Source organism: Butyrivibrio sp. XPD2002, from assembly GCF_000423945.1.
In the GTDB taxonomy this organism is placed as follows: domain Bacteria; phylum Bacillota; class Clostridia; order Lachnospirales; family Lachnospiraceae; genus Butyrivibrio.
Map to the genome: position 1 here is coordinate 57,672 of NZ_AUIY01000004.1, position 57,671 is coordinate 115,342.

Genomic DNA, 57,671 nt, shown 5'->3' on the forward strand with positions numbered 1-57,671 from the left:
GTGAGAAGCTCCTTCAGGCAGCTAAAAACTAATATTGGAAGGGTAGAGTAAAATGGAACAGAAAATGAAAGACGCCGTAATTAAGGGGTTCGAGGAGCAGTATGGAAAAAACGAGAATGTAAAGGCATATTTTGCTCCGGGTCGTGTTAACCTTATCGGAGAGCATACTGATTACAACGGCGGACATGTTTTCCCCTGCGCACTTACTATTGGTACTTATGGTGCTGCAGCAAAGAGAAACGACAGAAAAATGCGTTTCTTCTCAATGAATTTTGATAATGCAAAAATAATCGAGGCTTCTCTGGATGACTTTGAAGCATCAAGAAATCCGGGATGGACATCCTATCCTGTAGGCGTGGTTTGGGCTTTCGAGCAGAGAGGCTTCAAGCTTGATACAGGCTTCGATATGGTAGTTTACGGAAATATCCCGAATGGTTCAGGACTTTCATCTTCAGCTTCCCTTGAGGTTCTGACAGGTTTCATTTTAAGAGACCTTTACGGATTTGATGTTACCAATCAGGATCTTGCCCTTATCGGACAGTATTCTGAGAACAACTTCAACGGTTGTAACTGCGGAATCATGGATCAGTTTGCCGTTGCTATGGGTAAGGAAGGAAATGCTATTTTCCTTGATACTGCGGACCTTTCATTCGAGTATGCACCGATAAAGCTGGATGGTGCAAAGATCATAATCAGTAACACCAATAAAAAGCATAAGCTTACAGATTCTGCATATAATGACAGAAGAAGTGCATGTGAGAAGGCTCTTGAAGAGCTCCAGACAGTAGTTGATATTAAGGGACTTGGAGATCTTACAGAGGAAGAGTTCGAAGCTCACAAGGATGTTATCAAGGATGACGACAGACGCCGTAAGGCTAAGCATGCTGTGTATGAGAACCAGCGTACAATCGAGGCTGTAGCTGCACTTAAGGAAGGTAACCTTGAGAAGTTTGGAGAGCTTATGAAGCAGTCCCACATCTCACTTCGTGATGATTATGATGTAACAGGCGTAGAGCTTGATACTCTTGCTGAGGAAGCATGGAAGATTCCCGGAGTTATCGGATCAAGAATGACCGGTGGCGGATTCGGAGGATGCACAGTTTCTATCGTTAAGGATGAGGCTGTTGAAGAATTCAAGGAAAAGGTTGGAAAGGCTTATCGGGATAAGATCGGCTACGACGCAACCTTCTACACTGTTTCAATAGGTCAGGGACCGACAGTATTATAACTAAATGAACAAAACTCCCATCGCCTGATGGGAGTTTTTATATGTATGATTATGAAGTCTGTTTCTGAAGCTCGTTTTCACCAAGGTACTCGTTTAATGTATAAACGATGTTGTCCTTACTGAGTGAATTCAGGGACTCAGCTATAGGAAGAATGCTTCTTATCTTATTTTTTAATTCAAAGTCGTTGAGCTCCAGCTTGTTTTTGTACAGATCACAAAGGAGTCTGTAGGAGGCTGTAACATCAGACTTGGTTGAGATTGCGAACTCAAGCACAGACACAGCTTCCTTATAAAAACCGGCGTCGCTAAGTTCGGCAGCCCATTTCTGGAGCATGGTCACCAGAGTGGTGTAGTTCTGATCATAGGTTGTGAGAAGCGTAATGTTTGGCGCTCCGTATTCAAGCTTTAAATCTGTGTTGGTGATGCCTGTAAAGTTTACAATTTTCTGATCCTTAAGACGAAGGATGTTCTTTTCACAAAAATCGATCTCGGCGTTGTCCGGGACAAGTCCAAAGGGAAGGTCATCAACAGGCACGGCAATATAGTCCAGAGAGTCAAGGCTTTTTCTTCTGGTGCTGTTGGCTTTAAGCTCCTTAGCCCAGAAGTTTTCCTCGTCTTTACGGGCCTTAGCATTGCTCCTTCGTATGGCAAAGTTGGTGATAAGAACAATCATGATAAAACTTGTAAAAACAGGTAATCTCATTTATAATATCCTTTCAGAAAATGAGGAGTAAAATTTATGTTTAAATTTTTTAATTCCGGTAAAAACAGAAAGATCATTTCTGCGGTTATTATCATAGTGTTGATACTTGCAATGGTAGTTCCGCTTGCAAGCAGTCTTTCATTTTGATTATATAACACCGGTATTTGCCAGAAAAGTGGCGAAATGGAGAAGTTTATGAAAAAATTTATGTTTCTTTGTCTGATGGCGCTTACGCTTGCACTTGTTCTTCCGGCAAGCATAGCAGAGGCTGCTTCAGATACTATTCATCAAGGCGTTTTTATTGGTGATGTTGATGTTTCTGGCATGACAACTGCGCAGGCAACTGATGCTGTAAATCAGTACATTGAGCAGCTGCGAGCAAAGAACGTAACCCTGAAAGGTATGGAGGATAGCCAGACTGTTCAGAAGACTATGGCTGACTTGGGACTTGGATGGGCAAATACTGAAGTGGTTGATGAGGCCTATGCTCTTTGCAGAGAGGGTAACATCATTAAGCGCTACAAGGCTATGAAGGATTTGGAGCACAGCACTAAGAGGTTCAACATTGAGTATTCTTTCAATGATGATGCTATTTTCCAGATTCTTGACGTTGATTGTGCACCTTTCAATGCGTCAAAGGAAAATTACACACTTACAAAGACAGACTCCGGATTTGTGGTTTCTGACGGACAGACCGGATATATTCTGGATGAACAGACATCCCTTACAAAGATTAAGGACTATGTTCAGAACGAATGGGATCACCAGGATTGCACTATTCAGGTGGCTATAGATGAGGATGAGCCCCTTGGAAGCTATGATCAGCTCAGCAAGGTGGGCGACGTTCTTGGAACCTTCACTACAAGCTACTCAACTTCAGGCGCTGCCAGAAGTGCTAACGTGGCAAATGGTTGTAAGCTTATCAATGGAACAACCCTCTATCCCGGAGAAGAGTTCTCAGTACTTAGTGCCATAACACCTTTTACAGAGGCCAACGGATATTTCCCTGCAGGCTCCTACCTCAACGGAATAGTAGTTGAGAGTGTAGGTGGTGGTATCTGCCAGGTTTCTACAACACTTTACAATGCAGTTCTTAAGGCAGAGCTCGAGGTCACAGAGAGGCATAATCACTCCATGATCATCAGCTATGTTGAGCCTTCAATGGACGCTGCTATTGCTGAAAATGGTGGAAAGAACTTCAAGTTCGTTAACAACACAGAGTATCCTATCTATATAGAAGGTTCTACTACTAGTGACAAGCATATAACCTTTACAATTTACGGTGTGGAGACAAGACCTGCAGGACATAAGGTTGAGTTTAAGAGCGAGGTTCTTGAGACAACACCTGCGGGAGCAGATCAGATCGTTACTGATGGTGCATCTCCTATTGGATCAATAAATACACAGTCTGCACATATAGGCTACAAGGCTCAGCTGTGGAAGATCACATACGAAAACGGCGCTGAGACCAGCAAGGAAGTTGTAAATTCAAGTACCTACAAGATGGTTCCCAGGATCATAACCGTAGGAACAGCTACATCTGACCCTGTTGCTGCATCTCAGATTGCAACAGCAATTGCTACAGGTGATATCAACCAGATCAAGGCAGTTGCAGGAGCTATTGCAGCAGTTCAGCAGGCAGCAGCTCAGGGGGGAGATGTAGAAGCTGCACAGGCAGCGGCTGCAGCACAGGCAGCATCAGCTGAAGCTCAGCTTCAGTCACAGAACGCTGACACTGCACCTGCAGAGAATCAGGGTGAAGCCCCTGCAGAACAGCCGGCACCTACACCTGAACCGACACCTGCACCAGCACCGGCTGAGGGCGATACACCTGCACCGATAGATCCGGTACCGGAAGAAGTACCTGCACCTATTGACCCTGCTGAGTAAACAGACGGAGCAAGTTAATATATGAGAATCGGAAAAGTAACTGAGAGCGTACTTAAACGCTCAGTACTAAAGATAATTAAAAGCGATTCTATAAAGGAAAGCGCAGCTGCTAAATCAGACTGCGCTTCTTCTATAGATGAAAGCGGAGAAAAGCTGCTGTCCTCTGTCGCCACCTTTGCGGTTAATTCGGAGGATGCAGGTTACTACGCTCTTCACAATGCAGCAAATAATATATTCTGCGCGGGTGGAAAGCCAATAATGGCAGTTATAAGCATATTGCTGCCTGCGGAGGCCGAAGAAGCAGAGCTTAAGAATATAATGAGAAGCGCCGTAAGTGCTGCCAATGACCTTGGAATAGCTATTGATGGCGGACATACAGAGGTCAGTGATGCGGTAAAAAGACCTGTTATTACAGTCACAGTGACAGGAAAAGAAATACTTCCCATAGCAATCCCGAAAGCAAAAGCTAAATCCGGTATGGATATAGTCATGACAAAGTGGGTGGCGGTAGAAGGAACTGCGATCCTTGCAAAGGAAAAGGCATTAGAGCTTAAGGACAGACTTCCTGACTACATGATAAGACAGGCGCAGGATTTTAAAGAGCTCATATCCGTAAAAGAGGATTCTGAAATCGCTATAAACGCAGGAGCAGCCTATCTTCATGACGTCTCAATGGGCGGAATATTCGCAGCTCTTTGGGATATAGCTGAGAGAGCGGGCTGCGGTATGGAGGTTGACCTTAAGAAGATTCCCATAAGACAGGAGACTGTTGAGATAACCAATAATCTTGGTGTTAATCCCTATCAGCTGGTTTCAGGAGGAGCACTTCTTTTAATAGCTTCTGATGGTGATGCGGTAGTAAGGACTCTTGAGGATAAGGGAATTAGTGCCTGTGTGATAGGTATTACGACTGATAAAAATGACCGTATCATCAGAAATGAAGATGAAACAAGATACCTTGATAAGCCTCAGGCAGATGAACTGGTGAGATTTATGGTATAATAAATGGAATATTGCTAATTAGTAGAAAGTTGGAGGAGAAGATAATGGTAAACAGAGAAGAATTACTTCGCACAATTGACAAGAACAGCCGTATAGGTGTTTCTGAGCTGGCCGTACTTTTAGGCGAGCCGGAGATAGACGTCGCGAATGAGCTTCGAGCGCTTGAAGACGAAGGGATTATCTGTGGTTACCATACAATGATCGACTGGTCTAAGACTTCTATCGACAAGGTAATGGCTCTTATCGAGGTTAAGGTTACACCTCAGAGAGGCATCGGCTTTGATTCTATTGCTGAGCGTATCTACAAGTATCCCGAAGTAACTAGTGTATATCTTATGTCAGGCGGTTTTGACCTCATGGTTATGCTTGAGGGAAAAACTCTTAAGGAGGTTGCAAGCTTTGTTACAAACAAGCTCTCTCCGCTTGATACGGTTCTTAGCTGCTCTACACACTTCATTTTGCAGAAGTACAAGGAGCACGGAACCATTCTGACAAAAAAATATGATGATACAAGGGAGATTATTACGCCATGAGGAATCCGCTTTCAGATAAAATTGTAGACATAAAGCCCTCGGGAATACGTAAGTTTTTCGATGTTGTAAAAACTATCGACGGCGCTATATCCCTCGGTGTTGGTGAGCCTGACTTCGATACACCGTGGCATATTCGTGATGAGGGTATTTACTCACTTGAAAAGGGTCGCACCTTTTATACATCCAATTCAGGACTGGCTGAGCTCAAGAGTGAGATCTGTAATTATTTAAAGAGAAAACAGAATACAGTATATGAACCAGGCAAACAGGTACTTGTTACAGTCGGTGGTTCAGAGGCTATTGACCTTGCTATAAGAGCAATGATAAACCCCGGAGAAGAGGTTCTTATTCCGCAGCCAAGCTACGTATCCTATGAGCCCTGTGCAATTTTGGCAGGAGCAAAGCCTGTGATCATAGAGCTCAAAGAGGAAAATGAATTCAGACTTACCGCTCAGGAAATTCTGGATAATGTAACGGATAAGACAAAGCTTCTTGTCCTTCCTTTTCCTAACAATCCTACCGGTGCCATCATGGAGAGGTCTGATCTCGAGGCTATAGCAAAGGTAATAATCGAGAAGGATCTCTATGTAATATCCGATGAGATTTACAGCGAGCTCACATATACAGACAAGCACGTTTCAATCGTTGAAATACCCGGAATGTATGAGAGAACTATCCTGATTAACGGATTCTCCAAGTCCTACGCAATGACAGGTTGGAGACTTGGCTATGCCTGTGGACCGGAGATCATCATTGAGCAGATGATCAAGATCCATCAGTTCGCTATCATGTGTGCTCCTACAACCAGCCAGTATGCTGCAGTTGAGGCGCTTAAGAACGGCGACGATGACGTTAAGATGATGAGGGATCAGTACAATCACAGAAGAAGGTATCTGGTTCATGAGCTCAGGGATATGGGACTTCCCTGCTTTGAGCCCTTTGGAGCTTTCTATATTTTCCCTTGCATCAAGAAGTTTGGCATGAGCAGTGATGAGTTTGCCACAAGACTTCTTCAGGAGGAGAAGCTTGCTGTTGTGCCCGGAACTGCATTTGGAGACTGCGGCGAAGGCTTCCTTAGAATTTCCTATGCGTATTCTCTTGATGACCTCAAGAAGGCAATGGAAAGACTTAGAAGATTCATTGGGAAACTCGAGAAAGAATAATATCAGAGGCATTTATGGAAGATAAAAAGAACAGTTCTGAAGACGAAAGACTGGATCCTGAAAAGAGTCCTATAGCCAGGGCTGATTTTATGCGGGAAAAAATAAAGCAGCGCCCCATAAATAAGAAAAAGCTTCTTAGAAGAACTCTTATAACCGTGACAATGGCCGTTGTTTTTGGTGCTGTGGCGTGCCTTACCTTTGTTTTTCTCTCGCCCGTTATAAACAATAAACTGTATCCGGAGGAATCTCCCGCGCCTATCGATCTGACAGAGGAGACGGTAAAGGATGAGATGCAGCCGGAGGACATGTATGCAGACGACAATGCAATTGCCGCAGAGGCAGCAAGCGTTGCCATCGACATGGCGTCCTCAGAGATATCAAGGATGCAGGAGGAGATGAGTTCCTATCATTTTGACTCCTCAGACTATATCGAGATGTATGCGTCTCTTAAGACAGTGGCTACCAATACTTCAAAGAGTATAGTTACTGTGACCTCCAGGACATCTGATACCAACTGGATCAGCAATCCTTACGAGAGTGAAGGACGTACTTCCGGAGTCATCGTTGCTGACAACGGCGCTGAGTACCTGATACTCACCCAGACCTCGGCAATAGATGATGCGGAATCAATACAGGTTACTTTTTTTGATGGAAGCACTACCAGTGCTTATCTTAAGATGAGCGACAAGGTGACAGGGCTTAGTATTCTTGCGGTCAAAAACAGGATCGTTGATGACACCACAAGAGAAAACATCAAGGCAGCGCCTCTTGGAAGCTCAAGCTCAGGCATAGTGACAGGTACACCTGTAATCGCTATCGGAAGTCCTACCGGAGTGCAGGGCTCTATATGCTATGGCTTTGTCACTTCTGATAATTCCGCTCTTGATCTGCCGGATTCAAAGTATATGATGCTCACAACTGACATGAGTGCCGCAACCAATGCCAGCGGAGCCATCATCAACCTTGCAGGTTCTGTTGTGGGATTTATCGACATGAACTACAACAATGCAAATATGCCTAACACACTCTGTGCTATCGGAATAACCGAGCTCAGAGCGCTTATAGAGGACCTTTCCAATGAAAAGGCAAGACCCTTCCTTGGAATTTACGGTCAGACTGTGCCAGAGGAGCTCACAGATGGTGAGACAATCACCGGTGGAGTTTATATAACAAGAACTGATATTGACTCTCCTGCCATGCTTGCAGGAGTTCAAAGCGGTGATATCATAACCGCAATAAATGAAGAACCAATAGAGGGATATGAAGCATTCATCTCAAGACTGCGCACTATAAAGCCCGGTGAAGAGGTTCACATGTCACTTATGAGGCAGGCAGCAGAAGGCTATGTGGACCTTACAATAGACATTACCGCAGGAAGTGCGACAGTAAGCGGAGAGTAATAGATACCCTCACCGCCCTAAGGGGCTAGAATAGGAGTTATAAATGAAATTTATCAAGGATTTAAATTCAGGGGACAGAGTAGCAGACATATATTTTTGTAAACACATTCAGGCTGCTACTACAAAAAACGGAAAGACATATTATTCCGTAACCCTTCAGGATAAGACAGGAACAATAGATGCCAAGGTATGGGAGCCCAACAGTGAGGGAATAGATGACTTCGATTCTCTTGACTATATCGATGTATATGGCGAAGTTACAAGCTTTATGAACGCTCTTCAGGTAAACATAAAAAGAGCACGCCGCTGTCACGAGGGAGAGTATGATGAGTCCCTCTATTTACCTGTATCTTCCAAGAATAACGATGAGATGTATAAAGAGCTTATGGGCATCATCAACACAGTTGGCAATAAGTATTTAAAGGCTCTTCTCAACGCTCTTTTTGTAGAGGATGAAGCATTTATCAAGTCCTTCCGTAAGTCATCTGCTGCAAAGTCTGTTCACCACGGCTTTGTTGGAGGCCTTCTTGAGCACACACTCAGTGTTACCAAGATGTGCGATTATTTTTCAAAGGCATATCCTGCCCTCAACAGAGACCTTCTTATAACTGCAGCAATCTGTCATGACATAGGAAAAACACGTGAGCTTTCACTTTTCCCTACAAATGATTACACAGACGAGGGACAGTTCCTCGGACATATCGTGATGGGTAGCGAGATGGTTGCTGAAAAGATCAGAGATATCAGCGATTTCCCCGTACTCTTAAAGCAGGAGCTCCAGCACTGCATCCTGTCTCATCACGGAAAATATGAGTATGGCTCACCCAAGATGCCTGCAATAATAGAGGCTTTGGCCCTTCACCTTGCAGACAACACGGACGCCAAGCTCGAGACATTTACTGAGATACTAAATAACACAAATGAAGTAGGTTGGCTCGGATTTAACAGACTAATGGAGAGCAACCTTTTTGATACCAGGGTTGAATCGTAATGAATGAAAAAGTTTTACACGTACTTGAGTACGATAAGATTATCGAGCAGCTCTCAGAACACGCTTCTTCAGAACCTGGAAAGAGAATGTGCAGAGAACTTCTGCCGTCCTCAGATATCCGCGAGATTCAGAGAAACTTAAAGAAGACTGAGGCTGCTATTTCAAGGATTTTTAAAAAGGGCTCGGTGTCCTTTGGAAGTAACAGGGACATATCGGGCTACCTTAAGGCGCTGAAGATCGGAAGCTCTTTGGATGCGCCGCAGCTCCTTAACATAGCAAGCTTTTTGGACAATGTTAACAGAGTAAAAAGCTACGGAAGATCAGATAAGGAAGATGACGCAAGGGACGTTCTTACTGACTTCTTCGATGGGCTTGAGCCCCTTACGCCGGTTGCTGCTGAGATAAGACGTTGCATTATTTCAGAGGATGAGATATCCTCTGATGCCAGCCCCACGCTCAGACACATAAGGCGAGACATTCAGATAACAGGCGACAGAATCCATGACCAGCTGGGCAAAATGGTAAATGGTTCCCTGCGCTCATACCTTCAGGAAGCGGTTGTCACCATGAGAGGTGACAGGTACTGCATCCCGGTAAAGGCTGAGTACAAGAGCCAGATAAGTGGAATCGTCCACGACCAGTCATCTACAGGCTCTACACTTTTCATTGAGCCTGCTGTTATCGTTGAACTAAATAACAAGCTTCGTGAGCTCGCAGGAATGGAGAAGGCAGAGATAGACGTTATCCTTGCCCGCATTTCCGAGGAGGTTGGAAGCTATCTCACAGCACTGTCTGATGACGCTAAGATCATGACAGAGCTTGACTTTGTGTTTGCGAAGGCATCTCTTGCCCTTACGCAGAATGCAATCACTCCGATTTTCAATGAGGAGCATTATTTCAACATCATAAAGGGAAGACACCCTCTTCTTGATAAGAAGAAAGCAGTGCCGATCGATGTCTATGCCGGCAAGGACTTTGACATGGTAATCATCACAGGTCCCAACACCGGTGGTAAGACAGTAACTCTGAAAACTGTGGGACTTCTCACACTGATGGGACAGGCAGGACTTGCCATCCCCGCAGGAGACAGGTCAGAGCTTTCAGTATTTAAGGAGATTTACGCTGACATAGGTGATGAGCAGAGTATTGAGCAGAGTCTCTCAACCTTTTCATCACACATGACTAACACGGTGCAGATTCTTGAGAATGCTGATGAGAATTCACTCTGTCTTTTCGATGAGCTTGGTGCCGGAACTGACCCCACTGAGGGTGCAGCTCTTGCAATATCAATTCTTAATCACCTGCATGAACGCGGAATCAGAACCATGGCTACAACCCACTACAGCGAGCTCAAGGTTTACGCCCTTACTACTGAGGGAATCCAGAACGCCAGCTGTGAGTTTGACGTGGAATCACTAAGACCCACCTACAGACTCCTTATCGGTGTTCCCGGAAAAAGTAATGCCTTTGCGATATCCAAGAGACTTGGACTTTCTCAGGAGATCATCGATGCTGCGGGCGAGCAGATAAGCCAGGATAACCGCAAGTTTGAGGATCTTCTCACAGACCTTGAAAACAGCAGGGTTACAATTGAGAATGAGCGCCTCGAGATAGAGAGATACCGCAAGGAAGTCGAGAAGCTTAAGGAAGAACTCCAGGGCAAGCAGATTAAGCTTGATGAATCCAAGGAGAAGATTCTTCGCGAAGCCCATGAGGAGGCAAGGGCAATTCTGCAGGAGGCCAAGGACGCAGCAGATGATACCATCCGCACAATGCGTAAGGCCGAAGCAGGAATTCCCATGCAGGATCTTGAGAGAGCCCGCCAGAGCGTAAACAAGAAGATCTCTGATAAGAATCAGAAGCTTTCAATAAAGAATAAACCTTCTACCGCAAACCATAAGAAGCTTAAGCCCACACAGATACACCTTGGAGATGCAGTAAGAATCATATCCATGGGAATGAAGGGAACCATAAGCTCCAAGCCCGATAAAGATGGGAATGTTATGGTCCAGTGTGGTATTATGAAATCAAGAGCACACATAGATGATCTTGAACTCATCAAGGAAGAGAATGGCAAGGAACAGATGAAGAAGTTCTACGGACAGCACAAGATGGATCTGTCCGGTGCAAGGAACATCAGAACTGAGCTTAATCTTATCGGATTAAACAGTGCCGATGCCATTGCAGAGCTGGATAAATACTTGGACAGCGCTTATGTTTCGCATCTTCCGTCAGTCAGAATTGTTCACGGCAAGGGCTCAGGTATCCTGAGACAGGTTGTACACGATCATCTGAAGGCAGCGCCCTATGTTAAGTCATTTAAGCTTGGGGAATTTGGCGAAGGTGACTCGGGCGTTACTATCGTGACATTTATAAAGTAAAAATGTTTATAAAGTAGATGAGGGAGTTATGGTAGCAAAACAGAAAATATTAATCGTAGATGATGACAGCAACATCGCAGAGCTTATTTCGCTCTATCTCGTAAAAGAGTGCTTTGACACACTTATTGTTGGAGATGGAGAGTCTGCACTGGCTGCATTTGATACATTCGCACCTAATCTTGTACTTCTGGATCTGATGCTTCCAGGAATTGACGGATATCAGGTCTGCAGAGAGCTTAGGACCAAGTCACAGACCCCAATAATCATGCTTTCCGCAAAGGGAGAAGTCTTTGATAAGGTATTGGGGCTTGAGATGGGCGCCGATGATTACATGGAAAAGCCCTTTGATTCAAAGGAGCTTGTAGCCAGAGTAAAGGCTGTACTTAGAAGATATAAGCCTGTTGTTGTGGAGCAGGAAGCCTCTGACGATAAGGTGGTTAAATATCAGGATCTTGAGATCAACATGACTAATTACTCAGTTAATTATCAGGGCTCAAGAATCGATATGCCTCCGAAGGAGCTGGAGCTTTTGTACTTCCTTGCTTCTTCACCCAACAGAGTATTCACAAGAGAGCAGCTTCTTGATCAGATCTGGGGCTATGAATACGTGGGTGATACCAGAACCGTTGACGTGCATATCAAGCGTCTTCGCGAGAAGATCAAGGATCACGATACCTGGCGCATCGCCACAATCTGGGGAATTGGATACAAATTTGAGGTGTCATAAATAATTAAACGGAATCCTTTACTGCGATAGTGCAGCGGAGTGGTTCCGTTTTTTATCTGCAAATTTTAGATGTGATTTCTTATATTTTTATGTGTTTTTTTATAACATCGAAATTCGTTCAAGATTATATTAATAATATCTAGTTGGTTTATGGAAAGGATGGATAAAATGGCAACAGACGTTAAGAAACTTGTATCTGAAATGACACTTGAAGAGAAGGCATCACTCCTTGGCGGAGCAGATTTTTGGCATACAAAAGCAGTCGATAGACTTGGAATCCCGAAGTTCATGATGTCAGACGGACCTCACGGTCTTCGTAAGCAGGACGAGGAGGGTGATCACCTCGGAATTAATGACAGTATCAAGGCAGTTTGCTTCCCAGCAGCATGTGCTACAGCATCCAGCTTTGACACAGAGATGATAGGAAAAATGGGTGAAGCCATCGGTGATGAGTGCCAGGCTGAGAACCTTTCAATAGTTTTGGGACCCGCTGTTAACATAAAGAGAAGCCCTCTTTGCGGAAGAAACTTTGAGTATTTCTCAGAGGATCCCTATCTTGCAGGTAAAATGGCAGCAGCTTACATTAATGGAGTTCAGAGCCGTCATGTAGGCACAAGTATCAAGCATTTTGCCCTGAACAACCAGGAATATTTCAGAATGAGCAATTCCTCTGAGGTCTCAGAGAGAGCAATGCGTGAGATTTACTTCCCGCCTTTTGAGATCGCGGTTAAGGAATCACAGCCGAAGACTGTAATGTGCTCCTATAACAAAATTAATGGAACATATTCTGCAGATAACGAGTGGCTCCTTGATAAGGTTCTTAGAAAGGACTGGGGCTTTGAAGGCTTCGTAATGACAGACTGGGGCGCAGTTAACGACAGAGTACAGGGCGTAAGAGCAGGACTTGAGCTGGAGATGCCCGGTGATTCTTCAGTTAACGACGCTAAGATCGTTAAGGCAGTTAAGGACGGAAGCCTTGATGAGAAGCTCGTGGACAGAGCATGTGAGAGAATCCTCACAGTAGTCTATGACTATTTTGATAATAAGAAGGAAGGCGTGGTATTCGACAGAGACGCTGACCATGAGAAGGCAGTGGAAGCAGCAGTAGAGTGCGGTGTTCTTCTTGAGAACAACGGAATTCTTCCTCTTGATCCTTCCAAGAAGATCGTATATATCGGTGAGTACGCAGAAACACCCAGGTATCAGGGCGGCGGATCAAGCCATATTAATTCTTCCAAGGTTACAAGTGCCCTTGATTCAGCAAAGGCAAAGGGAAGAAACGTAGAATATGTAATGGGATTCCCCGGACAGAAGGATGAGCCCCTTGATAAGGCAGAGCTTGAAAAGGCAGTAGCTGCAGCAAAGGGCGCTGACGTGGTTGTCATTTTCGCAGGTCTTCCTGATGTAATTGAGTCAGAGGGATATGACCGCGCAAACATGAATATGCCTGCAGCTCAGAACGAACTCATTGAGGCAGTTACAGCAGTTAACGAGAATACAGTAGTTGTACTTCACAACGGAAGTCCTGTAGAAACACCCTGGGCAGACGACGTAGCAGCTATTCTTGAGATGTACCTTGCAGGACAGGGCGTTGGTGAAGCTACAGACCAGCTCCTCTATGGTGAGAAGAACCCCAGCGGACATCTTGCTGAGTCCTTCCCCTTCAGAGTTCAGGACAACCCGTCTTATCTTAACTTCAACACTGATCCTGAGAAGTGCTATTATTCCGAGGGAGTTTATGTAGGCTATCGTTACTATGACAAGAAGATGATGCCTGTAAGATGGGCGTTTGGTCACGGTCTTTCATATACAACCTTCGAGCTCTCTAACATGAAGCTGTCATCTGACAAGATGACAGAGGATTCCACAATAAAGGTATCTGTTGATGTTAAGAACACAGGCGATGTAGTAGGAAAAGAGGTTGTTCAGCTCTATGTTGGTGACCTCAACGGAACCTTCGACAGACCTGTTAAGGAGCTCAAGGGCTTTGCAAAGATTGAGGTAGCTCCCGGAGAGACCAAGACGGTTACAATGGAAATTGATTACAGATCACTAGCATATTTCGAGGAGAGTATGGGTGACTGGTTTGCGCCTTCAGGAAAGTATGAGCTTCTCGTAGGCAACTCAAGTGATAACATCACACTTCGTGAAGAGATATGCTTTGAGACTAAGAAGGTTAAGCCCATGAGATGCGATTCCTCAATCACAATCGGAGAACTCATGGCAAATCCTGCAACAAAGCCCATCATCGATGAGATGATGAAGAAGGCTGCTGAGAATTCACCTTTTGGTGATCCCAGTGAAGCAGTTGGCGATGAAATGATGCAGGCAATGATGAGATTCATGCCACTTAAATCTGCAATGTCATTTGGCATGATGACAGAAACCGATATGGAGCAGCTTTTGAGCGCAATAAGCGCTGCACTCGGCCAAAGGTAATGAGCTCTGTATTTTGATAGAAGCGGGCAGGACGAAAAGTTCTGCCCGTCTTTCTTTGCCAGTAATGATGGTTGTTGCTATAATGTAATTTGTTATGAAACGCACATTATATCTTAAATTTCTAATTGCATATCTGCTGTTTGCAATTTTCGGTTTTATCATGGTGGCGACCTTCGTTTCCAACATGACGGTAGAGCATTGCAGACGCGAAAAGGCAGAGAGTCTCTACGCTGAGGCAACACAGATAGCCAATACCTATGCGGCAGATCTGTATAACAGTGAGACGTCACTTGATACTGTTCAAAGGCAGCTCTATGCCCTTTCCCAATATATGGACGGTGCAAGGATATGGATCGTTAACCCCTCAGGTCGACTGGTTCTTGATTCATCAAACGTAATTGCACAGGGTGAGGAGATAAAGATTCAGGGCTTTGACCCAGCAGCAACGGCTGGAACCTACTACACGATCGGTAACTTCTGGGGCAATTTTGAAGAGGACGTCCTCTCCGTATTTGCACCAATCACAGCTAATTACAAGGTTCAGGCCTACGTTATTATTCATACGCCTATGAGTCAGATAAGGAAAAAGGCGGATGAATTCCTGAACATCTCATATCTGATGCTGATAGTAATGTTCCTTTTGTCACTGATAATCCTGATATTCTTCACAGAGCTAGTTTATATTCCGCTTAGGAGAATTACCCAGGCTACGGAGGAGTACGCAGCCGGTAACATGGACTACGAATTCTCAGTGGAGTCCGAGGATGAGATGGGATATCTGGCAGCCTCCCTGTCCTACATGGCAGGTGAGATAGCAAGGCAGGAGGACGATCAGAAGAAGTTTGTTGCGAACGTATCCCACGATTTCAGGTCTCCCCTTACATCAATCCGTGGCTACATTGAGGCTATGCTTGACGGAACGATCCCACCGGAGATGCATGAAAAGTATCTGGGGATAGTTCTTAATGAAACTGAGCGCCTTACAAAGCTTACAAACGGACTTTTAACTCTGAACAATCTTAATGCCAAGGGAATGCTCCTTGAAAAAGCCGATTTTGACATAAATCAGGTAATAAGAAATACGGCAGCATCCTTCGAGATGACCTGTCTTGAAAAGAAGATTGCCATAGAGCTTGTTCTTACAGATGATAAGATGATTGTTAACGCTGATATGAGTAAGATTCAGCAGGTTCTTTATAACCTTCTGGATAATGCAATAAAATTCAGTCATCATGACTCAGTCATTAAAATAGAGACCACCGAGAAGAAGAGTAAGGTATTCGTATCGGTTAAGGACAGCGGAATCGGAATCCCCAAGGAAGATCAGAAGATGGTATTTGAGCGATTCTATAAGTCCGACGCCTCAAGAGGAAAGGATAAGAAGGGAACCGGTCTAGGTCTTTCAATTGTAAAAGAAATCATCAAGGCCCACGGAGAAAATATTAATTGTATTTCAACCGTCGGAGTGGGCACGGAATTCATCTTTTCAATCCCTAAGGCAGCATCTATGGACAGGGATGAGGAAGTATGAAAATGTCCATTTTTCTGGTTACTGATAATAAGGGATAATTTTCGAGAAATAACGTTATAGGAGTTTTCAATGCATATTGTTTTACATCAGCCGGAGATACCACAGAACACCGGCAACATAGGGCGCACTTGCGTAGCTACAGGTAGTACCCTGCATCTTATCGAGCCCCTTGGCTTTGCCCTTCACGGCAAGGACATAAAGAGAGCCGGAATGGACTACTGGGATAAGCTTGATTACACAAGATATAAAAACTACGAGGACTTCAAGGAAAAGCACCCCGGCGCAAAGGTATGGCTTGCAACTACCAAGGCAAAAAGATCCTACACAGAGGTTTCCTTTGGCCCTGACGACTACATAATGTTTGGAAAAGAAAGCGCAGGAATCCCTGAGGAGATTCTTGTGGATAACGAGGAAGATTGCATCAGAATCCCCATGGGACACGACATCAGATCGCTTAATCTGTCTAACTCAGTGGCAATTGTTTTGTATGAAGCACTAAGACAAAACGGCTTCCCCGGAATGGAAGAGGAAGGCGAGCTTCACAGACTGCATTGGAAATAGAAATTTTAAGGTTTTCAGTCAGTAATAAGGAATGCGCTTTAATTGACGTAAAGGAATCGTGACATTTTTCAGGCTGTTCAGCCAAGAATAAGGATTGAGTTTCAGTTGACGTAAAAAAATAAGAGAATATATTTCACTAGTAAGTCAGTTAGAGATATAGAGTGGATATTGATGTAACAGTGGAGCAATGTTTCGGACTGTGATTCAGTCAGTAGGTCGTTGGAAGTTCAGTCAGACGTAAAGAAAAAACGTAAGACAAAATTATGTTTCAGTCAGAAACAACAAATGAGAATAAACAGGTGTAAAGCAAGTTGTTAAGTCATTTCAGTAGTTCAGTCGGAAGTACTAAATGAAAGCAAACAGGCGTAATGTAAGTTGATTCTTAACTACAACCGTTCAATCGGAATCAATAAAATAACACTAACAGACTTAACGGATGTAACATACCAATTTTTTGAATCAGTCGGCATGAAGAAATAGTAGCAGATAGACGTAAAGTTAAGTTTAAAGGTTATGGCAAAGGAAACAAGATGAAAAAAAGCAAGGAAAATACACCTTATAGCAAGGGTGATATCTTAGAAGTGAAGATAGAGGACATAGGCAATGACGGAGAGGGTATTGGCAAGGTTGATGGCTATACCCTTTTTGTTAAGGATGCGGTTATTGGAGATACAGTTAAGGTCTCAATAATGAAGAGCAAGAAGAACTACGCCTATGCCCACCTTGATGAGGTTATAACTCCATCAGAATACAGAATAGATCCTCCCTGTCCTGTTTCAAGAGCCTGCGGAGGCTGTCAGATTCAGAATCTTGACTACAAAAAGCAGCTGGAATTCAAGAACAACAAGGTTAGAAACAATATTGTAAGGCTTGGCGGATTTGAGCCTGAATTCATAGACAGCATCATGGAGCCTGCACTCGGTATGGATGGTGAGGGTTCTGATGATAATGCATTCAAAGGGGGAAAGCTGCCGGCATGCTTCAGATACCGCAACAAGGCACAGTTCCCCATTGGAACTGATAAAAACGGCAACCCCATAGCTGGATTCTATGCGGGCAGAACCCATGCGATTATTCCGGTAGAGGACTGCCTTCTTGGCGTAAAAGAGAATAAAGAGATATTGGAGATAGTGCTCTCTCACATGAAAAAGCACCATATTCCTGCTTATGATGAGACCACAGGAAGGGGCGTTTTACGTCATGTACTAATTCGTAAGGGCTTTAAAAGCGGAGAGCTGATGGTGTGCCTTGTCATCAACGAGGACGGTAAAAAAGGTAAGCAAAACAGTGAAGGTAAAAATGCCCAGAATGCAGATAAAATCTACTTCAAAGGGCAGCAGGAACTCATTAATAGACTGGCTTCTATTAATGACTTAAAGAGCATCACGGTCAATATTAACAATGAAAAAACCAACGTGATTCTTGGAAATGAGATACATACCCTCTGGGGAGAGGACCATATTAAGGACACCTTATGTGGAATAGAGTTTAGTATTTCTCCGCTGTCCTTCTATCAGGTGAATCCGATTCAGACGGAGAAGCTGTATAATACTGCGGTTTCCTATGCAAATCTTACAGGTAATGAAACGGTATGGGATCTTTACTGCGGAATCGGAACCATCAGTCTGTCCATGGCTAAGAAGGCAGGACATGTCTATGGAGTTGAAATCGTTCCCCAAGCGATTGATAACGCAAAGGATAATGCAAAAAATAACAATATAGATAACGCGACTTTTTATGTTGGCAAGGCAGAAGAGGTTCTTCCAGCATTCTATGAAGGTAAGCTTGATGAACAAGAAAGCAAAGGGGCAGAAGATGCCATGCCAGATAGAGAAAAGGCTCTCCACCCGGATGTCATCGTTGTCGATCCGCCACGCAAGGGGTGTGATGTCAACTGCCTCGAGACAATGCTCAAGATGAAGCCTGACAGAATTGTCTATGTAAGCTGCGATTCAGCAACACTGGCGAGGGATCTTAGAATCCTTGTGGACGGCGGCTATGAACTTAAGAAGGTTCGCGCCTGTGATATGTTCCCCAATACGGTTCATATCGAGACGGTAGCACTTTTATACCCGAGTATCCACGCTAATGCAGATCGATGGCTATTCCCTTGATGCTCAGAAGACCAAGATGAAAGCTTTCTGTGATTACAACGGGTATGAGATTGCTGGGGAATATGAGGATATTGAATTCATACTTTGCAGGGATTATTGAAAAACAGATACTATTGTTACCCAATACTTTATCTGATAAAATCCCAAGTATGGGGACACAGGAAACTACAAACAAACTGAATAAGCAGAGAATGCTTTTATTAACAACTGTGCTCTTTACCCTGGCTACGCTGGTGGTGGGAGCACTTGTTTTTCGCTTCTATATGGCTGATTTCGGCAAAGCCTCCGAGGCGACAGAATATGATAAATACTACGTGATGATAACCGACAACTACAAGGCGGACTTCTGGCAGGCAGTGTACAAGGGGGCTTTTGATGCTGCCAAGGAGCAGAACATATACGTAGATCTTTTGGGACAGAACATTGCAGGTGACTACAGCTGCGAGCAGCTGATGAAAATTGCCATAGCATCACAGGTTGACGGAATCATAGTCTTTGCCAATGAGAGCGAGGAGATGACAAATCTCATAAACGAAGCAGATGATAAAGGGATACCGGTAATCACACTTTACGGTGACAGCACCAAATCCAAGAGACGAAGCTTTGTGGGCGTCGGAAGCTACAACATCGGAAGAGAGTACGGCAGACAGATTTTCAATATAATCAAGGAAAAGCGAAGAGAGGACTTTATAGAGTCTGAAAAGATGGGACACCGCAAGACCATGCAGATAGCGGTTCTTGTTAACACGGATTCCCAGGACAGCGGACAGAACATCATTATCTCCGGACTTCAGGAGACCCTTGATCAGGAAAATGCCACAAACTCTGAGTTTTCGATTTCGATAGTTCCTGTGGATAATAAGAATCCTTTTTCTGTAGAAGAGTCTATCAGAGATATCTTCCTAAATGATACAGTTCCGGATGTAATCGTGTGCTTAAATGAGCAGAACACAATCTGCGCATACCAGGCGGTTGTAGATTTCAACAAGGTTGGAGATGTTAATATCCTTGGCTACTACAACTCCGAATCCATCGTTAACGCAATTGATAAGGGTATAGTTTATGCCACAATTTCAATTGACACAAGACAGATGGGGCAGTACTGCATAGAGGCACTGTCAGATTTCTACGATTACGGGACCACCAGTGAATACTTCACTGCGGATGTAACACTTATAAACGGGAAAAATGTAGCTGAATATCTGATCAAGGAGGAGAGCGATGAATAGATTCTTTAATCTCCCCCTACAAAAGAAAATAGTCAGCATATACATGGCTGCCAACATCATTATTTTCATAGTAAATGTATTCCTGATACTGGGAATCAACAGCATGGCTTTGGATATGGAGATGGTCTATCAGGATAACAGACAGCTGAACGAGCTGGCCAATTCTCTGACAGAGGTTCAGGACAACATGACCAGTTACTTAAGCTCCAAGACCACGGACTCACTGGAGAGCTATTATAAAAGTGCCCAGACGCTTCAGAATCTCGCTGAAGAGCTGGACGGACCTGTGACGGATCAGTCGTTTAGCAGAATGAGGCGCAACATCAAAAATATGGCCATCAACTATCTGGATGGGGTTTCACAGACGGTTGAAGCAAAGCGCGGAAGAAATGTTGAAAAATACAGGACACACTACGAGGATGCGACAGAGCTCTACGAATACATCACAGCTTACATCGCAAGACTTAATAACGAGCAGTTTGTAAGTAACTCTGATCGCTACACGGAGCTTGCGAAAGCCTTCAGGACCTTTGAGAGCACCTCGATAATAGTCCTTACTCTTGTCATGATCGGTAATATCGTCAGTATCATCATAATAGTTGGGATGATGATAAATCCGTTAAAAGAGCTGGCATCCTCTGCCAATGAAGTGGCGGCAGGTAATTTTGATACCAAGCTTCCGGGGACGCCCTATCACGATGAGATAGGTATAGTTACAAAGGCCTTCAACAAGATGGTGGTCAGCATTAAGGAGTACATAATAAGGCAGCGCGAGAGTATGGAGAAGGAGCGCCTCATGCAGGAAAAGGAGCTCACCATGGAGGCTCACTTAAAGGACGCACAGCTTAAATACCTTCAGGCGCAGATAAATCCGCACTTCCTTTTCAACACCCTTAATGCCGGTGCACAGCTTGCAATGATGGAGGGCGCTGATAAGACCTACGAATATGTGCAGACCGTAGCGGACTTTTTCAGATATAATGTAAAAAATCATGAGACAGAGGTTACCGTTGGGGAAGAGGTAACCCTTGTTGATAACTACATAAGGATACTGAATGTAAGATTTTCTGGGGATATTCAGTATGAAAAGCAGGTGGATGAGAGATTACTCTCGATCGAAATGCCCAACATGGTGCTTCAACCAATAGTTGAAAATGCTGTGAACCATGGAATCAGGGAAATGGGAGATCAGGGCAGGATAACCCTCAGGGTATACAGGGAAGGCGACGATGCCTGCATAAGCGTATGTGATAATGGTAAGGGTATAAGCCTTGTGGACATAGACCGCATTCTTGACGGAAGCTGGAGCAAGGATGAACAGCAGCATGATCACAACGGAATCGGAATGGTAAATGTAATTTCAAGACTGAGGCTTTTTACGGGAAAAGAAAATGCGGTTTCCATAAGGAGCGGAGGTATTGAAAAGGGGTGCGAGGTTCTGATAAGACTGCCGCTAAAATGATATTGGGAAGGTGTCAGCTTAGCTGACTAATTGGGGATTAGTAATAATGTATAGGATAATGCTAGCCGATGACGAGGGTATAGTCATCGATTCAATGAAATTTATCATAGAGAAGGAATTTGGTAATCTCTGTGATGTCGAATTCGCGAAAACCGGAAGAAGCGTAATAGAGCTTGCAGAGCGCTTCAGACCGGATATCGCCGTCATGGATATTCACATGCCCGGAATTAACGGCATAGAAGCCATGAAAGAGATCAAGAAATTTTCCGCAAATACAATTTTCATAGTAATGACAGCCTATGATAAGTTTGATTACGCAAAAGAGGCAATAAAGCTGGGCGTTCTCGACTATATCAATAAGCCCGTGGACAGGATGAAGATAATTGAAGTCCTGAAAAAAGCCATGGCTCAGATAGACAGAGAGCGTGAAAAGAGAAGTAACGACCTTATCATCAAGGAAAAGCTGGAGACCATCGAGCCCATAATCGAGAATGGTCTTATTTACGACATCCTTCTTCAGGAGCACTTTGACGAGGACATCAACAGCTACAAGACAATTCTTGGAATAGAAGAAAATTATGGCTACATGATGGCCATAGTCAGCGGTGATTCCCAGGAGGGAAACCACATGACCAACGCCATCGGAAGCTCGGTCAAGGTCTCCGGAAAATATCAGGAAATAAGAGAGGGTGTAAAGGAATTTTTTGACTGCAAGATCGGAAATGTAATGGCCAATAAGATCGCTGTTCTGGTGCCCTCCTACTCGCAGAAGATGGAATACGCCACAAGAACCGAGGTCGTGGATAAGGCAAGGGATCTTGCAAGGTACTTAAGGAAAAAGACCGATATAAAATTTCGCATTGGAATAGGAAAAATCAAACCCCTAAGAGAGCTTGGCGACTCCTATCACGAAGCCCTAAACGCACTTATTGCAACGACAGGAACCGTGGCCCATGTGGAGGACCTTCCCATAAGCTGCGACTATGATGAGGGCTATCCCATCGACCTTGAAAAGCCGCTTTTTGATGCGGTATCCAAGGGAGACCTGGACGAGGCTATAACCATAGCTAATAAATATGCGGACTGGATGAGCAATGCCGTAAACGGTGGCGACGTGATGGATATGCGTCTTAAGGTTCTGGAGTTCTCGCTGTATGCGGAGCGAATCATGTACTTAAACGGCGGACAGACCTACCACTACTCCGCAAGAAATCACTATCTTCCTGAGATAATGGCGCTTGATACGCCGGATCAGCTAAGGAGCTGGTTTATCGACAAGATATCCGCTGCCTGCAAGAACGTACTTATAAAGCGCGAGGAAAAGTCAACGGATGCCATAAAGATGGCGAAGCGATATATCGAGGAGAACTTTTCAAAGGACATCTCCCTTGATGATGTATCGAGGGTTGTTAATATCTCGCCCTACTATTTCAGCAAGATTTTCAAGGAGGAGAGCGGAAGTAACTTCATTGAATATCTGACAGGAATAAGAATAGAGAGGGCGAAGGACCTTTTGATCAATTCCGATAAATCCATGAAGGAAATCTGCTCAATGTGCGGATATACAGATCCCAACTACTTCAGCAGAAGTTTCAAGAAAAACGTTGGAGTAACCCCGACAGAATATAAGGAAGGAAAGTTCTCCGCAAGGCAGGCAGAAGAGACATGAAAATAAAAACGAATAGCATTTTTTTAATATTGAAAAGACTGACTGCCGTAGCACTGGCTATGACCATGGTGGTAGCGTGCCTTTGCGGATGCTCTACCGAGGAAAAGGGGCAGAGCGGTCAGAGTAAAACAGACAGCGATAAGATACAGATAGGAATGACCTTTGATTCCTTTGTTATAGAGAGATGGCAGAGAGACAGGGACGTATTCGTATCCATGGCAAAGGAGCTTGGCGCCGATGTAAACATCCAGAATGCCAACGGTGATGTGGCGGAGCAGAAAAGGCAGATTGAGTATTTCATCAAAAAGGGAATGGATGTCATCGTCATAGTCTGCATAGACTCTGCATCAGTAAGGCCAAACCTAAAGAGGGCAAGGGACGCCGGAATAAAGGTGATAGCATACGACAGACTGATAAGCGAAGCGGATGTTGATCTCTACATATCCTTCGATAATGAGAAGGTTGGAGAGATGATGGGACAGGCACTTGTGGACAACGGACTTACCGGCGGAAAAGTGCTAATGATAAACGGCGCTGAAAATGATAACAATGTCCCCATGGTCTGCACAGGTTTTGAAGCAGTCATGGAGGAGAATGGAAACGAGATTCTGGACAAATATTACGTGGAAGGCTGGAAGGCTGAACTGGCAGCTGATTACATCTACAGTAATATGACTAAGGTTATTGAGTGCGACGCAATAATGTGCGGAAATGATGACCTTGCAAGCCGCGTGGTTACGGCACTTTCTGAAAAGCGAATGGCAGGGAAAAAGATGGTTGTGGGACAGGATGCCGACCTTGAGGCGTGTCAGCGAATCGTCGAGGGAACTCAGCTTATGACAGTATATAAGCCCATTGAAAAGCTTGCCCAAAGAGCAGCAGAGTGTGCGGTCAAGATGGCGAAGGGCGAGGAAATAACACAGACCATAAGCGGGATAACAACCAAAAATGACGGAGCCTATGATGTTCCATATCTTAAGATAGATCCCGTAAGTGTAAATGCCGATAACATGGATGAAGTTATCATAAACAGCGGCTTTCACTTAAAGGAGGATGTATACTTAAACGTCCCCTCCAAGCTGAAAGAAAATTGAAGCCTTTTTGGTGATCGGGAAACCGTAAAGAATAGCACATTTTTAAAATTAAAGACTCTTATAGCAAAAAAATGCTATAAGAGTCTTTTTTTCGTGAACCCTGATTATAAAAATTTGAAGAATATCATAAATTATTCCTAAAATTACTGTGATAATGTATATCCTGTAAAGAGCGGGTAAAAATATCCGCAGGAAAATTTCTCAGAAAATTTCTCAATAGGGAGGGAAACAAAAATGAAGAGAAAACTTGTTAGTACTTTTCTTAGTGTAGCAATGGCTGCATCACTTCTTGTAGGCTGCGGCGGTGGATCTGCACCTGCATCATCTGACACACAGACATCAACAGAAACAACAACAGAGACAGCAACTGAGACAGAGGCTTCCACAGAGGAAACTACTGAGGCAGCTACAGAGGCTGAATCAACAGAAGAAGCTACAGAGGCTACTGAGACAACAGCTTCAGGCGGCGGTAAGGTCGGCGTAGCAATGCCTACTAAGGATCTTCAGAGATGGAACCAGGACGGCGAGAACATGCAGAAGCAGCTCGAGGAAGCTGGATACGAAGTTGACCTTCAGTATGCATCAAACGATATCGCTACTCAGGTTAACCAGATTGAGAACATGATTTCTTCTGGCGCTCAGGTTCTTGTAATCGCATCTATCGATGGTGATTCACTTGGAACAGTTCTTGAGCAGGCTAAGGAGCAGGGCGTACAGGTTATCGCTTATGACCGTCTTATCATGAACTCAGACGCTGTTAGCTACTATGCAACATTCGATAACTACATGGTAGGAACAAAGCAGGGTGAGTACATCAGAGATCAGCTTGATCTTGACAATGCTGCAGGCCCCTTCAATATCGAGATCGTAACTGGTGATCCCGGTGACAACAACGCTAGATTCTTCTATGGCGGTGCAATGGATGTTCTTAACAAGTACATCGATGAGGGCAAGCTCGTAGTTAAGTCCGGACAGAAGGAATTCGACGAAGTTGCTACAGCTAACTGGGCAACAGAGACAGCTCAGTCCAGAATGGACGCTATCATTTCTGCAAACTACGCTGATGGCACAAAGCTTGATGCAGTTCTTTGCTCAAACGATTCAACAGCACTCGGCGTTACCAATTCACTTGAAGCTAACTACACAGGCGATTGGCCGATCATTACTGGTCAGGACTGTGACGTAGCAAACGTTAAGAACATGATCGCTGGTAAGCAGTCAATGTCTATCTTCAAGGATACACGTACTCTTGCAGCTAAGACAGTAGAGATGGTTGACGCTATTATGAAGGGCACAGAGGCTCCTGTAAACGATACAGAGACATATGACAACGGAACAGGTATTATTCCTTCATACCTTTGCGAGCCCGTATTCGCAGATGTAAACAATTATAAGGAACTTCTTATCGATTCTGGTTACTACACAGAGGATCAGCTTCAGTAATACTAATTGAATGTATTCTTTCGGGGCGGGTATTAAACCCGCCTCGAAGTATGCATTAAGTAATCACCCGGTGAGGTTCTTTCGAACCTGATGTACTACTTAGTTCTGGCGAGGGCTTGTCCCGAGAGCAGAACCTCAAAATTATAATGGGATAGGGTATCTATAAAAATGGAAAAGCAAATTGTGAAAAGGAGGGGTTAACTTGGCGAAGATCTTACTTGAGATGAAAAATATCACCAAAACCTTCCCCAACGTAAAAGCTCTGGATAACGTAAATCTCCAGGTTGAAGAAGGCGAAATCCACGCACTGGTAGGTGAGAATGGTGCAGGTAAATCTACACTGATGAACGTACTTAGCGGAATTTATCCGTATGGAACCTACGAGGGCGATATTATATATGACGGTGAAGTGTGTAAGTTTAACGATATCAAGGACAGTGAAGGAAAGGGTATCGTTATCATCCACCAAGAGCTTGCACTTATACCATACATGACAATTGCGGAGAACATGTTCCTTGGAAATGAAAGAGGAACAAAGTTTAAGATCAACTGGAACGAAACCAGTGATCTTGCACGTAAGTATCTTGATGTTGTCGGACTTAAGGACAGCACCGAGACATTGATTAAGGACATTGGTGTTGGTAAACAGCAGCTTGTCGAAATAGCGAAGGCTCTTTCAAAGAATGCAAAGCTTCTTATCCTTGACGAGCCTACATCTTCACTTAATGAGTCAGATTCACAGGCACTTCTTGATCTTATGCTGAAGCTGAAAAAAGAGCAGGGACTTACTTCTATTATTATTTCCCATAAGCTCAATGAGGTTTCCTACGTTGCAGACAAGATCACGGTTATCCGTGACGGATCTACAATCGAGACAATGACCAAGGGTGTTGATGATTTCTCAGAAGCAAGAATCATCAAGGGCATGGTTGGACGTGAACTTTCCGATCGTTTCCCTTCAAGAGAACATCATATTGGCGATGTAAAGATGGAAGTTAAGAACTGGAATGTTTACCATCCTTTATATATGGACAGAAAGGTTGTCGACAACGTAAGTATCAACGTAAGAAAGGGTGAAGTTGTAGGTATTTCCGGACTTATGGGTGCAGGACGTACAGAGCTTGCAATGAGTATTTTCGGAAGAAGCTACGGCGAGAAAATTTCAGGACAGCTTACAATAGATGGAAAAGAAGTTGTATTAAAGAACGTACAGAGTGCTATCAAGCACGGACTTGCGTATGTAACTGAGGATAGAAAGGGTAACGGACTTATCCTTACAAATCCCATCAAGATAAATACAACACTTGCAAACCTCGAAGAGGTCAGCAAAAAGAGAATCATCGATAAGGATAAAGAGTACAAGGTTGCTGTTGATTATAAGGAAAAGTTAAATACCAAGGCTCCTTCAGTAGAGCAGAATGTAGGAAACCTTTCAGGTGGTAATCAGCAGAAGGTACTGCTTTCAAAATGGATGTTTGCAGACCCTGACATACTAATCCTTGATGAGCCTACAAGAGGTATCGACGTAGGTGCTAAATACGAAATTTATTGCATTATCAACCAGCTGGTAGCTGAGGGCAAATCAGTTATCATGATTTCCTCCGAGCTTCCCGAAATCCTCGGAATGTGCGACAGAATCTACGTAATGAACGAGGGCAGAATGGTAGGAGAACTCGATGGTAAAGATGCTACACAGGAAAAAATTATGACTTACATCTTACAGTCATCCGGAAAGAAGAAGGAGGTTAATCATGAATAAGGACCAGGTAATTGGCTTTATAAAAAAGAACACTATGATATTCGTTCTTATCATAGTATATGCATTTTTCTCATTTAGAACAGGCGGAGCAATTCTCCTGCCTATGAATGTTAGTAACCTTATTTCACAGAACGCATACGTATTCGTACTTGCAACAGGTATGCTGCTCTGTATTTTAACAGGTGGTAACATCGACCTGTCAGTTGGATCAGTTGTCTGCTTCGTAGGTGCTGTCGGAGCTACACTTATGGTAAATATGAAGGTTCCTGTATGGCTTTCAATTATCATCATGATCATCATCGGTACAGCAATCGGTGCATTCCAGGGCTTCTGGATCGCATTTGTAAGAATTCCTCCTTTCATCGTAACACTGGCAGGAATGCTTGTTTTCAGAGGACTTTCAAACGTAGTACTTAACGGACTTACAGTTTCAATCAAGGATAAGAGCTCATTTGTTAACCTCTTTGGTGGTGGTGCAGACTGCTACATACACGATGTTTTTGGAAACGGAACACTTAACCTTACATGTCTCTTTGCAGGACTTGTTGCTGCTGCACTTTTCATCATGATCCAGGTAAGCACACGTATGCAGAGAACAAAGAAGAACTATGAGGTTGAAAACTTCGGTGCATTTATCTGCAAGCTCGTTGCTGTATCAGCAGTAATCATCATCTTCTCTTACAAGCTTGCTCAGCACAAGGGTATTCCTACAGTTCTCATCTGGGTACTTGTAGTAGTTCTTGTTTATGGTTACATCACAAGCAACACAACAGTTGGACGTTACTTCTACGCAGTAGGTGGTAACGAGAAGGCTACAAAGCTTTCCGGTATCAATACAAACAAGGTTTACTTCCTTGCTTACACAAACATGGGATTCCTTGCAGCACTTGCAGGAATGATCACAATCGCAAGACTTACATCCGCTCAGCCTACATACGGTCAGAACTACGAGATGGATGCTATCGGTTCCTGCTTCATCGGTGGAGCATCTGCTTACGGCGGAATCGGTACAGTTCCCGGAGTTATTGTCGGTGCGGTACTCATGGGTGTTATCAACCTTGGTATGTCACTTATGGGTGTTGATGCCAACATGCAGAAGGTGGTAAAGGGTGTCGTTCTTCTTGCAGCCGTTATCTTCGACGTTGTATCTAAGCGCGGCGGTAAGCTGATGGTTAAGAACTGATAATAGAAATAATAAAAAGTTTGGAATAAAAAGAAGACCTTTGTCTGACGGTTATCGTTTGGGGGAACAAACTGTTTTATGAGGGGTGATTCAAGGTGCTGTACCAATAGGGTACAGCGCCTTTTTGTTTATTATATTTTTACTATTTCATATATTTATTTATGCTAAAATAATAATAGTCGTGGATGTTATTAATGATATCAGGGGGCATTTTAATGAATTCATCTAATTCTGCGTATGAAAAATACAAAATGATAGCCCAGTCTGTTACAAGTCCCTGTGCAATTTTATCCGTTGAGAAAAATGAGGATGGAACTGCAGGAGACATCAGACTTTTTGCGACAAATGACAAATTCAGCATGACAGGCGAGATGGTTGAGGGAGAGCTTTATACCAAATTCCTTCCAAGGGAGCCTAAGTTTGATGACATGTGCCTTAGAGCTGCTTTTGGCGGAGAAAAGATCCACACCTATGTAGATTCTACCAAGACCCTGGGTGCATGGTCAGACAATATCCTGCTTCCTCTTCAGCCGGATGAGGATGGGAAAACCGGATACTGCCAGTTTATCTATGACCTTACAAAGGAGATGGATGCAGGTAAGTTCTCCACTATATCCCCTACAGTTGCCGGATTTGTTATAAAAAGCTGCCTTGAGCTTAGAAGCGATAATGACTTCAAGGTAAATATCAATCAGGTTATTGAAGATATAAGAATTTTCACGGATGCCACCTTTGCCTGCGTTATATCCATGAACCGGGAAAAGCAAAAGAGCGAGCTTATCTGTCAAAGCATCGAAGAGACAGCTATGGCTGCGGGCCAGTCATTTTCGGGAGTGTCATTTGACACCATAGATAAGTGGGATGACCTTATCGGTGAAAGCGACTGCTTCATTATGAGAGATAAGGCAGATATTGAGAACGTCGTTGAGAAGGTAACCCCTAAGTGGGCACAGCTTCTTAGAATGAAGGGCATTGAGAACCTGTGCCTGGTACCGTTACAGCAGAGAAAAGTCACTGTGGGATATATTCTGGTTACCAATTTTAATCTGGATAATCTCGTAACCATAAAGGAAACCCTGGAAATTCTTTCACTTTTCGTATCATCGGAGATGGCTAACAACCAGTTCCTGGCCCGCCTTGAGTGGCTGACCAGTGTGGATATGAGGACAGGTGTAAGGAACAGAGCTGCCATGAACCGTGTGGTTGACGAATATGCCGAACAGCTAAAATGGCAAAAGTATCCTATCGGTGTAGCATTTTGCACAATGAACGGACTTAAGGCATTAAATGAAAAAAATGGGCATGATGCCGGAAATAAGTGCCTTGAGGAAGCGGGACATATACTTAGCGAAATATTCGATGAGACAGAGGTTTTCAGATCTGCGGGAGAGGAATTCGCTGTTGTATGTAAGGACGCCGATGAGAAGGATTTTCAAGAAAGAATAGAAAAGCTAAGAGAGCGGGGATCAAACCCGGACGGCGTGTACTTTGCCATAGGAACAGCCTTTGACAGTACCGAGGGAGACCTTAGAAAAGCTCTTAGAAATGCCAATAAACAGATGCTCGAAGAGAAGGAAAACTTCTATATAAAGTATCCCGATAAAAAAAGATCATAATTGTCAAAATTACAGACGCATCCAAATCCATTCGGAGGAGGATGCGTTTTCTTTATGCACTATGCTTTATAAATCTGGAAAATCCTTCTATGAATACACCAAAATTATACAAGTAATAAAGAATTTTATAGATTTTCTTCAATTTGCATAGAATTTTCAAGAACGAGAGAAGAATTCTCTATGTTTTTACGAAAGGACTATTGCTATCATGTCTAATGTAATCAAAAACGTGTGCATATTGCACTAACAAGTACAGATGCACAAATGTATAGGAGGACAAAGTAATTATGAAAAAGAAAGTAGTTAGTCTTTTGACAGTAGCAGCTCTTTCAATGTCAATGCTCGCTGGTTGTGGTAACAAGGCAGCTGACACAGCTAAGGAAACTGCAGAGACAGCAGAGTCAACAGTAGAGGAAGCTGCAGAGACAGCTGAGTCAACTGTAGAAGAAGCAGCTGAGACAGTAGCTGATGCAGTTAGCGGAGACCTTGCAGATAAGAAGGTTGGCGTTTGCATCTATCAGTTCTCTGATAACTTCATGACTCTTTTCAGAAACGAACTTCAGAACTACCTTGTAGCTCAGGGCTTCAACGCTGACAACATCACAATCGTTGATGGTGCTAACGACCAGGCTACACAGACAAACCAGATTCAGAACTTCATCACAAGTGGTGTTGATGTACTTATCATCAACCCTGTTAACTCTTCTTCAGCAGCAACAATTACAGACCTTGTAGTTGGCGCTAACATCCCGCTCGTTTACATCAACCGTGAGCCCGATGCAGACGAAGAGCAGAGATGGGAAGACAACGGCTGGAACGTTTGCTATGTAGGTTGTGACGCTCGTCAGTCTGGTACATACCAGGGTGAGATCATCTCAGACCTTGGCATGGACGTTGTTGACCTTAACAAGGATGGTAAGATCCAGTACATCATGATCGAGGGTGACCCGGAGAACGTTGACGCTCAGTATCGTACAGAGTTCTCAATCAAGGCTATCGAGGATGCAGGTCTTGAGGTTGAGTGCCTTGATGATGAGGTAGGTAACTGGGATCAGGCTACAGCTCAGCAGCTCGTTGCTAACGCTCTTTCAGCTCATCCTGAGACAGAAGTAGTATTCTGCAACAACGATGCTATGGCACTTGGTGCTCTTCAGTCAATCCAGGCTGCTAACAGAACAGTTGGCACAGACATCTTCCTTGTAGGTGTTGATGCTCTTTCAGAGGCACTTGAGGACGTTATCGCTGGAACAATGACAGGTACAGTATTCAACGATCACTTCTCACAGTCACACAGCGCAGCAGATGCAGCTATCAACTTCCTTAACGGTCAGACAAACGATCGTTACATCGGTTGTGACTACATCAAGGTAACAGCAGACAATGCTCAGGAGATTCTTGATTCTGTTAAGTAAGCTGTGAGAACTTGACGAGGTATTTTCGAGTCTAGTTCGAACGTGTTCTGGCGAAGGCGAAGCCTGAGAGCGGAACTTCCTTATGAAATAGTTAATTAAATAGTAGTGCGGATGCACAGGATGCATCCGCATTACTATTGACTAATCAAATCTAATCATCAGCCAGCAATTCGGGTCTGGCAAAATTCATTGATATAAACACAGTTTTTTAGTATTTAGGAGGGATTATGGCATCAGAATACAAATTGGAACTGAGGGGCGTATCCAAGTCATTTCCCGGCGTTAAGGCACTAGATAACGTTCAGTTAGCAATTCGCCCAGGTACAGTGCATGCACTGATGGGAGAGAATGGTGCCGGAAAATCCACACTCATGAAGTGTCTGTTCGGAATCTACAAGATGGATGCCGGTGAAATTTTTATAGATGGACAGAAGGTAGTAATTTCAAACCCTGATGAAGCGATGAAAATGGGTATCGCGATGGTGCATCAGGAATTACAGCCGGTACCTGCAAGAAGTGTCGGCGAGAACATGTATCTGGGAAGGTTCCCGGTTAAGAAAATCGGACCTATTCAGGTAATTGATCATAAAGCAATGTACGAACAAACAGAGAAGTGGCTGAACGAAGTTGATATGCACTTCGATCCCAAGGCTATGCTTTCAACACTGTCAATCGGACAGATGCAGTCAGTAGAAATTGCAAAGGCAGTTTCACATGACGCCAAGGTAATCATCTTCGATGAGCCTACATCTTCTCTTTCAGATAATGAAGTTGAAGCGCTTTTCAAAATCATGGAGAACCTCAGAAAGAAGGGTGTTGCCATGATTTACATCTCACATAAGATGGATGAGATTAAGCGCATCGCAGACGATATAACAGTAATGCGAGACGGTACCTACGTAGGCACATGGCCTGCAGCAGAGATGAGTATAGATGACATCATTGCTAAGATGGTAGGACGTGAGCTTACAAATATATATCCTCCCAAGGACAGAGAGTTCGGCGATGTGATCATGGAGGTTGAAGGCTTGTCTTCAATCCACAAGAGATCATTCCAGGATGTTTCCTTCAAACTCAGAAAGGGTGAAATCCTCGGATTCGGCGGACTGGTAGGAGCTCAGAGAACAGAGCTAATGGAAGGTATCTTCGGTATAAGAAATCTTTCAAAGGGAGAAATTAAGATTCATGGTCACAAGGTAGAGATCAAGAACTCCAGAGATGCCATGAAGGCCGGAATTGGAATGATAACTGAAGACCGAAGAGCAAGAGGTATTTTTGGATGTCTTTCCATTAAGGACAACGTTGGTGTATCAGTTTACAACAAGTTCCTGAAGGCAGGATTTGTACTGGATCATGCAAGCATTAACAAGGTTGTTGATGAAAGTATTGATAAGCTTAGAATCAAGACACCCAGTAAGCAGGAGCATATAGCAAATCTTTCAGGTGGTAACCAGCAGAAGGTTATTATTTCCAGATGGCTTGCAAATGACCCTGACATCCTGATAATGGATGAGCCTACAAGAGGTATTGATATCGGTGCTAAGCACGAGATATACGAGATCATGACAGAGCTCGCAAAGCAGGGTAAAGCAATCATCATGATTTCATCTGAAATGCCTGAGCTTCTTGGAATGAGCGATCGCGTGGTTGTAATGTGTAACGGTAAAAAGACCGGCGAGATCGACAACGAAGCTGAAATGACTCAGGAAAAAGTAATGAGTTACGCAACAATGTTCTGACGTCAATCACTTAGCGAGGTATTAACGGGCATAGTGAGTGACGCCGTTCTACCGACCAAGGGGAGGTAGAACTTCCTTATGACAATTGTTTTATAGAAAGGATAAAAAAATGGAAAAGACAAAGCAGCAGAAAATGAAAGATTTTCTGATCAATAACGGAGTTATCATAGTAATGTTTATCCTGGTTTTCTATACAGGACTTACAAATAAGAACTTCCTTACAGTTGGTAACGGACTTAATATTCTTGCAAACATGGCACCTCGTCTTGTTATCGCACTTGGTATTGCAGGCTGTGTTATCACAGCAGGATGTGACCTTTCAGCAGGTCGTATGATCGGTTTTGCAGCATGTATCGCAGGTACACTGCTCCAGAAGATTGATTACTCAGGTAAGTTCTTCCCTGATATGCAGCCCATGAACGTATTTGTAGTACTTCTTATCGTACTTGCAATCACAGGTTTCTTTGGAGCAATCACAGGATTCTTCATCGCATTCCTTCACGTTCCTCCGTTCATCGCAACACTTGCTATGATGGAAATCGTTTATGGTCTTGCACTTATCTACACAAACGCAACACCTCTTGGTGGATACGTAAAGCAGTACACAGACATCGCTACAGGTAATATTGCAGGAATCAGCTTCCTTGTATTCATTGCAATCGGTGTAGCAATCATCACATGGTTCATCTTCAACATGACTCGTCATGGTAAATACATGTATGCTATCGGTGGAAACCCGCAGGCGGCTGAGGTTGCCGGTGTACCGGTTAGACTTACAATGATCCTCATCTACATGAAGGCAGCTATGATGTATGGTCTTGCAGGATTCATGCTTGGTGCAAAGGCCGGTGGTGCATCCGTTAACCTTGGTTATGGTTACGAGATGGAAGCTATCGCAGCTTGTACAATCGGTGGTGTATCAGTTACCGGTGGACGTGGTAAGGTTTCAAGTGCTATCGTCGGTGTAGCAGTATTCGAGCTCTTGAAGGCAGCTCTCCAGTACCTTGGAGTAAACGCAAACGCTCAGTACATTGCAATTGGTATCGTTATCTTCGTAGCTATCTCACTTGATATCAGAAAGTATGTTGCTAAGAAGTAATTGAGATTATCGGATTCAAATGGAACAATTTGAATTACCTATAGAAATATTTTGAGAGATTTGGACGCTGGGGTGAGGTCTTCATATTGTGAAGAACTTCATCCCAGTGTTTTTTAGATTTCGTGCGGGATATGGTATAATTTCTTTGATTAAAAAGCTTTTTTAGAAATGGAGAATGTAGATGGATTTTAATGCAATACTTGAACAATCAGGCATTTCATTATTACTTTTTGTAATATGTGCTTACTACGCTTTCAGACTTCTTGTTTTTAAGGACTACACAGCAGTCCGTGGCAAACAGGAGAAGCCCCCGAAGGACGTTGAAGGTTACTGCAAGGCAGCAGGTCTTGTAATTGTCTTTTTCGGAATATCAACCCTGGTAATGGCAGGCCTTGTGCTTATCAGCCCTGTTGCAGGACTTATCCAGATCGTAGCATGTACTGCTATTATGGTAATTATGTGGAAAAAGGTTACTGATAAGTTCGCTTGAGTGATATTAAGAGTTGGTCTAATTTGTGGAACTGATTTGTGAAGGAAAAGTGGGGATTTTTAGTGCCGCTACGTCAGGGGAATAGAATTTGGTGCTACCGGCGTACCGGTTTATGAAATAAAGAACAGTTTTTGGAGGACGGTTACGTCTGGTAGAATGTAATAAAGCAAATAGGATGAATTTTTTGGATATATTCAATGCTTAGAGTTACCCTGATTTCTGAAAATAAAGAAAAGTTCAACCTGTAATGAAAAATAATAGTGAATAGACGTAACGCAAACGATATAACGATAATTTTTGCAAAAGCATAGTAGACCAGAATTTGTTATAAAATAAAAATCGGTTGAACTGGCGTATAACCTTGATATTATAACGCTTACGCTAGCAAGAAAAAATGCACCGGGATCAAACGTAAATTAAGCACTGACGTAAACAGAAAATATTACAGTATAAAAAAGTTAATTTTATGAATACACAGCTTGGAGAGGGTAGAGTATATATTCAGACCAGACCGATTCTACGCGAAGCGTAACAGAGGTCTGGAATGAATATATACTCGGAACGCTCCAAGCGTACGGGTTTACAAAATGAAATATTCAGTACTTCTTGTGGATGACGAAGAGGAAGTCACTCAGGCCATAAAAAGAAAATTGAATTGGGAAGAGATGGGATTCGAGGAGCCAAGGTATGCCAAGAATGGACTTGAGGCTTTGGAGGTCTCTGAGGAGCATGCTCCAGATGTTGTCATGACGGATATACAGATGCCCTACATGACAGGACTAGAGCTGTCCAAAAAGCTCAAGGAGCTCTATCCCGGAATAAGGATCATAATCTTCTCAGGTTATGATGAATTTGAGTACGCCAAGGAAGCCATAAGGCTTGAGGCGGAGGAATACATCTTAAAGCCCATAGATGCAGGGGAGCTTAGGGGCGTATTTACAAGAATTCATGAGTCTCTTGATAAAGAGCGGGATGAGAGACAGAACCTTGAAAAACTCACCAACTATTACATGGAATCACTTCCGCTATTGCAGGAGGACTTTTTTGCTGCGCTTCTTGATGGAAAGCTTGAGGAAAAAAGAATTCCCCAGTATCTGCAGGAGTATCAGATAAAGCTTGAAGGACCGTTCTTTTGCGTAGCGATTTTTCATATAAGTACCACGGACCTACCGGAGGGAGTAAGCCATGTCCTTCTGTCTGTGTCTGTAAGAAGGCTTGCGGAGGAGAGAAGTAACCCTTCCTACAATGCGAGATTCTTCTCATATCTTGGAAGCACAGTCATGATTGCACAGCTCACATCAACTGAGGCGAAGACTAAGTTCACGGATGACTGTGACAGATTCTGCAGACTTGCAAAGACAGTCTGCAAGGCAAACGTGACCATCGGAATCGGAGAGATAGTCGGAAGTGTTGAAGACTTAAAGACCTCCTATGATGGCGCAAAGGATGCCGTATCCTACAGAGTTCTCTACGGAACCACCAAGGCTATCAACATCTCTGAGATAGCGCCGCCCACAATTAAGCAGACGGCAGACATAGAGATAGACCTTCATGAGATATTCAAGAAGATAAAAATGGAGGACGAAGCAGCTCTTAGCAAGTCGGTTGAAGATTATATAACCGGCGGCACATCAGCGGACATGTCCGTTTCAGAGTACAAGTTTTTCGTCCTTGAAATGATTAGTGAAATCTACAGATTCATGCGAGGCAATCAGCTGAATACTGATGAGATATTTGACCCGGAAAATGATGCATACGACAACCTTTCCCAGCTTGAAAAGACTGAGCTCATGAGCTGGCTTAAGGAAACCTGCATAAAGCTCCAGAACATGCTCCGGGAAAAGAGATCTGATAACACAAAATCCTTTGTAAAGAAGGCCATAGAATATGTCAACGATCACTATGCTGATCAGGACCTTTCTGTGGATCGCATCTGCTCCGAGCTTGCGGTGAGCAGTGCATATTTTTCCACTGTTTTTAAGAAGGAGACAGGCAAGACCTTCGTGACTTACCTTACGGATTACCGCATGGAGAAGGCTCTGCAGCTCCTTATAGAAAAAGATGAAAAGACCTACGTCATTGCACAGCAGGTCGGTTACGGAGACCCCAACTATTTCAGCTATGTTTTCAAAAAACAATTCGGGACATCGCCATCTAAATACAAACAGGGATTATCTTAAAAAGTACCTATTAAAGCTATATCCCCGCACAATCCAGAGCATCATTCTGATATCCTTCACACTGGTATCATCGGTCTGCATGCTCTTTTTGGGCATGTCCATGTATCAGAGATTTGAGAGACGGTCCCGCCAGATGATGACGGACAATTCACTCCTGATGCTGGCAAGAACTACTGACAGCATTGAGGATTACCTTCGAAGAATGCGAAGAATCTCTGATGCGATGTACTACGACGTCATAAAGGATATGGACTTTGAGTCCGAGGATATATCCACTGAGATGAGCCTTCTCTACGAGGCTAATAAGGACAACCTGGTGAGCTTTGCGCTTTTTGCAAGTAACGGCGATCTCATAAGCGCAGCGCCCATCGCCCTTAAAAAGGACAACGCCCAGGTTCCTGAGCAGAGCTGGTTTTCTACAGCCTTTGCCAATCTGGAAAATCTGCATTTTTCCACACCACATGTACAAAATCTATTCATAGACGAGACCGACTATCGCTACCACTGGGTAATATCCCTTAGCCGCGCGGTAGAGCTTAACTATGGCGGAAAGCCCAGGATGGGCGTGCTTCTTGTTGACATGAATTACCAGACAATTCAGCAGATGATGGAGAGTGTAAACAAGCTAAACTCCGACCAGTACGTCTACCTCATAACCGGCAACGGTCAGCTTATCTACCACCCCAAGGCGGAGCAGATATCCCTTGGGATTCACAATGAAAACTTTGCCCAGGCAGCAGGCTATGATGACGGAGTATACGAGGAGAATTTTGAGGGTGAAAAGCGAATAGTTGTAGTAGATACAGTAAGCTACACTGGCTGGAAGCTTGTCAGCGTAACTCCGATAAAGAACTTCTATCTTGGAATGCAGAGCACAAGATATTTTGTAATCCTTGTGGCTGCACTTACAGCCCTTGCCATGATTTTTATGAACCAGATGGTGACCTGGAAGGTAACACAGCCCCTTAGAAAGCTGAACGAATCGATCAAGACAATCGAAGCCGGAAAGACTGACTCTGCGATTTATATCGGCGGAACTACAGAGGTTGAACACCTTGGAAGGACTCTGCAGCGCTCCCTTGACGAGATCAACAGACTGATGAAGGACATCGTCATCGAGCAGGAGGAAAAGCGAAAAAGCGAGCTTGATGCCCTGCAATCACAGATAAATCCTCACTTTTTGTATAACACCTTAGATTCCATCGTATGGATGATTGAGGGTGAGCATTACGAGGAAGCAGTTTTCATGATAACCCAGCTGGCCAGCCTGTTCAGAGTATCCTTAAGTAAGGGCCGCACCATCATCCCCATCGAGGATGAGCTTCGCCATGCTGAGAACTACATGAACATTCAGAAGGTTCGTTTTAAAAATGCGTTTACAGTAAATTATGATATTGAGCCGGAGATTAAGGAGTGCCTGACGGTTAAGCTTATCGTGCAGCCACTTCTTGAAAATGCCATATATTACGGAGTAAAAAATATGGATGAAGACGGCGAAATTACAGTAAAAGGATACAAGGACGGCGAGGATATTTTCATAGAAGTAATCGATAATGGTTATGGAATCCCCTCTGAAAAGCTGCCCTATATTCTGACTGAGGATAAGCGCGCCAGCAAGAACGGCTCCGGAGTTGGACTTATCAACGTACACAAGCGAATCCAGCTAAGATTCGGTGAGGAGTACGGTCTTAAAATAGAGAGTGAGCCCGATGAGGGCACGAAGGTCACGATACATCTGCCGGCAATACCTGCTACCGAGGAAAACAGGGAGCGGCTTGAAAAGGGAGGTGCAAATGGCTAAGAACAGAAGCAGGATAATCCTGGCAGTCATAGCGGCGCTGATTTTGTCAATAGTTATATCGACCTATGCACTTGTGAAGAGCTCCGCGGAAAATGAAGATTACACCATCTCGGTCGTGGTTGAGGACAGCCAGAGTGAGAGGTGGAATTCCTTCAGGCTTGGAGCGGAGAGCGCAGCCACTGACAGAGGCGTGATGATTGATTTTGTAAATACATCGGGCTTTAGCGGTGCGGAGGAAGAACTGTCCATCATAGACAAGCAGATTCAGAACGGCGCGGATGCCATTGTGACAGAGCTTATAAAAAGCGGTGGAACTGCAGACAATATCAAGGACATAAGCGGAAAAGCAGTCCTTGCCCTCACGGGAACAGGGGTAGAGACTGACGTAGACATCGAGGGTAAGTTCGCAACGATAGCTCCCGACAACTATCAGATAGGAAGAGCCCTTGGAAATGAGGTGCTCCTGAGGCACCAGACAGGACTGTCTGACCTTAGGATAGGTATAGTTGCAAAAAGGATGGATACCTACAGTTCAGTGGATAAGGTTACCGGAATTTTTGATACACTTGAAGTTCAAAATGGCAATGTCAACTGGTGCATAATCCTTGGCGGAGAGGATGGAGATGACTTTTTGAAAAACAGAGCTGGGGGCATGCAGATTTTCAGAAATGATCTTCAGGAAGCAAGTCTTTCGCTGATAAAGAAGATTTACAGAGATAATCCGGTGGATATAATCGTTGCACTGGATGATGATAGCCTTCAGGCTGCGGCCGAGCTTTTCGGAGAGATAGAAAATGCCTACGAGTCTAACTCCACAGCCTACACCTACAAGCTGGGTGAGAATGGAAAGCTTCTTCCTTCCTATGAGCTGTACGGTGAGGGGACCTCTATCAGAAACATCTCATATCTGGACAGAGGCAGAATTATCAGCATGATAGTGCCAAACGAGTTCAGTATGGGCTACATAGCTGTTGAAAAAGCAGTATCCAAGCTTGATCACAAGCTTACTTCCATGAAGGACGACATCGTGGAATACCGAGTAATAAACCAGGAGAACATGTTTAAGGATGATATTCAGAAATACCTTTTCACAACAATGCAGTGACCATGAACGAGGGGGGAAAAATGGCCATGAAAGATCAAAAGTACATAAAAAATCTCTGAAAAGATTTTGTGGGATATTGCTGATGGGAGTGCTTCTCTTTTCATCAATTTCCATGGCAGGATGCGGGAAAAAGGAGCAAAAGTCCACTGAAATCAAGATCGGAGTGTGCGGGTACGACCAGTATGATACGTATTTGTCCCAACTGATCCAGTGCTTCGACAAATGCACTACAGATGGTGTGAACGTGGAGTATGTCTATGCTTCACAGAGCCAGATTACGCAAAATGAACAGGTGGAAAAGCTGATCACAAAGGGCGTTGACGTTCTCTGCGTGAATCTTGTGGACAGAACCGCACCTAATACGATCATTGACCTGGCTAAGAAAAATGATATACCGATCATCTTTTTTAATAGGGAGCTGGTTGAAGAGGATATCACCCAGTGGCCAAAGCTTTACTACGTGGGTGCGGATGCCATCGAGTCCGGAAGACTTCAGGGCGAGCTTGCAGCAAACATGTTAAGAAGAGAATCAGTCAATGCTGATAAAAACGGCGATGGCAGAATTCAGTACGTGGTGCTTGAGGGCGAGGCAGGCCATCAAGATGCCATCGTTAGAACTGAGTATTCAGTTAATACCCTGATAGAGCAGGGCGTTGATGTAGACAAGGTGGGCTACGCCATAGCTAACTGGAACAGAGCTCAGGCTCAGACCAAGATGGCACAGCTAATTGAGAGAACGGAAAATGGCATAGAGCTTGTTCTTGCCAATAATGACGACATGGCTCTTGGCGCAGTGGATGCCTATAACAGTGCAAAGATCTCCGCTGATGAGAGACCGCTTATATTTGGGATCGACGGCACAGACGTCGGACTTGAGGCTGTTGTAAACAAGACAATCATGGGAACCATCTACAACGACAAGGAAGGTCAGGCCAAGGCTATGTATGACCTTGCGATTGCACTTGCAAAGGGAGAGTCCGTTAGCTCCTTAAACCTTGAGGATGGCAGATACATAAGACTTCCCTATGCGAAGGTGGATGCCGCCAACGTGCTTCAATATATTCATAAGTGATGATCGATTTGAAGAGATAAAGAGCGCTGGCTGAAATACATTTTGCTTGATAAGAGGCTATTACATGAAGATAATAATTGTGGATGATTTTGCTCCAAAGAAAATACAGATAAGTGGACAGTGCTTTCGAGTTAAGGAAACTGAGCCTGGTGTGTTCAGATTCATTACAGGAGAGCATGTGCTTTATATAAAAGAGTCAGATAGTAAAGGCGATGCAAAAGCTTTTGATATTTCCTGCTCCAAGAAGGAATGGGAAAAAATCTGGATGCCATATTTTGATATGGACAGAAACTACGCTGATATTTGTAGCAGGGAATATGGTAAGCACAGCTTTAGTGACAAAGCCATAGACTGCGGCCGCGGCCTTAGAATCCTGAAGCAGGATAAGTGGGAGATGCTGATATCCTTTATTATTTCCCAGAGGAAAAGTATTCCGGCTATATCAAGTGCCGTGGAAGCAATCTCAGCTAAGTTTGGAACAAAGCTTGATGATGAAATATATGCTTTTCCTACATCAAAGCAGATGGCCGGAGCCACACTTGATGATTTAAAGGAATGTGGTCTTGGCTACAGAGCTCCATACGTGTATGATGCAATTAGAAGAGCAAATAGCGGAGAGCTTGATCTTGAGAAGCTGGACGACCTTGATGATGAAGGGTTATTTGAAGCTCTGATGGAGGTCCACGGCGTTGGTAAAAAGGTGTCCAACTGTGTGTGCCTTTTTGCATACGCGAGGATGGGCAGAGCCCCTGTTGATGTGTGGATCGCCAGGGCGATAGATGAAGAGTTTGGCGGGGTGAATCCTTTCCCTGAATATGGGGAGAATGCAGGAATAATACAGCAGTACATATTCTATTATGAGAAAAATGGCAGAGCGTAATTATTCAGAGGTTTTGGAGGCACTATGAGAAATAGAGTCAGCGTTTTTTTCAAAATGATTAGAACCATATCCGCTGTGGTGATGTGTGTTGTTTTAGGCGCAGGAGCTTCTGTGTGTATTCCTGCTTACAATGCTAAAGCCACCTACATTGTGGATATAGAATCTCCCGACGGACCAAGGGGCTACGGCGTGTACATTGGTGCAACTGCCGAGCAGCTTCACGCTAAGCTTGATAATGACACCAATATCGGGCTTGCAATAATCGATGCCCAGAACGTATCCGCTGAGGATGTGGGATCTCTTAAGGCCCACGGAAGGAGAATCTACAGCTATCTTAATGTGGGTTCACTTGAGGAATTCAGGGATTACTACAGCACCTTTGAAGGACTTACACTCTCTGCTTATGATAACTGGCCCGGTGAGTACTGGATCGATGTCTCAGAGCAGGCATGGCAGGATTATGTTGTTGATAATATTGCAGCGGAGCTGGTATTAAAGGGAGCTGATGGATTTTTCATAGATAATACTGATGTCTACTATCTCTATCAGCATAGCTGGATATATAAGGGACTTGTGAAGATACTTACCAGACTGAAGGATAAGTACCACCTTCCCATAATCATCAACGGTGGAGACATGTTTGTCAGTAAGCTCATGGATGATGGGAATACAGCGCTTATTGACGGCATAAATCAGGAGTCGGTTTTCAGCACCATTGAGGACTATGAGAATGGTGTGTTTGGCGAGCAGACCGCTATGGACAGGGCCTATATGGAGGAGTATCTGGCGAGAGCCTACAAGCAGGGACTTTTCGTGTACATGATTGAGTACACTCAGGATATGAGACTTGTTGATAAGATAAGGGAGTTTTGCCAGCAGAATGGATACAAGTGCTATGTTACTGATTCACTGTCGCTGGATGGGAATGTGTGACATATGATGATTATGGAAGCTTAAATAGTCTGATGATTTTGAAGAAATAAGATTTTTGAAATTCTAAGCATATTGATTAGAAGATATGTGATGCTATTGATAATGAGAAAAGAAGGTTGGGCGATATGAATAGATGTGTAATTGTTGGGGGATCTACGATAGGAAATTATGAATTTGTCCGTGATCACATTAGGGTTACAGATTATGTAATCTACTGTGATTGCGGACTTTCTCATATGGAGAAGCTGGGAGCTGCACCTTCTCTTATTGTGGGAGATTTCGACTCCCACGAGAATCCGCACATGGATGTTGAGACTATTGTGTTGCCCACAGAAAAGGACGATACCGACACTGTTTATGCGGTGAAGGAAGGCATAAAGCGTGGGTACACGGAGTTTGTGCTCGTTGGAGTTTTGGGAAAACGCTTCGACCACACCCTTGGGAATCTTGCAATTCTTCTTATGTTGGATGAGAAGGGCTGTGATGGAATGATAGTTGATGACTACTCTGAGATAAGGGTGGTTTCAGGTAAAACAGACAATGTTATTTCTAGAGAAGCTGATGAAAGTACTGTTTCTCTAAAGAGCGGTACTGGATATATAGAAATTCCGTCAGGCTGTAAGTATTTCTCTCTCCTGGCAGCAGGCGGTGATGCGCACGGAGTAACAATCCGGGATGCCAAGTACAATATTGAGGAGGCAGACCTTTGTACAAGCTTTCCACTTGGGGTTTCCAATGAAGTTCCTGAAGGTAATACCGCTAAGGTAAGTGTACGAGAAGGGAAACTGTTCGTAATTATTGTGGTAAGTGAGTGAGATTGCGTTATAGAGAATAATTATTTGCGTTATATGGTTTATTTTGGCGCGGAAATTTCCTCCTTTTGACTGGCATTCAACCAGGAAGGTTTATATATGGGCGATAGACGTAACGGATTACGAAAAACAAATGATAATTCTGAGGACTGTTACGCCAAAACCAAGAAATGATATTGAGCCGACGTACTTTTACACAAATTTCTCTAAGATTATATTTGACGAGTGTTTAAATTAAAGGAAAAATTACGCCGGCATGAATTGTTTTAGAAGAATAGGTTGCACGCAAACGGAATAACGATAACATTTGTAAAAAAGAGATGGACCGGAAGGCACATAATTTGCAAGACCGGCGTAACGCAGATATTACAGGGATAAAAAATGCAGTCTGAATACAAAAATCCAAAAGCATAGACTGAACAAAAGTTCCGTAAAAAGCGGCAACCGCCCAAACCAGAACACAACACATCTAATGTACAGAAAATAAGGGTTAATAAGTATAATTATTACGGTTACAAAATTAGTGGATTGCCCACAAAATATAAAACGCAGCAAGAATAAGTGCTATAAATGCAGAAGAGAAAAACATAGAAGAAAATAGTAACAGAAGCTTGTATGCAGTAGCTTAGCAAGAAACAATAATAAACCAAAGACAATACATCTGATAAAACCTGATAGAGAGGATTTAGGTATGAAATTCACCAACGAAAATGGGGCACTTGTAGCAAAAAGGCAGGGCGAGACACTTAGAATCGAAGCCTGGGGAAAGAATGCCCTGAGAATACGCACAACAATGTATCCTGAATTTACAGGAAGAAACTGGGCACTTACAAATAATGCAGCGGACGATCCCGGTAAAAAGAACAATTCCAAGGATCATGTAACTGCAGCAAATTCAGTAATATCAATAACGGCAAGGGAGGATGGCCCCTTTGCTGAAATTAAAAACGGAAGAGTAAAGGCAACCGTGAACTTTGCGGGAGTTATCACTTTTTATAAGGATGACGTGATGTTCCTCAGAGAGTACTTCAGATGCTACGGCGGAACAGAGTCAAAGGAATCAAGATGCCTTAAATATGTAAACAGAGATTACAAGCCTCATGTGGGAGGAGACTACCGCATCACTCAGAAATTTGAGAGTAACGACGGCGAGAAGATCTTCGGAATGGGCCAGTATCAGCATGCATACACAGACTTAAAGGGATGCATACTTGATCTTGAGCAGAGAAATTCACAGGTATCAATTCCCTTTGCAGTATCAAGTCTTGGCTACGGATTCCTCTGGAACAATCCGGCAGTTGGACGCGTAACCTTCGGTAACAACTACACTGAGTGGGTGGCAGAGGCTACCAAGGAGCTTGATTACTGGATCACAGTAGCTGACACACCAAAGGAAATAGTTGAGAATTACACTGAGGAAACAGGACGTTCACCCAAGATGCCTGATGACCTTCTTGGCCTCTGGCAGTGCAAGCTTCGCTACCGCACACAGGAGGAGGTTCTCAAGGTTGCTCACGACTGTAAGGAGCACGGCGTTCCGATCGACTGCATCGTAATCGACTTCTTCCACTGGACAGTTCAGGGCGATTGGAAGTTCGACAAGACCTACTGGCCTGATCCCAAGGCAATGGTTGATGAGCTTCACAGCATGGGCATCAAGGTTGTGGTATCCGTATGGCCTACAGTTGATAAGAGAAGTGAGCACTTCTATGACATGCTTGAGCGCGGCCTTCTTATGAAAAATGAGAGAGGCGGACTTCAGAACTATGACTTCGAGGGTGACTGCACAGTATTCGATGCTACTAACCCCGAGGCGAGAGATTATGTCTGGGAAGTTTGCAAAAAGAATTACTATGACCTTGGCATAGATATGTTCTGGCTTGATAATTCAGAGCCTGATCTAGTAAAATATGACTTTGATTCAATGCGCTATTACATGGGACCCGCACTTGAAGTGAGCAACATCTATCCTCAGTACTACAGCAGAGTATTTTATGACAAGATGACTAAGCTTCAGGAAAAGCCCGTAGTCAGCCTTCTTCGCTCAGCCTGGGCAGGAAGCCAGAAGTACGGCAATGTTGTCTGGTCAGGTGATGTTCCCAGTACCTTCGAGGCACTTCGCGATCAGCTGGCAGCAGGTCTTAACATGGGACTTGCAGGAATTTCATGGTGGACAACAGACATCGGCGGCTTCATGACTGATGATGTAAACGATCCTGATTTCAGACAGCTCCTTATCAGATGGTATGAGTTTGCGGTATTTTCACCCATCCTCAGAATCCACGGAGACCGCGGACCCTACAATATTCCTGCGCTTGATGACAGAAACTTTGGAGGCGGATATCTCCACACCGGTCAGGACAACGAGCTTTGGAGCTACGGTGAGGATAACTTCAAGATCATGAAGGATCAGCTTGATCTTCGTCATGAGCTTAAGCCCTACATCAAGACTCTTTACAAGGAGACAAGCGAAAACGGAGCACCTATCATCAGAACACTTTTCTACGAATTCCCTGAGGACAAAAAGTGCTGGGAAACCTATGATGAGTACATGTTCGGTGACAAGTATCTCGTAGCACCTATCCTTGAGCTCAACCAGTTCGAGAGAGAGGTTTACCTCCCTGCCGGAAAGTGGGAAGATATAAGAGACGGCAAGACCTACGAGGGTGGCCAGACAATAACTGCCAAGGCACCCATCGAGTCAATTCCGGTATTTAAGAGAGTTTAATGAAGAAAAAATTTCATCGCACAATTTCATTACTATTAACAGTCTGCATCCTGTCAGGGTGCAGACTTCCTTTTCGTGCAGACAATCGCACGGAGGGGGAGAGAAAATACCCTGAATTCCTGACTATCGACATCTACGATACCCAGGCCAATACCCAGGGATTGCAGCGCGGATGGTTTGCGAAAAAGGTTCGCGACAAATTCAATATGCAGCTAAATATCATCTCCTCCAACACAGACCTTAGCTCTGATGCGACCTATGAAACCATGCGTGCATCAGGAAAGCTGGGGGACATTATAATCACAAATGTAGATAACGGAAGGCTTTCAGAGCTTGTACGCGAGGGTCTGGTATTAGATCTCTCGCCCTACCTTGATAACTGCGAGAACCTGAAACAATATGAGGAACAGATCACATTAACTTCCGCCTTTGCGGACGCGGAGGGAAGCTGGGCGGTTCCAAGCGAGATATCAGACTTTCCGTCAACTGAGCCCTCTGAGATCATCGAGCCCACTAACGCTCCGACACTCAGATGGGATTTATATAAAAAGGCAGGCTATCCTGAGATCACTACCTTAGAGGACCTTTTACCAATTCTTAAGACCATGCAGAACATGGCAGGAAAAAGTGATTCGGGAAAAGACGTCTATGCCTTCAGCTTATTCGGAGACTGGGACGGCGGAGCCATGCAGAACGCAGGTGCCCTGACGTCACTATATGGATATGACATTCAGGGATTTGTCATGCTAAATCCCGAGAACGGTGATATACAATCCGTTGCCAATCCCAATTCCCTTTACCTTAAGATGCTTCACTTTTTATTCGAAGCAAACCAGATGGGCCTGGTAGATCCGGAATCCCAGGTGCAGAACTACGAGACCGTCGCATCAAAGATGAAGGATGGCGCGGTGCTCTATTCCTTCTGGCCCTGGATGGGAGAATCACTTTACAACTCCGATGAGCATTTGGCTCTTGGCAAGGGCTTCGCATCAGTAAAAATGGATGATGCAAGCTACATCTGCTGGGGTAATGATCCAAATGGAAAACAGAGCTTTTCAATAATGGTCGGCGGCAATACCAAGGATCCCCAGAGAATGGTGGACTTCATCGACTGGCTATATTCTGATGAAGGAATCGAGTGCTGTGGATCTCCTACAGGTGACTTCAGAGGTCCTGAAAACCTCACCTGGGTTAACACAGAAAACGGACCAAAGCTCACAGACTTCGGAGTGGATGCTTTCATAAACATGACTGAGGCGCTGGATGTTCCAGAGGAATTTGGCGGCGGAACCTGGAAGGCAGGCGTATCAGGCCTTAACTTCAAGCCCGTTGATTTGAAAAATGTTGACAAGAACGACATAGATTTTTGCTACCAGAACTGGGATGACTACAAGGAGAAGACCACAGTCAGCATCACGGAGGACTGGCAGAAGCACTATAAGACAGACCTCACACCGATACAATATTTTGAAAAACAAAACCTTATCTCTGTAATCCCCGGAACCGAGTGGGCAGCAGAGGACTATCCGGATTACATCAAAACCGTGGAGCTGCAGTGCAGACAGACACTGGTAGATTATTCGTGGAAAATGGTATTTGCAAGGGACGAGGATGAATTTGACAGTCTTCAGGATACCATGCTTAGTACTCTGGTGCGACTGGGATTTGATGAGGTTATAAAGATCAACGTCCGCTACGCTCAGGACAGATACGAGGTTTTGAAAAATGCGGCGGAGGTGTCACAATGAGGCGCCAGGGAAGGGTTGGAAAGCAGATGTACAGGATTCTGCTCTTGACCCTGATAATACCAATAGGAATAATCGGTATCATCGCCGCAGCGATTCTGGTAAGGCAGATGAACGGCAGATATGAGGAGCAGGTAAAGGCTGAGAACACACGAGTTAAATCAATCCTGTTTGATGTGACTTCGAGTCTTTACACGAACCTTGAGCCAGTGGTGTCCGTGCAGGCATATAGAGACATGTTCTCATCGGATACCTTCGGTGAAACAGAGGAGAGGCAGTACAACGAGGTAAACCGCACCATCACTTCGATGAAAAGATCCACCGCCTCCATCTCGTCTATAAATGTATATACCAATAATCCCGGGATTCCTACGGGGAACTACATAATTAACGTCGGCACAACAGGAATAGAGGAGTCGGGAGATGCGGCAGGGATGGCAGCAGGGAGCGGTCCCGCGGATGATCCTTTTTCAAGATTCGAGTGGTACAGAGGAATAGATCCTGATGCCTGGGAGTCCTACACCTGCATACATGTGCCGCTGAACGAGTACGAGGCAGCCTATGAGCTTACACTTGTAAGGCGCTTCAATACAGGAGCTTCGAAGAACAGAGCCTACGTTGTTGCAACCGTAAGCACCAACTACCTCAGGAACAGACTTATAACAACTGATAATTACATGCTGGCATGTCTCGAGGATTTACCTGCATTTTTCTCATCTGAGTATGATGACAGGGAAAAGGAGATGCCGGAGATATTCTCCGAAAACACATCTAACTACAATTATCTCAGGGATATCATGCTGGATGGAAAACTGGCTCTGACCTACGTTTCCAGCTTTGTGCCCTACAAGGTTGATAAAAGATTCTACGTACTTGTGGGTGACTACAGTGCTCACAAAGCGGTAAGGGAAATCCTCATGGGATTTTTGCTGGTGCTTTTCATAGCAATACTTGGACCTGTGACGGCGATCGTGCTTTATTCAAGGTACTTCACCCACAGAGTCTATACACTGAGAGAAGCCATGCACCGCGCCAGCACCGGTGACTACGACATAATTGAAAGCATCAGCGGAGACGATGAGCTCTCCGACACCTTCAATGACCTAAAGCTCACAACCGAGCAGATAAGAGAGAACGAAGCGAAATACTACGAGGCCAAGATCCATGAGCAGGAGCTTGTAAACATGCAGCAGAACATGGAATTCAAGATGCTCTCGGGACAGATAAATCCTCACTTTCTATATAATACCTTAGAGGCCATCCGCATGCAGGCAATCCGCGGAGGCGACAGAGACGTAGCAACCTCTGTAAAATATCTTGCGAAAATTATGCACTATGTTCTTGAGAGTACGGGAACCAGCACCTCCAAGCTCTCGGATGAGCTTAAGCACGTAGAGAGCTACCTTCAGATACAAAGGCTCCGCTTTGGTGAGAAGGTTGCCTGGAATTTCTACATATCAGATGATGTTAAGCCCGATGAATACGAGATTCTGCCGCTTTTGATACAGCCCATAGTTGAGAATGCCATAAGCCATGGCCTTAAGGATATGGATAAAAATGGCCACATCAGCATCGTCGCAGAGTACGAGAGCAAAAATAAGGAAAATGAGGGCTGTCTTATTATCACCATCAATGACGATGGTAAGGGAATGAACGAGGAAGAGGTCATAGCCCTTAATAAGTCTCTTGATGAGAAGCGAACAGATACTGATGGAAAGGGAGCTGCCAGCATAGGACTTTATAACATACATCAGAGGATAAAGCTCCACTACGGTAAGCAATACGGACTGACAATACGCTCCAGGGAAGGCAAGGGTACCAGCGTTGAGCTGCGCCTCCCGGAGAGTACGAAGGAATAAAAAATAAGAGGAGAAAGAAAATGCGTGACAAAAAACAATTACTTCAGGACTGCATGAACAGAATGATTGAAGAAAATGAGTTGGCGGGAGTTAATTTCCTTGTTCTTAAGGATGGAAAAGAGGAGCTCTACGCTGAGGCTGGCTTTGCTAACCGCGAGGAGAAAAAGCCCTTTAAGCGTGACACCATCGTGAGACTTTACTCACAGAGTAAGCCCATCACAGCAGCTGCAGCAATGCTTCTTTTCCAGGACGGAATCATCGATCTCTACGAGCCCGTTGGAAAGTACATCGACAGCTTCAATAATCAGGAGATAGTCGAAGCAGGAGTAAGAAGACCTGTAAGAGCAGATCGTCCCATGTTCATCAAGGACCTTCTGGACATGACTTCAGGACTTGTGTATCCCTTCACAGATACAATCTCTGAGATCGAGACAGGCAATATCTATAACGAAATGATAGACAGATTCAGCACTGACAACATGATGAGCACCATGGAATTTGCTGAGCGTCTCGGCAAGGTTCCGCTTGCTTTTCAGCCCGGTGAGCACTTCAGATACGGCACAAGCGCTGACATTCTCGGAGCTGTAATTGAGAAGGCGTCCGGAATGAAGCTTGGTGAATTCATGGAGGAGAGACTCTTTAAGCCTTTAAATATGAAGGACACAGCCTTCTATGTGCCTGATGAAAAGCAGGACAGATACGCTATGGCTTATAACTGCTACGGTTCGGAGCCCGTTCCCTACAGCGGCAATAACCTTGGAATCCGCGACGATGGCAAAAAGAACGCCTTCGAGTCAGGCGGAGCAGGACTTTTCTCAACAATCGATGACTACGCTAACTTTGCAAGAATGCTCATGAACGACGGAACCTTCGAAGGAGAAGAGATCCTCACAAAGAGATGTGTTCGCTTCATGACAAGCCCTCAGCTCACAGATGCTCAGCAGAATGACCTCTACGGCTGGTCCACACTCGGAGGATTTTCCTATGGTAACCTTATGCGTATCATGAAGAATCCTGACCGCGCAGGCATCATGGCAGGCATGGGAGAGTACGGCTGGGATGGATGGCTCGGACCTTACTTTGCAAACGATCCCGAGTCCAAAACTACAATACTTATGCTGACCCAGCGCGTAGACTACGGTACAGGCCCCGCTACCCGTAAGTTCAGGAACATTATTTTCTCCTGATAACCCAGGTACAAAAATTACAGTATTTTATGTAAAAATATTTGGGTACTTGAAAAATACATATTCTTCTAAAATTACACTCGTAGGAAATACTGCCGAGGAAACGGCAACCTACGAGTGTTTTTTTCATGGGATACACCTGTGAAATGTATGGGAGGATAAAAAAGTGAAAAAGGAAAAAGCGGCGCAAATCGCCTACTATCCCTATCGTATTATTTCTGTAGCACTTCTCGTGATTCTGTTCTTTCCGGGACTTAATGTTGCGAGAGTAAGTGGTCTTATCAATAGAAGCACATCGCTTCTTACAACCGGATTTTCCTATGGAAATTTAATATCCAATTTCGGAAGAGCATTTAGAAAGGGCTGGGTTTTAGAGTCCACAATGAGACTCCTTAATCTTTCTAGTCTTGCAATCTGTATCGGCATTATCGCTTGTGCGGTAGGTGCGTGCCTTTCTCTTGGAAACAGGAAATGCAAGTTTGCAGGAAACCTCATAAGCACTGTAGGAGCGGTGATCTCAGCCTGCTCAATGGGAGGCATATGGTCAGCATATTTTCAGATAGCTGCAACCACAAAGCCCTCAAAGGTTGAGCCCATGTTCCAGAACTTCTTCTACATAATGCTGGTGCTTCTGGTTCTCATGGTGGTTATTTCCATCGCGGTTCTCTTCCTTGTAGGAAGACCTGAGAAGAGTGAAAAGTTCGAGATGGAAACAAGGTTCAAATTGTTCCTTATGTTCCTTCCCTTCATAGTTCTGACCTTCGTGTTCTGCTACCTGCCTCTCTTTGGCTGGAGATACGCATTCTTCGATTACAAATCCGGAGATACGCTGAGCATGGACAACTTCGTGGCCTTCAAGTGGTTCGCGCAGCTTGTCAGAAATAAGTCCACAACAAGGGACATCGTAAATGTTATGAAAAACACCCTTGCAATGAGCGGACTCGGTATCGCAACAAGCTGGCTTCCGATGGCCTTTGCGATCTTTTTATCAGAAATTAAAAACAGCAGATTCAGAAGATTCGTACAGACCTTCACAACAATCCCCAATTTCATAAGCTGGGTTCTTGTGTTCGCGATTGCCTTCTGTATCTTCTCAACAGATGGATTCATAAGCTCAATGATGATCAATCTCGGCATTTGGACCGAGGGTAAGAACTTCCTTATGAGTGGTTCTAACACATGGCTGAAGATGCTTCTCTGGGGACTCTGGAAGGGACTTGGCTGGAGCGCAATCATTTACATCGCCGGTATCTCAGGTATTGACCAGCAGCTTTACGAAGCGGCAACAGTTGATGGTGCAGGACGTTTCCAGAAGATGTGGCACGTAACTGTTCCCGGACTTATGCCTACCTTCTATGTTCTGCTCCTGATGGCTGTGGCAGGTATTCTGTCAAACGGAATGGATCAGTACCTGGTTTTTGAAAATTCATCAAATACAACACAGATCATGGTTCTCGACCTTTACGTTTATAAGATGGGTATCGTAAAAGGTGCTATCCCGCTTTCAACCGTAGTGGGAATGCTTAAATCTGTGATAAGCGTAACACTGTTGTATGTTGCAAACACCATTAGTAAGGTGCTTCGCGGCGAGACCATCGTATAAGAGGAGTGAAAAAATGAGTAGCATGGCAAGTGCAGCTAGACTTGAGGCCAAGGCCGAGAGAGAGTATGAAAAAAAGCGCAGCAAAATGATGAAGAAAACACCGGGAGACATCATTTTCAATATCATTAACTACACGGTATTTGCGATCTTTACAATCATTTGTATTTTCCCGTTTTACTACCTTTTCATTAACACGATAAGTGACAATGAGCTGGTAAGAAAAGGACTTATAAACTTCGTTCCGAGAGGGATACACTTTGAAAACTATATAAGACTTCTTCAGGTTAACGACCTCTTCGGAGCATTCGGAGTAACACTTGCGAGAACTATTTTCGGAACAATGTTCATGGTTCTTGCGTCAGCCTTCGTGGGCTATCTTGTTACAAAAAAGGAGATGTGGGGAAGAAGCTTCTGGTACAGATTCCTTGTTATCACAATGTACTTCAATGCAGGAATCATCCCGTGGTATCTGAACATGGCAATGCTGGGACTGACCAATTCCTTCTGGGCTTACATTATTCCCGCAATCGTTGCTCCCTATAACATCATCCTGGTTAAGACCTACATTGAGTCAGCGATTCCCGGAGAGCTTGAGGAGAGTGCATCCCTCGATGGAGCTTCACACCTTAAGATTTTCTGGACAATAATCCTTCCGCTTTCAAAGCCGATCCTTGCAACAATTGCAATCTTCGGTGCGGTAGGTCACTGGAACTCATTCCAGGATTCACTTATTTTGATGCAGTCAGCGCCCAAGCTCTACACACTGCAGCACAGACTGTACATCTACCTTAATACAACAAGTAACCTGTCAGCACTCATGAGCGCCGGCAGTACATCCGGAATCAGCAAGAGCGTACTTGACTCGGCGCTGAACGGAAAGGTTATCAAGTACACAATCGCAATGGTAACCATCATCCCGATCCTGCTCGTATATCCCTTCATGCAACGCTACTTCGAGAAGGGAATAATGATTGGAGCAGTTAAAGGTTAACCCACCCGTATGGGTATTTCATAAAGGAGGAAGAAATGAAAAAGAAGGTATTATCAATTTTACTGGCTTCCACAATGGCATTTTCATTAGCTGCCTGTGGAACAAGCAACCCTGCAGGAACTACAACAGGTACAGACACAGATACTGCAGATGACGCAGACGATGCAGAGGATGCTGCAGAGGACAGCGCAGAAGAGGTTTCAGAGGAAGCTGCTGACAGCGCAGACACTGCAGACACTGCAGAGGACGCAGGTGATGCTGCAGATGCAGCAGAAACTTCAGGAGAGCTCGAGGGAGATTTATCAGACATCATCCCTTCAGAGACAGTAACTCTTGATGTTTACGATCAGCTTGCTAACTACTCAGGCGAGCAGACAGGCTGGTTTGGCCAGGTTATGCTTGAGAAGTTCAATGTTAAGCTCAACATCATCCCTGAGAATGACGGTGTCTATGACACACGTATGGAGTCCGGTAACCTCGGTGACCTTGTAATCTGGGGAAATGACGGTGACCAGTATCAGCAGGCAGTAGATAAGGGAATGCTCTTCGATTGGGAAGAGGATGATCTTGTAAAGGATTATGGACCTTACATCCAGGCAAACATGGGACCTGCTCTTGAGAAAAATAAAGGAATTTCATCAGACGGTAAGCTCTATGGTATCGGTCATGATGTTACAAGATCTGCAGAAGATCCCGGCTCATTCATGTACACATGGGATCTTAGATATGATCTTTACAAGGAGATCGGTTCTCCTGAAATCAAGGACCTCGACGGACTTGTAGATGTTCTTGCACAGATGAAGGAAGCTTGCCCTACAGATGATAACGGCAATCCGACCTACGGCGTATCACTTTTCAATGACTGGGACGGCGACATGGTAATGTTCGTTAAGTCTACAGCAACAGCTTACTACGGATATGATGAGTTCGGTCTTGGACTCTATGATCCTTCAACACAGACATATCATCCTGTACTTGAGGAGAACGGTCCTTACCTTACAGCACTTAAGTTCTACAATACACTTTACCAGAAGGGCCTTCTTGATCCCGATTCACAGACACAGGGCTTCAACGGTATGCAGGAAGATTATCAGAACGGAACAGCTTTCTTAAACGTATTTAACTTCATGGGTTCCGCTCTTTACAACACACCTGATCACCTGGCAGCAGGCAAGGGTATGTTCCCTGTAAAGCCTGCAGAGGCTAAGCCTATCAGATATGGTCTTAACATCTATGGTGGTAACAGAATCTGGTCAATCGGTGCAAACACAGAGTATCCTGAGCTTTGCATGGCTATCATCAACTGGCTTGCAACTCCCGAGGGACGTATGATCGCTGAGTATGGTCCTAAGGACGTTTGCTGGTACTACGATGAAAACGGCAACACATGCTTCACAGAGACAGGTCTTGCATGCAAGACAGACATCTCAACAGAGATAGGCAACGGCTACGAAGGTACTTATGATGACGGTTCCTTCAAGATGAACAATACAACATGGGCACTTGACGCTCCTAACCCTGACAGCAACGGTGAAACATTCAACTATCGTAACTGGGCAAGCTTCTCAAACGAGGCTGGTTCTGACATCGAGAAGGATTGGAGAGACTTCGCAGGCGCTAACACACCTGACCTTTACCTTGATAAGCAGGATTACATCCTTGCACCCGGCACAATGTACACTGGCGGCGTTCGTTCTGATGAGCTCCAGGTTGTTTGGGATCAGGTTGCTACCTGCGTAAAGGACAACTCTTGGAAGGCTATCTATGCTGAGTCTGATGAAGAGTTCGACAAGATCGTTGCAGACATGATCCAGCAGGCTGACGAGTACGGCTATGCAGAGTGCGTTGAGTTCCAGGAGAACGAGGCTAAGCTTCGCGCAGACGCTGAGAAGGCAGCACTTGCAGAATAATTATTTGTAACCCACCTCCTAATTTTTGGGTGTTTAGTTGTTGAAAAAGCTGCGGCTTAATGGTCGCAGCTTTTTCTAAAGTCTTTTAATTGAAATTTAACGATTAAATGACAAACGGTATGATAGAATGATAATTAGCAGACTGGAAACTAATTGGAAGGAGCTCTGCATGCAGACCGTACTTATTGCGGACGACGAAGAAAATATCAGAGAAGGAATTAAGCTGATAATAGACTGGGATGAGCTTGGATTCGAGATCGCCGGAACGGCCTCTAACGGAGAGGAAGCTCTTTCTTCTATAAAAAAGCTCAACCCTTCACTTGTTGTCATGGATATGCAGATGCCTAAGATCCATGGAATAGATGTAATAAAAAAGGCGAGGGCCGAAGGCTACGATGGATACTTCATCATATTGTCGGGGTATTCCGACTTTTCTTATGCCCAGGACGCCATCAGAAACAGAGTAACCAACTATATCACCAAGCCCATCGACGAGGATGAGCTTTACGATACAGTAAAAAAGATAAAAGACGAGATCGATAAAAATGCCAAGGAAGGAAGACGCTCCGGTCAGATAAGAAATAAGGCCAAGAGCGTTGTTACAAGCGAGCTCCTTCTAGGCACATATTTTGAAAAGGACGAAGCTGAGAATGTCACACTGACTGAGGACAGAAGGGAAGAGCTCGAATCCATGAAGCTCCTTTCTCCTTTGTATCAGGTGGTGATCCATGAGACCTCCGGAGACTACAAACTGCCGGATCTCTTACCCACATTTCTTGATGAAAACAGCTTTGAGCTTCTTAATGTCAGCGGATACGATTGCATTCTTCTTAAGGGTAAGGCAGCGGTTTCGCGCTTTGAGGACTTTATATTACATTATGAAAAATCGCCGATTGAAACGGACAGCCCCCTCGATAATATTTTCATAGCTATCGGAAAGGCTGTGGATTCACCGGTTAAAATAGAGGATTCTTACGAATCTGCCAAGAGCCTTGCGGACAGAAGATTTTTCTGTGATGAGGCGGAGCACTTCGTGAGAGCGGAGAATGAGAGCTTCGTAAATAATCAGTGCAGAGATAAGAATGGGACAAGTCATTTGGATTCTGAAAAGAGTACTGAAGAAGATAATTTAGCAGCAGCTAAAGCAGCGCTTAAGGAAGAGCAGAGACGCATTACAGACAAGATCATGGATGCGATAATAGCAGGAAACAGAACAGCCATGATCAACTCCACGGAGGAGCTCTACGACTACATAAAGGACAACATTTCAGGTAACTCCGATGCGTGCCTTTATGTGACGGAGATTCTTCTTGGAATTAAGGACAGACTGTCAAAGCAGTACCCGATGCTCGCTGATATTTTTGATACACATGCGGGAATAATTGAGTTCATAGAGGGACGTTTTTACCTATATGAGATCATGCAGTATATGGTGGAGACGCTGGAGAAGGCGCTGGGGAAACTCCATGAACACGCGGGTTCTGAGAACATTATAGACGACATCATATCCTATACGGACAGAAACTATGCGCAGCCGCTTACACTTGAAGATCTGGCTTCGAGGTTTGGCTATAACAGCGGATATCTGGGGAGACTTTTCACAAGGACCACTGGCACAGGCTACAACTACTACCTGAATGAGTGCCGAATCGCCAAGGCCAAGGAGTTCCTGGCAGAAGGGAAGTACAAGGTGTACGAGGTGGCACAGCTAGTGGGCTATAACGATGTGGACTACTTTGGCAAAAAGTTCAGAAAGCATGCCGGAATGACACCTGCGGAGTTCCGCAGACAGAAAAAAGAGACAAATTAAAGACAATATAAAAAAACATCATTAAAGCCTTCCCCCACTGGGGGAAGGTGTCAGCGAAGCTGACGGATGAGGGGAAAAAGGAGGCGAAATGAGCTGGAATGAAAATTTGAAAAAAGTTCCCTATGGGGGAGACTACAATCCGGAGCAGTGGCCGGAGGAGATATGGGAGGAGGACATGAAGCTGTTCAAGCAGGCGG

43 protein-coding genes and 1 pseudogene (2 of these 44 cut by a window edge) are annotated in these 57,671 nt (G+C 44.3%); 43 read left to right on the plus strand and 1 reads right to left on the minus strand.

Annotated features, from left to right (window positions below):
• On the plus strand, nt 1–32 hold the end of the coding sequence (locus tag G587_RS0103225; RefSeq protein ID WP_026491067.1) for a toxic anion resistance protein. It extends 1,126 nt beyond the left edge of the window; the window shows 32 of its 1,158 coding nt (coding positions 1,127–1,158); its start codon lies beyond the left edge, outside the window; its stop codon occupies nt 30–32.
• Between the two features lie 32 nt (nt 33–64).
• Entirely contained in the window at nt 65–1,228 is a 1,164-nt protein-coding gene (locus G587_RS0103230) for a galactokinase (RefSeq protein WP_026491068.1), read from the plus strand.
• 49 nt (nt 1,229–1,277) lie between these two features.
• Here the strand turns inward: G587_RS0103230 and G587_RS0103235 are convergent, their stop codons facing one another.
• Nucleotides 1,278–1,931, minus strand: a complete 654-nt coding sequence (locus G587_RS0103235) for a hypothetical protein (RefSeq protein ID WP_026491069.1) — start codon at nt 1,929–1,931, stop codon at nt 1,278–1,280.
• A 195-nt stretch (nt 1,932–2,126) separates the two neighbouring features.
• On the opposite strand from G587_RS0103235, the gene G587_RS21195 reads away from it, so the two are divergent.
• The 41 genes and pseudogenes from G587_RS21195 to G587_RS0103450 all read left to right on the plus strand — a co-directional run.
• A complete protein-coding gene (locus G587_RS21195; protein WP_081673380.1) occupies nt 2,127–3,821 on the plus strand; it encodes a VanW family protein in 1,695 nt (564 codons plus the stop codon).
• A 21-nt stretch (nt 3,822–3,842) separates the two neighbouring features.
• Nucleotides 3,843–4,823 carry an AIR synthase related protein gene (locus tag G587_RS0103250; RefSeq protein WP_026491070.1) on the plus strand — a complete coding sequence of 327 codons (981 nt, stop codon included), beginning with the start codon at nt 3,843–3,845 and terminating at the stop codon, nt 4,821–4,823.
• A 44-nt stretch (nt 4,824–4,867) separates the two neighbouring features.
• Nucleotides 4,868–5,356: an Lrp/AsnC family transcriptional regulator gene (locus tag G587_RS0103255; RefSeq protein WP_035785613.1), complete on the plus strand. Its 489-nt coding sequence runs from the start codon at nt 4,868–4,870 to the stop codon at nt 5,354–5,356.
• Nucleotides 5,353–6,519: a pyridoxal phosphate-dependent aminotransferase gene (locus G587_RS0103260; protein WP_026491072.1), complete on the plus strand. Its 1,167-nt coding sequence runs from the start codon at nt 5,353–5,355 to the stop codon at nt 6,517–6,519. The genes G587_RS0103255 and G587_RS0103260 overlap by 4 nt, the downstream gene beginning before the upstream one ends.
• A 14-nt stretch (nt 6,520–6,533) precedes the next feature.
• Nucleotides 6,534–7,919 (plus strand): S1C family serine protease, encoded by a 1,386-nt coding sequence (locus G587_RS0103265; RefSeq protein ID WP_035785615.1) that lies wholly within the window; start codon nt 6,534–6,536, stop codon nt 7,917–7,919.
• Between the two features lie 43 nt (nt 7,920–7,962).
• Complete coding sequence (locus G587_RS0103270) at nt 7,963–8,910, plus strand: 3'-5' exoribonuclease YhaM family protein (protein ID WP_026491074.1); 948 nt, start codon at nt 7,963–7,965, stop codon at nt 8,908–8,910.
• Complete coding sequence (locus G587_RS0103275; RefSeq protein WP_026491075.1) at nt 8,910–11,291, plus strand: endonuclease MutS2; 2,382 nt, start codon at nt 8,910–8,912, stop codon at nt 11,289–11,291. Before G587_RS0103270 ends, G587_RS0103275 begins: the two co-directional genes overlap by 1 nt.
• A gap of 28 nt (nt 11,292–11,319) precedes the next feature.
• Complete coding sequence (locus G587_RS0103280) at nt 11,320–12,018, plus strand: response regulator transcription factor (RefSeq protein ID WP_026491076.1); 699 nt, start codon at nt 11,320–11,322, stop codon at nt 12,016–12,018.
• Nucleotides 12,019–12,186: 168 nt separating this feature from the next.
• Complete coding sequence (locus G587_RS0103285; protein WP_026491077.1) at nt 12,187–14,457, plus strand: glycoside hydrolase family 3 C-terminal domain-containing protein; 2,271 nt, start codon at nt 12,187–12,189, stop codon at nt 14,455–14,457.
• A 94-nt stretch (nt 14,458–14,551) separates the two neighbouring features.
• Nucleotides 14,552–15,988 carry a HAMP domain-containing sensor histidine kinase gene (locus tag G587_RS0103290; protein ID WP_026491078.1) on the plus strand — a complete coding sequence of 479 codons (1,437 nt, stop codon included), beginning with the start codon at nt 14,552–14,554 and terminating at the stop codon, nt 15,986–15,988.
• A gap of 69 nt (nt 15,989–16,057) precedes the next feature.
• Nucleotides 16,058–16,549 (plus strand): tRNA (cytidine(34)-2'-O)-methyltransferase, encoded by a 492-nt coding sequence (locus tag G587_RS0103295; protein WP_026491079.1) that lies wholly within the window; start codon nt 16,058–16,060, stop codon nt 16,547–16,549.
• Nucleotides 16,550–17,079: 530 nt separating this feature from the next.
• Nucleotides 17,080–18,663: a 23S rRNA (uracil(1939)-C(5))-methyltransferase RlmD gene (gene rlmD / locus G587_RS21200; RefSeq protein WP_051200649.1), complete on the plus strand. Its 1,584-nt coding sequence runs from the start codon at nt 17,080–17,082 to the stop codon at nt 18,661–18,663.
• Nucleotides 18,638–18,733, plus strand: a pseudogene (locus G587_RS25310) (hypothetical protein); the annotation flags it as partial. The gene rlmD and the pseudogene G587_RS25310, both read left to right, overlap by 26 nt.
• 79 nt (nt 18,734–18,812) lie before the next feature.
• Entirely contained in the window at nt 18,813–19,892 is a 1,080-nt protein-coding gene (locus G587_RS0103310) for a substrate-binding domain-containing protein (protein WP_035785617.1), read from the plus strand.
• Nucleotides 19,885–21,354 carry a histidine kinase gene (locus tag G587_RS0103315; RefSeq protein ID WP_026491081.1) on the plus strand — a complete coding sequence of 490 codons (1,470 nt, stop codon included), beginning with the start codon at nt 19,885–19,887 and terminating at the stop codon, nt 21,352–21,354. The genes G587_RS0103310 and G587_RS0103315 overlap by 8 nt, the downstream gene beginning before the upstream one ends.
• Before the next feature lie 46 nt (nt 21,355–21,400).
• The gene (locus G587_RS0103320) at nt 21,401–23,023 is read left to right on the plus strand and encodes a response regulator (RefSeq protein WP_026491082.1); all 1,623 of its coding nucleotides are present in this window, start codon (nt 21,401–21,403) and stop codon (nt 23,021–23,023) included.
• A 29-nt stretch (nt 23,024–23,052) separates the two neighbouring features.
• Entirely contained in the window at nt 23,053–24,117 is a 1,065-nt protein-coding gene (locus tag G587_RS0103325) for a sugar ABC transporter substrate-binding protein (protein ID WP_026491083.1), read from the plus strand.
• A 234-nt stretch (nt 24,118–24,351) separates the two neighbouring features.
• Nucleotides 24,352–25,560 carry a multiple monosaccharide ABC transporter substrate-binding protein gene (gene chvE / locus G587_RS0103330; protein WP_026491084.1) on the plus strand — a complete coding sequence of 403 codons (1,209 nt, stop codon included), beginning with the start codon at nt 24,352–24,354 and terminating at the stop codon, nt 25,558–25,560.
• A 202-nt stretch (nt 25,561–25,762) separates the two neighbouring features.
• The gene (gene mmsA / locus G587_RS0103335; RefSeq protein ID WP_026491085.1) at nt 25,763–27,319 is read left to right on the plus strand and encodes a multiple monosaccharide ABC transporter ATP-binding protein; all 1,557 of its coding nucleotides are present in this window, start codon (nt 25,763–25,765) and stop codon (nt 27,317–27,319) included.
• Entirely contained in the window at nt 27,312–28,502 is a 1,191-nt protein-coding gene (mmsB, locus tag G587_RS0103340; RefSeq protein ID WP_026491086.1) for a multiple monosaccharide ABC transporter permease, read from the plus strand. Before mmsA ends, mmsB begins: the two co-directional genes overlap by 8 nt.
• 215 nt (nt 28,503–28,717) lie before the next feature.
• The gene (locus G587_RS0103345) at nt 28,718–30,118 is read left to right on the plus strand and encodes a GGDEF domain-containing protein (RefSeq protein WP_026491087.1); all 1,401 of its coding nucleotides are present in this window, start codon (nt 28,718–28,720) and stop codon (nt 30,116–30,118) included.
• Nucleotides 30,119–30,405: 287 nt separating this feature from the next.
• Complete coding sequence (locus G587_RS0103355) at nt 30,406–31,530, plus strand: galactose ABC transporter substrate-binding protein (protein WP_026491088.1); 1,125 nt, start codon at nt 30,406–30,408, stop codon at nt 31,528–31,530.
• A gap of 227 nt (nt 31,531–31,757) precedes the next feature.
• Nucleotides 31,758–33,269: a sugar ABC transporter ATP-binding protein gene (locus G587_RS0103360; protein ID WP_026491089.1), complete on the plus strand. Its 1,512-nt coding sequence runs from the start codon at nt 31,758–31,760 to the stop codon at nt 33,267–33,269.
• A gap of 109 nt (nt 33,270–33,378) precedes the next feature.
• Nucleotides 33,379–34,368 carry a galactose/methyl galactoside ABC transporter permease MglC gene (locus tag G587_RS0103365; RefSeq protein WP_026491090.1) on the plus strand — a complete coding sequence of 330 codons (990 nt, stop codon included), beginning with the start codon at nt 33,379–33,381 and terminating at the stop codon, nt 34,366–34,368.
• Between the two features lie 181 nt (nt 34,369–34,549).
• Nucleotides 34,550–34,858, plus strand: a complete 309-nt coding sequence (locus G587_RS0103370; protein ID WP_026491091.1) for a hypothetical protein — start codon at nt 34,550–34,552, stop codon at nt 34,856–34,858.
• Between the two features lie 587 nt (nt 34,859–35,445).
• Complete coding sequence (locus G587_RS0103375) at nt 35,446–37,038, plus strand: response regulator (RefSeq protein ID WP_026491092.1); 1,593 nt, start codon at nt 35,446–35,448, stop codon at nt 37,036–37,038.
• On the plus strand, nt 36,980–38,839 hold the full coding sequence (locus tag G587_RS0103380) for a sensor histidine kinase (RefSeq protein ID WP_026491093.1): 1,860 nt from the start codon (nt 36,980–36,982) through the stop codon (nt 38,837–38,839). Before G587_RS0103375 ends, G587_RS0103380 begins: the two co-directional genes overlap by 59 nt.
• On the plus strand, nt 38,832–39,944 hold the full coding sequence (locus G587_RS0103385; protein ID WP_026491094.1) for a sugar ABC transporter substrate-binding protein: 1,113 nt from the start codon (nt 38,832–38,834) through the stop codon (nt 39,942–39,944). Before G587_RS0103380 ends, G587_RS0103385 begins: the two co-directional genes overlap by 8 nt.
• A gap of 82 nt (nt 39,945–40,026) precedes the next feature.
• Nucleotides 40,027–41,016, plus strand: a complete 990-nt coding sequence (locus tag G587_RS0103390) for a galactose ABC transporter substrate-binding protein (protein WP_155829408.1) — start codon at nt 40,027–40,029, stop codon at nt 41,014–41,016.
• A gap of 64 nt (nt 41,017–41,080) precedes the next feature.
• Nucleotides 41,081–41,896, plus strand: coding sequence for a DNA glycosylase (locus tag G587_RS0103395; protein ID WP_026491096.1), 816 nt, complete (start codon nt 41,081–41,083; stop codon nt 41,894–41,896).
• A 54-nt stretch (nt 41,897–41,950) separates the two neighbouring features.
• A complete protein-coding gene (locus G587_RS0103400) occupies nt 41,951–42,829 on the plus strand; it encodes an endo alpha-1,4 polygalactosaminidase (RefSeq protein WP_026491097.1) in 879 nt (292 codons plus the stop codon).
• Between the two features lie 125 nt (nt 42,830–42,954).
• Entirely contained in the window at nt 42,955–43,644 is a 690-nt protein-coding gene (locus G587_RS0103405) for a thiamine diphosphokinase (protein ID WP_026491098.1), read from the plus strand.
• Nucleotides 43,645–44,332: 688 nt separating this feature from the next.
• Nucleotides 44,333–46,369, plus strand: coding sequence for a glycoside hydrolase family 31 protein (locus G587_RS0103410; RefSeq protein WP_026491099.1), 2,037 nt, complete (start codon nt 44,333–44,335; stop codon nt 46,367–46,369).
• Nucleotides 46,369–48,117 carry an extracellular solute-binding protein gene (locus G587_RS0103415; protein WP_026491100.1) on the plus strand — a complete coding sequence of 583 codons (1,749 nt, stop codon included), beginning with the start codon at nt 46,369–46,371 and terminating at the stop codon, nt 48,115–48,117. Before G587_RS0103410 ends, G587_RS0103415 begins: the two co-directional genes overlap by 1 nt.
• The gene (locus tag G587_RS0103420) at nt 48,114–49,973 is read left to right on the plus strand and encodes a sensor histidine kinase (RefSeq protein ID WP_026491101.1); all 1,860 of its coding nucleotides are present in this window, start codon (nt 48,114–48,116) and stop codon (nt 49,971–49,973) included. Before G587_RS0103415 ends, G587_RS0103420 begins: the two co-directional genes overlap by 4 nt.
• A 20-nt stretch (nt 49,974–49,993) precedes the next feature.
• Nucleotides 49,994–51,160: a serine hydrolase domain-containing protein gene (locus G587_RS0103425; protein ID WP_051200658.1), complete on the plus strand. Its 1,167-nt coding sequence runs from the start codon at nt 49,994–49,996 to the stop codon at nt 51,158–51,160.
• 166 nt (nt 51,161–51,326) lie between these two features.
• On the plus strand, nt 51,327–52,763 hold the full coding sequence (locus G587_RS26575; RefSeq protein ID WP_026491103.1) for an ABC transporter permease subunit: 1,437 nt from the start codon (nt 51,327–51,329) through the stop codon (nt 52,761–52,763).
• Nucleotides 52,764–52,785: 22 nt separating this feature from the next.
• A complete protein-coding gene (locus G587_RS0103435) occupies nt 52,786–53,754 on the plus strand; it encodes a carbohydrate ABC transporter permease (protein WP_035785666.1) in 969 nt (322 codons plus the stop codon).
• Nucleotides 53,755–53,789: 35 nt separating this feature from the next.
• On the plus strand, nt 53,790–55,664 hold the full coding sequence (locus G587_RS0103440) for a cytochrome c oxidase subunit IV (RefSeq protein ID WP_026491105.1): 1,875 nt from the start codon (nt 53,790–53,792) through the stop codon (nt 55,662–55,664).
• Nucleotides 55,665–55,791: 127 nt separating this feature from the next.
• The gene (locus G587_RS0103445; protein ID WP_081679317.1) at nt 55,792–57,474 is read left to right on the plus strand and encodes a response regulator transcription factor; all 1,683 of its coding nucleotides are present in this window, start codon (nt 55,792–55,794) and stop codon (nt 57,472–57,474) included.
• Nucleotides 57,475–57,562: 88 nt separating this feature from the next.
• Nucleotides 57,563–57,671, plus strand: the start of a protein-coding gene (locus tag G587_RS0103450; RefSeq protein ID WP_026491107.1) for a beta-galactosidase. Its footprint extends 1,922 nt past the window's final position; the window shows 109 of its 2,031 coding nt (coding positions 1–109); it begins with the start codon at nt 57,563–57,565; its stop codon lies off the right edge, out of view.

Coding starts and splice junctions, on each gene's coding strand:
- G587_RS0103230 (WP_026491068.1), top strand. CDS start 65: ATGAAAGACGCCGTAATTAAGGGGTTCGAGGAGCAGTATGGAAAAAAC.
- G587_RS0103235 (WP_026491069.1), bottom strand. CDS start 1,931: ATGAGATTACCTGTTTTTACAAGTTTTATCATGATTGTTCTTATCACC.
- G587_RS21195 (WP_081673380.1), top strand. CDS start 2,127: ATGAAAAAATTTATGTTTCTTTGTCTGATGGCGCTTACGCTTGCACTT.
- G587_RS0103250 (WP_026491070.1), top strand. CDS start 3,843: ATGAGAATCGGAAAAGTAACTGAGAGCGTACTTAAACGCTCAGTACTA.
- G587_RS0103255 (WP_035785613.1), top strand. CDS start 4,868: ATGGTAAACAGAGAAGAATTACTTCGCACAATTGACAAGAACAGCCGT.
- G587_RS0103260 (WP_026491072.1), top strand. CDS start 5,353: ATGAGGAATCCGCTTTCAGATAAAATTGTAGACATAAAGCCCTCGGGA.
- G587_RS0103265 (WP_035785615.1), top strand. CDS start 6,534: ATGGAAGATAAAAAGAACAGTTCTGAAGACGAAAGACTGGATCCTGAA.
- G587_RS0103270 (WP_026491074.1), top strand. CDS start 7,963: ATGAAATTTATCAAGGATTTAAATTCAGGGGACAGAGTAGCAGACATA.
- G587_RS0103275 (WP_026491075.1), top strand. CDS start 8,910: ATGAATGAAAAAGTTTTACACGTACTTGAGTACGATAAGATTATCGAG.
- G587_RS0103280 (WP_026491076.1), top strand. CDS start 11,320: ATGGTAGCAAAACAGAAAATATTAATCGTAGATGATGACAGCAACATC.
- G587_RS0103285 (WP_026491077.1), top strand. CDS start 12,187: ATGGCAACAGACGTTAAGAAACTTGTATCTGAAATGACACTTGAAGAG.
- G587_RS0103290 (WP_026491078.1), top strand. CDS start 14,552: ATGAAACGCACATTATATCTTAAATTTCTAATTGCATATCTGCTGTTT.
- G587_RS0103295 (WP_026491079.1), top strand. CDS start 16,058: ATGCATATTGTTTTACATCAGCCGGAGATACCACAGAACACCGGCAAC.
- rlmD (WP_051200649.1), top strand. CDS start 17,080: ATGAAAAAAAGCAAGGAAAATACACCTTATAGCAAGGGTGATATCTTA.
- G587_RS0103310 (WP_035785617.1), top strand. CDS start 18,813: ATGGGGACACAGGAAACTACAAACAAACTGAATAAGCAGAGAATGCTT.
- G587_RS0103315 (WP_026491081.1), top strand. CDS start 19,885: ATGAATAGATTCTTTAATCTCCCCCTACAAAAGAAAATAGTCAGCATA.
- G587_RS0103320 (WP_026491082.1), top strand. CDS start 21,401: ATGTATAGGATAATGCTAGCCGATGACGAGGGTATAGTCATCGATTCA.
- chvE (WP_026491084.1), top strand. CDS start 24,352: ATGAAGAGAAAACTTGTTAGTACTTTTCTTAGTGTAGCAATGGCTGCA.
- mmsB (WP_026491086.1), top strand. CDS start 27,312: ATGAATAAGGACCAGGTAATTGGCTTTATAAAAAAGAACACTATGATA.
- G587_RS0103345 (WP_026491087.1), top strand. CDS start 28,718: ATGAATTCATCTAATTCTGCGTATGAAAAATACAAAATGATAGCCCAG.
- G587_RS0103355 (WP_026491088.1), top strand. CDS start 30,406: ATGAAAAAGAAAGTAGTTAGTCTTTTGACAGTAGCAGCTCTTTCAATG.
- G587_RS0103360 (WP_026491089.1), top strand. CDS start 31,758: ATGGCATCAGAATACAAATTGGAACTGAGGGGCGTATCCAAGTCATTT.
- G587_RS0103365 (WP_026491090.1), top strand. CDS start 33,379: ATGGAAAAGACAAAGCAGCAGAAAATGAAAGATTTTCTGATCAATAAC.
- G587_RS0103370 (WP_026491091.1), top strand. CDS start 34,550: ATGGATTTTAATGCAATACTTGAACAATCAGGCATTTCATTATTACTT.
- G587_RS0103375 (WP_026491092.1), top strand. CDS start 35,446: ATGAAATATTCAGTACTTCTTGTGGATGACGAAGAGGAAGTCACTCAG.
- G587_RS0103380 (WP_026491093.1), top strand. CDS start 36,980: ATGTTTTCAAAAAACAATTCGGGACATCGCCATCTAAATACAAACAGG.
- G587_RS0103385 (WP_026491094.1), top strand. CDS start 38,832: ATGGCTAAGAACAGAAGCAGGATAATCCTGGCAGTCATAGCGGCGCTG.
- G587_RS0103390 (WP_155829408.1), top strand. CDS start 40,027: ATGGGAGTGCTTCTCTTTTCATCAATTTCCATGGCAGGATGCGGGAAA.
- G587_RS0103395 (WP_026491096.1), top strand. CDS start 41,081: ATGAAGATAATAATTGTGGATGATTTTGCTCCAAAGAAAATACAGATA.
- G587_RS0103400 (WP_026491097.1), top strand. CDS start 41,951: ATGATTAGAACCATATCCGCTGTGGTGATGTGTGTTGTTTTAGGCGCA.
- G587_RS0103405 (WP_026491098.1), top strand. CDS start 42,955: ATGAATAGATGTGTAATTGTTGGGGGATCTACGATAGGAAATTATGAA.
- G587_RS0103410 (WP_026491099.1), top strand. CDS start 44,333: ATGAAATTCACCAACGAAAATGGGGCACTTGTAGCAAAAAGGCAGGGC.
- G587_RS0103415 (WP_026491100.1), top strand. CDS start 46,369: ATGAAGAAAAAATTTCATCGCACAATTTCATTACTATTAACAGTCTGC.
- G587_RS0103420 (WP_026491101.1), top strand. CDS start 48,114: ATGAGGCGCCAGGGAAGGGTTGGAAAGCAGATGTACAGGATTCTGCTC.
- G587_RS0103425 (WP_051200658.1), top strand. CDS start 49,994: ATGCGTGACAAAAAACAATTACTTCAGGACTGCATGAACAGAATGATT.
- G587_RS0103435 (WP_035785666.1), top strand. CDS start 52,786: ATGGCAAGTGCAGCTAGACTTGAGGCCAAGGCCGAGAGAGAGTATGAA.
- G587_RS0103440 (WP_026491105.1), top strand. CDS start 53,790: ATGAAAAAGAAGGTATTATCAATTTTACTGGCTTCCACAATGGCATTT.
- G587_RS0103445 (WP_081679317.1), top strand. CDS start 55,792: ATGATAATTAGCAGACTGGAAACTAATTGGAAGGAGCTCTGCATGCAG.